Here is a 57671-nt window from a genome sequence, read left to right on the forward strand (position 1 = left end):
CCTATATCAACACCCCGGCTAATCCACTTTTCCCCACCCCCCCGCTCGCCCGTCGGGGGGCGGGGGGCCCCGGGGGGGGGGGGGTGCCCCCCACCCCCCCGCCCCCACGCCGTTCGCGTACGTCCGAGCGGCACCCGGAGCTGTCGCGGGTCGCCTGGCGGGACCCGCGTCCCCCGTCGGCGGTGCCGGCGGACCGGGTGCACGCACGACGGCGCCGCCCCACCCCCGCGGGTCGGGCGGCGCCTCGGTGTCGGGACGTCAGTTCGCGCCGGTGTCGGGCAGGGCCAACCACCACGGGTTCTCCCGGGCCCAGTGCACCGTCCGCTCCAGGCCGGTACGCAACGGCACCTCGCACTTCCAGCCCAGCACCGTGCGCGCCTTCGTGGTGTCCGGGATCCGCCGGGCCAGGTCCTCGTAGGCACTGCCCAGCGCCCGGCTGGTGTCCACGTCGGTCACCGCGGCGGTGCCGGTGAGCGTGCCGATCATCTCCGCCACCTCGCCGATGGTGTTCTCCACCATGCTGCCGATGTTGAACGACTCGCCGAGCGCCGCCGGGCTGGTGGCGGCGGCGAGCGTACCGGCGACGGCGTCGTCGACGAAGGTGAAGCAGCGGGTCTGCCGCCCCTGGTCGTAGACCACCACCGGACGCCCGTTCAACGCCCGGTGCACGGAACGGCTGACCAGGTACGCCGGGCGCTGCCGGGGACCGTAGACGTTGAAGTAGCGGACGATGGTGGCCGCCAGCCCGTGCTGCCGGGCGAAGGCGTACGTGAGGTGCTCGGTGAGGGCCTTGCTCGACGAGTACGTCCAGCGGTCGGCGGACGTCGCGCCGAGCACCCGGTCGTCCTCCTCCGCCCACGGCACCGCCGGGTTCTTGCCGAAGACCTCGCTGGTGCTGGCCAGCACGACGCGGGCGCCGGCCCGGCAGGCCAGGTCCAGCACGTTGCGGGTACCGGTGAAGTTGATGTCGACGACGTCCAGCGGGCGGGACAGGTACTGGTCGACGCCCACCACGGCGGCCAGGTGGTAGACGACGTCGACCCCGGAGGTGATCGCCTCGGCCAGCCGGCCCGGGTCGCGCACGTCGCCTTCCACCAGCCGGGCGTGCGCCGCGGCCGGCGAGCGCCCCACCGGCGGCGCCGGGCCGTCGAAGACGGTGACGTCGTCGCCGCGCTCCAGCAACCGGTCCACCAGGTGACCGCCGATGAAGCCGTGCCCGCCGGTCACCACCACCCGCGCGCTCACCGGCCGATCCCCCGGTAGTGGTACCCGGCGGCCCGCAGCCCGGCGATCCTGTCCTTCGGGAAGTACGCGCGCCCGTCGAGCACCAGGCACGGCCGGGCCACCGGCAGCGCGGCGTAGTCGATCTCGGCGAACCGCCGGTGGTGGGCCAGGACGGCCAGGCAGTCCGCGCCCCGCACCGCCTCGTCGAGGTCGGCGACCGGCCGCAGCCCGAAGAGCTTCTCCGCCTCGTCCGGGTCGACCAGCGGATCGTGCAGGCGGACCTCGCAGCCGGCCTCGCGCAGGGCCGCGACGGCCGGCAGCGTCGGGGTGGCCCGCAGGTCGCCGGTGTCGTTCTTGAACGCCAACCCCAGCACGGTCACCGTCGCCGTCTCCGCCGACCTGCCGAGCGCGGCCAGCTCGTCCAGCACCAGGCGCGCCGTGTAACCCGGCATCCCCGCGTTCACCTGCCGGCCGGCCGGCGCGGTGAGGATCTCCAGGCCCCGCTCCCGGGCCGAGTGCCAGACCATCCAGGGGTCCTTGGTCAGGCAGGAGCCGCCCACCCCGACGCTGGGCAGCAGGATGTTGATGTTGCTCTTGCCCTTCGGGATGCTGTTGGCGGCGGCGATCACGTCCAGCACGTCGACGTCGAACAGCGCGCTGAACTTGGCCAGCTCGTTGGCGAGCGCGATGTTGAGGTCGATCCACCAGTTGTCGGCGAGCTTGACGATCTCCGCCGCCTCCAGCGAGTCCACCGGGATCACGTCCACCCCCAGCGCCCGCTGCCAGAACCCGCCGGCCGCCCGGGTGCTGTCGGCGTCCAGGCCGCCGGCGACGATGGGAAAGGTCCGCAGCTCCCGCAGCGCGGTGCCCTCGGCGAGCCGCTCCGGGGTGAAGGCGATCCCGAAGTCCTTCCCGCCGCTCAGCCCGCCGCGCTCCAGCAGCGGCAGGACGAAGTCCCGGGTGGTGCCCGGCGGGACCGTGCTCTTGATCACGACCAGTTGGCCGGGTCGCAGGTGGCGGGCCAGCTCGACGCAGGCGCCGCGGAGCTGCTCGTCGGCGAGCGAGCCGTCGCGGCGCACCGGCGTGCCGACGGTGACGAGGACGACGTCGGTCTCCGCCAGCGCCGCGTAGTCGGTGGACACCCGCAGCCGGCCGCCCTCGATGCCGGCGCGGACCAGCTCCGGCAGGCCGGGCTCCTCGAACCGGCAGTGCCCGGCGCGCAACTCGTCGACCAGGTGTGGGTCGACGTCCACGCCCACCACGTCCAGGCCCCGTTCGGCCAGGACCGCGGCGATGCAGGACCCGACGTAGCCGAGCCCGACGACCGCCACCCGAGGATCTCGTCGGTCGGACAGAACGCCCATCTGTGCTCCAATCAGGGAAGCTGCCGGGTCCCAGGGCGGGATCCCGCCGGTCAGCCGTAGGTCTTGACGAACTCCCGGATGGACGAGACGACGTAGTCGATCATCTCGTCGGTGAGCCCGGGGAAGACCCCGACGTGGAAGGTCTGGCTGGTCACGATGTCGCTGTTGGTCAGCTCGCCGACCACCCGGTACTGCTGGTCGGCGTACGCGGGGTGGCGGGTCAGGTTGCCCGCGAACAGCCGCCGCGTGCCGATCTTGCGGTCCTCCAGGAAGCCCACCAGCTCGGGCACGTCGAACGGCGCCCCCGGCTCCACGGTGATCACGAAGCCGTACCAGCTCGGGTCGCTACGCGGCGTGGCGTGGGGCAGCAGCAGGTGCGGCACCCCGTCCAGGCCCTCGCGCAGGCGCCGCCAGTTGTGCCGCCGGGCGGCGCAGAACTCGTCGACCCGGGCCAGCTGGGCCAACCCCAGGGCGGCCTGCAGGTCGGTGGTCTTCAGGTTGTACCCGACGTGCGAGTAGATGTACTTGTGGTCGTAGCCCTCCGGGAGGGTGCCCAGCTGGTGCTCGAACCGCTTCATGCAGGTGTTGCTCTTGCCCGGGTCGCACCAGCAGTCCCGGCCCCAGTCGCGCAGCGACTCCACGATCCGGGCCAGGGCCAGGTTGTTGGTGACCACGCACCCGCCCTCGCCCATCGTCATGTGGTGCGCGGGATAGAAGCTCGCCGAGGCCAGGTCGCCGAAGCTGCCGGTGGGCCGGCCGTCGTAGAAGGAACCGACCGCGTCGCAGTTGTCCTCGATGAGGAACAGGTCGTGCTCCTTGGCGAGCTGCGCCATCTCGGCGACCGCGAACGGGTTGCCCACCGCGTGGGCCAGGATGATGGCCCTGGTCTTCGGGCCGATCGCGGCGGCCACCCGCTCGACGGTGGCGTTGTAGGTGCCCAACTCGATGTCGACGAAGACCGGCACCAGCCCGTTCTGCAGGATCGGGTTGACCGTGGTGGGGAACCCGGCCGCCACCGTGATCACCTCGTCGCCGCGGCGCAGCCGCCGGTCGCCGAGCTGGGCGGAGGTGAGCGCCGAGACCGCCAGCAGGTTGGCCGAGGAGCCGGAGTTGCACAGGTGCGCCTTGCGTACCCGCAGCTTGCGGGCGAAGGCCGACTCGAACCGGCGGGCGTTCTGCCCGGACGCGATGCGCAGGTCCAGCGCGGCCTCGACCAGCGCCACCCGCTCCTCGGCGCCCAGCACCGCGCCCGAGGGCCAGATCTCGGTCTCGCCCGGGACGAACGGCCGCTCCTCCTGGACCTCCTGGTGGTACTTGCGGACGCTGTCCAGCAGCAGTGCCTTGGGGTCGCTCATCCCATCTTCCTCTCGGATCGTGCCCGGCAGCGGGCGTCGGTCGGCGGCCGTACGGGCGTCATGCGGCGAACTCGATCCGGCTGTGGTCGCCGACCACCAGCCGGCTTCCGGCCGCCGGGCTGAGGCTGACCGTGGCGGAGCGGCCGATCAGGCAGCCGCGCAGTCCACGGACGGCGGTGATCGAGGCGTCCGCCAGCACGATCGAGTCGGCCACCTCGGCGTCGACGAGCCGGCAGCCGGGGCCGATCGCGGTGTGCGGGCCGATCCGGCAGCCCTCGACCACGGCGCCCGCGCCGATGACCACCGGCCCCTCGACGCGGCTGGCGACGATGCGGGCGCCCGGCTCCACGACCACGGCGCCGGTCAGCTCGCTGGCCGGATCGACGCTGCCGGCGACTGCGCGCGGCTGGGCGTCGAGCAGGTGCCGGTTGCAGGCCAGCAGGTCCGCCACCTGGCCGGTGTCGCGCCAGTACCCGTCGTACTCGCTGGCGCGCACCTCGGCGCCGTTGGTGACCAGCCACTGCACCGCGTCGGTGATCTCCAGCTCGCCGCGCGCACTGGGCGTGATGGCGTCGACGCCGGCGTGGATGGCCGGGGTGAAGAAGTAGACGCCGACCAGGGCGAGGTCCCCGCGCGGCTGCCGGGGCTTCTCCACCAGACGGCGTACCGTGCCGTCGGGGTCGAGCTCGACGATGCCGAAGGCGCGCGGATCGTCCACCTTGTGCACGAGCACCTGGGCCGCGGGCCGGTGGCGGCGGAACCGGTCGGCGTACCGGGCCACGCCGTCGGGCAGCATGACGTCGCCGAGGTACATGACGAAGTCGTCGTCGCCGAGGAACGGCCGGGCCAGCCGGACGCAGTCGGCCAGCCCGCGGGGCCGGTCCTGACGCAGGTAGGTCAGCCGCACCCCGAGGCGGGAGCCGTCGGAGAGGACCTCGCTGATCTGGTCGGCCCAGGCGCCCACGATCACGCCGATCTCGGTCACCCCGGCGTCGCGGACGTTCTCCAGCACGTGCTCCAGGACCGGCTTGTTCGCCACCGGGACGAGCTGCTTGGGCATCGAGTGGCTCAGCGGGCGCAGCCGGGTGCCGGCGCCGCCGGAGAGCACCAGGGCCTTCATCGCGTACCCCCGGCGCCCCGCCGCCCGGGTGGACCGGCCACCGGCCGCGCCGTCGGGTCAGTCACGGGTGCCGCCCTGCCGCTGCTCGACGGACTTGCGCAAGCCGTCGACGACCGTTCGTACGTCTGCATCGTCCAGTCCCTGGTGGAGCGGTAGGAGGAGGGTGGTCCGTGCCGCCTCGTCGGCGCCGGGCAGGTGCCAACCGGCGCCGTACGCGGGCACCTTGTGCAGCGGCGCGTAGCGGAACGTGGTGTAGATGCCGATGTCGAGCAGGTCGGCGGCCACCTGGTCGCGGATCTCCGGGTCGAGTTGCACCCAGTAGAAGTAGTGCGAGCTGCGCTGCCCGGCGGGCAACGGCGGGGGGAGCCGGACGCCCTCGACGTCGGCGAGCAGGCGGTCGTACTCCGCGGCGATCTCCCGCCGGCGCGCGACGAACCCGGGCAGGCGGCGGAGCTGGACCAGGCCGATCGCCGCGGTGAGGTCGTTGCCGACCACCCGGCGGCCGAACTCCCGCACGTCCAGCTCCCACCAGCGGTGCGGCACCCCCTTGCCGGCGGCGGAGAAGCCGCTGGCGTGCTCCAGGCCGTGGTACGCCAGGCGGTGGGCCCGCCGGGCCAGTTCCGCGTCGCGTACGTGCAGCATCCCGCCGTCGCCGGTGACCAGGATCTTCATCGCGTCGAAGCTCCACATGGCGATGTCGCCGAAGCTGCCGCAGGGACGCCCGTCGACGGTTGACGCGACGGCGCACGCCGCGTCCTCCACCAGGGCGACCCCGCGCCGGCGGCACAGCTCGGCGATCTCGGCCACCTCGCCGGGCACGCCGCCGTAGTGCAGCAGGATCACCGCCTTCGTGGTGGGGGTCAGGGCCCGTTCCACGTCGGCGACGGAGGGGTTGAGCGTGCGCGGATCGACATCGCAGAAGACCGGCCGGGCGCCGGCCGAGGCGATGGCGTTGGCGGCGCCGACGAAGCTGATCGAGGGCAGCACCACCTCGTCACCGGGCCCGAGGGCCAGCAGCTCCACGGCGAGGAAGAGCCCGGCCGTGGCCGAGTTGATGAAGATGGTCCGCTCGGGCACCAGCCCGGCGTGCGCGGCGAACTCCTGCTCGAACTCCCTGGTACGCGGCCCGTGCCCCAGCCAGCTGCTGTCGAAGACGGCGCGCACGGCGTCGAGCTCCTCGGCGCCGAGGGTCGGCTGGAAGACGTTGATCATCGCTTCTCCTGTCGTCGAGGACGCCCGTGCACCGGCGGCGACGCGGGGGCGGCGGCGGGCAGCCGGCAGCGGGGCGGCGCGGGGCGCGCCACCCGGGTGGGCCGCGGGCGGGCGGTGCGGGAGCGGACGGTGCCGGCGGGCGTGCGCAGGGGCCCGCCCGCCGGCGGCGACGGCGGTGCCGGGTCAGGCCCGGTACCGCCGGGTGAGCTTCTCCAGCACCGGGACGGTCTCGGTCGGGCTGGGCGTGGCGAGCAGGTCGTCGTAGAGGGAGTCGGCCCCCTGCCGGAACGCCGGCTCGTCCAGCACGCGGACGAGCTGCTTGCGCATCGCGTCCACGGAGAGGTTCTTGATGTCCAGGACCAGTCCCGCACCGCGTTCGGCGACGCAGCGGGCGGTCACCGACGACTCGATGTGCTTCGTGGCCATCGACCACTCCAGGCCGTCGGCCTCGATGGTGATCATGCCGTTGTCGTCGTCGGAGTCGGTGATCAGCTGCGGCACCCGCAGCGCCACCGCGCTGGCGAAGGTGCCCATGCCGCCGTGGTGCACCATCGCCGAACAGGACGGCAGCAGCTGGGTCAGGGGCAGGTAGTCCACCGCGCGGACGTTCTTCGGCAGGGTGGGCATGCCGGCCAGCTGGTCGGCGTTGAGCGTCGCGACCACCTCGACGTCCAGGTCGGAGACCATCTCCAGCAGGCCGGGCACGTGGTCCCAGCCGCCCTTGAAGTACATCCGCTGGGACAGCCCGAGGGAGAGCGCGACGCGGGGCCGCTCCGGCCGGTGGTGCAGCCACCGGGGGAGCACCGTCTGCCCCGAGTAGGGCACCCAGCGCGTCGGCACGGTCCGGGCGCTGGTGGGCAGGCGTACGCCCGGGGGAGTGGGGTCGACGGTCCACTGGCCCAGCAGCAGCTCGTCGTCGATCTCCAGCCCGTACCGCTCGGCGGCCGGCCGCATGGTCTCGACCAGCGGGTTCTCCTCCGGGCCCGGGCCCGGTCGGGCGGCGGCCTCGGCGAAGCGGTCCATGGTCGAGGCGAAGTAGTCCAGCCCCCAGAGCAGCCGCGCCTGCGCCGCACCGGCGACGCGCGCCGCCACCGCGCCGGCCGGGAAGCACGGGTCCCAGAGCACCAGGTCGGGCTGCCAGTCGCGGGTGAAGGCGACCAGGTCGTCGAGGACCGGGTGCGGGTCGCGGGCGGTGGACCCGACCGGGTGGAAGTCCCACATGGACGGCAGCATGAACTGGTAGAAGACGTCCCAGACCTCCTTGTCCGCCGGGGTCAGCTCCAGCGCCTCGGTGATCCGGTCGAGCCGCTGCTTGACGCTGCGCGGCTGCGGCCGACCGGGGCCCATCGGCATGATCTCCGGGTCGCCGACCGCGACCGGGGTCAGCCCGACCGCCAGCGTGCTCTCCGCCAGGACGGGGTGGGACGCGACGCGGACCTCGTGGCCGGCGCTCTGCAACGCCCACGCGAGCGGAACCAGCGGGTACAGGTGGGCCGGGTTGGGCCACAGGGCGAACACGACGCGCATGTCTCTCCTCGGTTGTGCGGTCCTGGTGGGTGCGGTGCGGCGGTCGGCGGTACGGGTCAGAGCTTGCGGGCCACCCCGGCGTACATCCGGTCGGTGGAGGTGGCGTCGGGGTCGTCCTGCCGCCAGCGGCCGGTCGGCACGAGCCCGGGCGCGACGAGCTCGAAGCCCTCGAAGAGGTCGGCGATCTGCGCGGCGGTCCGGTAGACCATCGGCGCGGTGGCGTTGCGGTAGCTGTCCTCCATCATCTGGCGCTCCTCGTCCGGCCCGCCCTCCACGCAGAGGTGGGACAGGGCCAGGTACGAGCCGGGCGCCAGCCGGTCGCGGAAGGCCCGGATGATGCCCTTCGGGTCCTCGCTGTCCCGGATGAAGTGGAAGACCGCGATGAACAGCACCCCGACGGGCTGGGAGAAGTCGATCAGGGACTTGGTGTCCGGGTGGTCGAGGATCGAGCCGGGGTCGCGCAGGTCGGCGGTGAAGATCCCGGTGTTGGCCCGCTCGTCCTCGGTGAGCAGGCGCTTGCCGTGCTCGGCGACCGCCGGGTCGTTGTCCACGTAGATCACCCGGGGCTGGGAGACGGCCCGCCGCGCCACGTGGTGGGTGTTCTCCTGGCTCGGCAGGCCCGCCCCGACGTCGATGAACTGCCGGATCCCGCACTCCTCGGCGAGGTGCCGGACGGCGCGGCCCAGGAACCGGCGGTTCTCCCACACCACGTCGCGGGTGAGCGTCTGTCCGACCCGCCCGATCACGGCCTCCGCCGCGGCCCGGTCCACCGGGTAGTTGTTCGTGCCGTGGAGGAAGTAGTCGTACATCCGCGCCGGCGACGGCCGCTCCACGGACTGGGCAGGTTCTGTCGACATCGGTCTCTCCTCGTACGTCGCTGGTTGGGAGTGCGGGTGGGGGCCGGCCCCGACGGGACCGGCCCCCGGGGTCAGCCGGTGACGGGGCTGCTCTGGTGCGAGAGCAGCAGCGGGCGGCCGTCGTCCTGGCGGACGATGATCCAGGTGGCCCGGATGTGCCGCCCGGGGGCGACCTCGCTCTCGCCGGCGAGGATGATGCCGCCGCCGGTGACCACCATGGCGACGTCCGGGTGCAGGAAGCTCACCGACACCGGGTAGCCCTTGACGTAGGCGCCCCGGTACGGGCCCGCGAACCCCTTGGTCATGAAGGCGCGGATCTCGTCGCGGCTGGTCAGCTGCTCGTCGCCCATGAGCAGGCTGCCGTTCTCCGCGAAGAGGTCGGCGAAGAAGTCCGGGTCGTTGGCCTTCCACGCGGCCTGGATCAGCTGCGGTACGGCCAGGACGGCCTTCTCGTCGTCGCTGACGAATTCCCGGTAGTAGGAGTGGTCCTCCGCGACGCGGGCGGCCTCGAGGATCTCCGTCGCGTCGCCCCACCGCGACGCTGCCTTGGTGGTCATGGGTGCTCCTTGCCGATCGTCACGGGGGGATGGACGGTCACCAGCGCAGCGTCGCGCCGGCGCCGCGCGGGCTGTTCTGGTAGCCGGCGAGCTTCCACTCGCCGTCGCGCTTGACGACGATCCACGTGGAGCGGACGGCGAGCTCCGGGGCGATCTCGGTCTCGCCCGGGGCGAGGATGCCGCCGTGGGTGCGCAGCAGGGCGACCTCGTCGTTGACGAACCGCACGTCGACGGGGTTGCCGGTGACGCCGGTGCCCTTGAACGGGCCGGCGTACGCGGCGGCCATGAACGAGTAGATCTCGTCGCGGCCCTTCTTGTAGACGTCGCCGGGGAGGATGAGGATGCCGTCCTCGGTGAAGCTGTCGGCGACGCCGGCGGCGTCGTTGCGGCTCCAGGCGGCGACCAGCCGCAGCGGAACGCCGAGGGCCTCCTTCTCCTTCTCACTGGTGAAGGGGCCGTAGTAGGCGTCGAGGTCGGGTCGGTTGGCCTGGGTGGTCGTGGTCATGGGGGTGCTCCTTCGTCGGTTCGGGCGGCGGGATGCGCCGACGCCGGGTACCGGTCGTGATCGCTACCCCGAATCGTTGCCGGGGCCCGTCACCGACTGCATCTCTCTGATTGCGCTGCCGGGCAGGCCGGGGCACGCCGTCGCGCCGGCCGGGGCAGGCCGTCGCGCCGGGCGGTCGGGGCGGGGTGGGAGCGGGGGTGGCCGGCGGCGAATCCCGCGACACCGCACTTGCGGAGATGCGTCGACCTCCGGCGGGAGCAGACGATGCCAGGGCCACCCCAGGCGGGGCGCGCCCCGAGCGACCGCGCCGCCCGCCGCCGGTGACGGCTGGCCGGACCGGACGCGACCGGGGCGGATGCCCCCGCTGGCCCGGTCCCGTGCCGTGCGCCCGGCGGTCACGCGGCGGTGGTGTAACCGCCGAACCGACGATTATCGAGGAGGTCAGGGTGGACGTCACCCAGACGGTGCCCGGCACGGAACTGGTGCGTCGCGCGACGGAGCTGGTGCCCCTGTTGCAGAAGCACGCGAGCTGGTCCGAGGAGAACCGCCGCATGCACGACGAGGTGGTCGAGGCGATGGCCGACGCCGGCCTGTTCCGGATGCGGATCCCGAAGCGGTACGGGGGGTACGAGTCGGACACCCGGACGCTGACCGACGTGACGGCCCAGCTGGCCCGGGGTGACGGCTCCGTCGCCTGGACCGCCTCGGTGTGGTGCATCCCGGGCTGGATGGTCGGGATGTTCCCCGACGAGGTGCAGGACGAGGTCTTCGGCACGCCCGACGTGCGGGTCTGCGGCACGCTGAGCCCGACCGGCAACGCGCAGCCCCGGCCGGGGGGTGTGCTGCTCAACGGCCAGTGGGGCTTCATCAGCGGAGCCCTGCACAGCCAGTGGCAGGAGATCATCGCGATGGGGGCGGCGCCGGACGGCACCCCGATGCCCCTCATGATGCTGGTGCCCATGTCGGACCTGGAGGTCGTCGACGACTGGCACACCGCGGGGATGCGGGGCTCGGGCAGCGTCACCACCGTCGCCCGGGACGTCTTCGTGCCGCAGGAGCGGGTGCTGCCGCTGCCGGCCGTGCTTCAGGGCCAGTACGCCTCGAAGCTCAACGCCGAGTCGCCGATGTACCGGGCGCCCCTGCTCGGCGTCGCCGCCGCGTCCTCGGTCGGCACCGTGATCGGGCTGGCCCGGGCCGCCCGGGAGGTGTTCTTCGAGCGGCTGCCCGGCCGGAAGATCACCTACACCGACTACGGCAGCCAGGCCGAGGCGCCGGTGACCCACCTCCAGGTGGCCGAGGCGACGCTCAAGGCCGACCAGGCCGAGTTCCACGGGTACCGGGTCGCGGACCTGACCGACAGCAAGGGCCGCTCGGGCGAGCCGTGGACGCTCGAGGAGCGGGTCCGCTCCCGCGCCGACGTGGGCGCGGTCTGCCAGCTGGGCCGCGAGGCGGTGGAGGTGCTGGCCCTGGCCAGCGGCGGTTCCTCGGTCTACAGCTCGGTGCCGATCCAGCGGATCGCCCGGGACGTGCACACGGTCAACCTGCACGCCCTGATGACCCCGCAGACCAACTTCGAGCTCTACGGCCGGGTGCTCTGCGGCCAGGAGCCGAACAGCTTCTACATCTGACACCGGGCCCGGGCGGCGGCACCCGGCGACGCCGGGTGCCGCCCCGGATCCGTACCAGCTGCGCTGATGTCACGCCTGCGGGCGGGCACGCGACGAGGAGGGGTGGATGTACGACTATGTAATCGTCGGGGCGGGATCGGCGGGCTGCGTGCTGGCCGCGCGACTGAGCGAGGATCCCGACGTCCGGGTCTGCCTCGTCGAGGCCGGCCCGGCGGACACGGCGCAGAACGTGCACGTTCCGGTGGCGTTCGGCCAGCTGTTCCGCACCCAGCTCGACTGGGACTACGACACGCACGACGAGCCGCACCTGGACCGCCGCCGGATCTACCTGCCCCGCGGCCGGGTGCTGGGCGGCACCAGCTCGATCAACACGATGATCTACGTCCGGGGTCACCGGTCGGACTTCGACGGGTGGAACCAGCCCGGGTGGAGCTTCGACGAGCTGCTGCCGTACTTCAAGCGGTCGGAGGACAACGAGCGGGGCGAGTCGGCCTACCACGGGGCCGGCGGTCCGCTGCGGGTCTCCGACGGCCGGTCCCGCAACCCGATGTCCGCCGCCTTCGTCGCCGCTGCCCAGGAGGCGGGCTTCGGCGCCAACGACGACTTCAACGGCGCCCAGCAGGACGGCTTCGGGCTGTTCCAGCTGACCCAGCGCGACGGCCGGCGGGCCAGCACCGCCACCGCCTTCCTGCACCCCGTGGCCGACCGGCCCAACCTGACCGTCGAGGTCAACCTCCAGGTGCACCGGGTGCTCATCGAGAACGGCCGGGCGGTGGGCGTGGTGGGCCAGCGGCTCGGCGAGGACGTCGAGATCCGGGCTGAGCGGGAGGTGGTGCTGTCCGGCGGGGCGTACAACTCGCCGCAGCTGCTCATGCTCTCCGGCATCGGGCCGGCGGCGCTGCTCACGGCGCTCGGCGTGCCGGTCGTGCTGGACCAGCCGCAGGTCGGGCAGAACCTCCAGGACCACGTCCTGGTGCCGTTGATCTACGCCCACTCGCACCCGGTCAGCCTGATCGCCGCCGGCACCCCGGACGACCTCGAGCAGTTCATGTCCGAGGGGCGGGGGCCGATGACCTCCAACGGCCCGGAGGCCGGCGGGTTCGTCCGGACCTCCGACGGCCTGGCCGCGCCGGACGTGGAGTTCCTCTCCGCGCCGGTGATGTTCGCCGACAACGGCCTGGGCACGCCCACGGACCACGCCCTGTCCTACGGTCCGTCGATGCTGGCGCCGCGCAGCCGGGGCAGCGTGCTGCTCGCCCTGGCCGACCCCACCGCGAAGCCGAAGATCGTGCACAACTACTTCGCCGAGGAGTCCGACCTGGACGACGCGGTGGCGGCCCTGCGGATCGGGCTGGACATCGCCCGGCAGCCGGCCCTCGCGCCGTACACGGAGCGTCCGTTCCGGCCGCCGGCGTCGGAGTCCGACGCCGACCTGCGCGACTACGTCCGCCAGTACGCGCACTCCATCTACCACCCGGCCGGCACCTGCGCGATGGGCGCCGTGGTCGACGCGGAGCTGCGCGTCCTCGGCGTCGACGGGCTGCGGGTCGCGGACGCGTCCGTGATGCCCCGCCTGGTCAGCGGCAACCCGAACGCCGCGACCATCGCCATCGGCGAGAAGGCCGCGGACCTGATCAAGGGGGTGGCCGCGGCCACCGAGCCCGCGCTGGCCGCCGGTACGGCGGGCCCGGCGCGGTAGCGCGTCGGGCGGGGCCGCGGCCGGCGACGCGACCGGCCGTGGCCCGAGGCGGCGACCACCAGCGGTACCCGCGCCGACGCGACCGGAGCGCCGGCGACCACTCACATCCGACACCCGGCAGAGGAGCACACCATGACCAACAAGGCAGCGTCGCTCGTCGAGCAGTCCAAGCAGTGGGCGAAGCACTACGGGGCGTACAGCAACGGGGAGGAGGGCCACGCCTTCACCGCGCCGCTGCGCGTGCGGGCCAACTGGGACGCCAACGACGCCGACGCCATCGCCGAGATGTTCACCGACAACGGCAGCATGCTGATGGGCGACGAACAGCTGAAGAGCCGGGATGAGATCCGTGCCTGGCTGACCGACACGTTCGCCGGCCCGTACAAGGGGGCCCGGATGACCTTCGAGCCCGTCGAGATCAGCATGCTGCACCGGGACTCCGCCCTGATCGTCGCCGAGGGCGGCATCCTGCTGGCCGGCGAGACCGAGGTCGCCCCCGAGCGGAGCAGCCGCATCGTCTTCGTCACCGTCCGCGTCGACGACGACTGGCGGGTCCTGTCCTACCAGTCGAGCCCGGTCAAGGGCTGACCCGGCCCACCCCGTCGACCCGGGCCCGGGCGCGGGAGGCGACGACCGGCTCCGGCCGGCCGCGTCCCGCTCCCGGGCCCGGGTCGCGTCGTACCCCGCGCTGTGCGGCGCGACGCTGGTCGACCTCGACCTCAGCGGCTGCCGTCCGCCGTCGGCCCGCCGGCGGCGGTTCGTCGTACGTCCGGCCGCCCTCCGTCGCCTCCCGGGACGAGGCCCGCCGGGCCGATGGTTGGCGTGCTCGCGGCGCCTTGGCCTTGGCCTTGGCCCCGGTCCTGGTCCGCCGTCGCGCCGCGTCGGGCCCTGGTGCCGACCCCGGTCGGCCGCAGGCGGTACGCGATGGCGGGGCCGGGCACACGGAAGCGACCACGGCGCTCGGCCGTGGTCGCGGGGTGGCCCGTGCGCCCCGGCGGTCCGGCCGGGGCGCACGGGACGTCAGGAGGTGGCGAACTGTCCCGGCCGCCGCCCCGGGCCGGCCGGCCCCCGGTACGCCTGGGCGATGTCCAGCCAGTGGTGGGCCTCGGCGCCGACGGCCTTCAGCGACAGGTCGTCGCGGTGCCGACGCCGGGTCACCAGCAGGCAGAAGTCCTCGGCGGTGCCGTTGACGATCTGCTCGGCGTCCGGCGGCCCGAAGTACCAGACCGCGCCCGACGGGGCGGTGATGACGAAGCGGAACGTGCTGCTCGGCACCTCCAGCCCCCGTGCCAGGTAGCCGAAGTCCCAGGTGCGGACCGCGAACTCGACGAGCGGCCGGAGCCGGTCGGTGCGGCGGCGGCGTACGCCGAGGGCGTCGGCGATGTCCTGGCCGTGCCCGAACAGCTCCATCATCCCCGCCGCGGCGAGCACCGGCGCCGGGAGCGGCCGGACGAGCCACGGCACCGGCTGTCCCACCGGGACGGCGGCGAGGGCCTTCTCGGCGAGGGTCCGCTCCTCGCGCCACCGGGCCAGCAGTGCCGCCGGCGCCTCGGCCAGGTACGGAGCCATCGCCGCGTTCACGTTCGCGTCGAAGTCGCCGCTCATGCGCGACATGAGGGCCTGGAAACCGTCCGGGTCGGCGGCGGCCAGGCCGGCCATCCGGAAGGTGGCGGTCAGGTGGGCTATCTGGTGCGCGACCGTCCAGCCCTCGGCGGGGGTGGGGGTCCGCCACCCGGCGTCGTCCAGCTCGGCGACCATGCGGTCGACGTCGTCGCCCTCGGCCTCCAGGGCGGCGAACACGTCCTGTTCTGCCACGCGCTCATCCTCTCGCTGCGGTGCCGCCCCGACCCGGACGGACGATGCGGGCCCCGGGCTTCGTCGCGGGGGGTGACCTCGACCGGTGCGGTGGCGCACGTCGCCGGCGCCGTACGGCCGGCGGTTGACGGGGGAGCCGGCCGATCGGGTCGGTGCCGGCGCATCAATCATCGGCGGGTGGCGTGGTGGGTGTCTTCTCCCACTGTGCGGAGCGCGACGGGCGGCCACGTCCCGGTCCGACCGTCTCCGGGGCCTCGTGGCCCGGCCCGCCGTCGACCGGCGGGGTGCCGTCGACCGACGGATCCGCCTCGTCGCCGGCCGGGGGGCGCCCACGCAGCCGGAGCGCGAACAGCCCGCCGAGCAGCAGGACGCCCACCACCACCCCCAGGGCCGGCCGGACGGCGGGCAGGAACGCGTCGGCGAACGCGCCGGCGGCCACGTCGCGGTACCGGTCGGCGAGCTCCGGCGGGGTTCCGGGCGGCACGACGAACCCGCCGGCCTGGCCGGCACCCAGCTTGACGCCTTCCCCGGCGGCCCCGCCGAAGCCGTGCAGGAAGTCCGCCCGGGCCTCGGGAGGCAGCTGCGCCGCCCCCGCGCGGGCGGCCTCGGGCAGGGTGTCGGCGAGCCGGTGTTGCAGGACGGCGCCGACGACGGCCGCGCCGAGCGCGCCGCCGACCTGCCGTGCGGTGTTGAGCACGCCCGCGGCGGCGCCGGCCAGTTGGGCGGGGACGTGGCGCATCGCCTCGGTGGTGGTCGGCGCGATGGACGCCCCCATGCCGATGCCGACGGCGACCAGCGGCAGGACGAAGGTGCCGGCCGTGGAGTGCGGCGTGACCAGCAGCGCCATGCCGAGCACGCCGAGCGCGTACACGGTGAGCCCGCCCGCGAGCAGGCGCCGACCGCCGAGCCGGTCGGTGAGCCGCCCGGCGACCGGCGCGACGGCGCTGAGCACCACCGTCCAGGGCAGCGCGGCGAGGCCCGACTCCAGCGGGCTCATGCCGAGCAGCGCCTGCGTCTCGATCACGAAGACCAGCAGGAAGCCGTACAGCCCGAAGGAGCTGACGAGCGTGATCAGGGTCGCCGGGCCGAAGTTGCCGAGGCGGAACAGCCCGGGCGGGACGAGCGGCTCCCGCTGCCGGCGCTCGCGCAGCGCGAAGACCACTCCGCACAGCGCCGCGGCGGCCAGGATCGCCGGGATGCTGACGGGCCCGCGTACCGTGCCCCAGTCGTGCCGTTCGCCCTCGATGAGGGCGTACATGAGGCCCACCAGCGCGGCGGTGGCCAGGAGCACGCCGACCACGTCGAGGTGGCGCGGCCGGCGGGTGCGCAGGTCGGGGACGAGCCACCAGGCGAGGGCGACGCCCGCCACGCTGAGCGGCACGTTCAGGTAGAAGATCCACTCCCAGCCGAGCCGGGTGATCACGAGACCGCCGAGGGTGGGGCCGCTGACGGCGGCCACGCCCGCGACGGCGGTGAAGATCCCGAAGGCGGCGCCCCGCCGCGCGGCCGGGAAGATGCCCGAGATGAGGACCAGCGCCTGCGGCAGCAGCGCCGCGGCGCCCACGCCCTGCACCACCCGCGCGGCGATGAGCTGCCCCGGGGACTGGGCCGCCCCGCAGAGCACGGAGGCCACCGCGAACAGCGCCATGCCGGCCATGAAGACGGTACGCGGGCCGAACAGGTCGCCGAGGCGCCCGGCGACGATCAGCAGCGACGCCAGCGCCAGCAGGTAACCGTTCAGCACCCAGAGCATGCTGTCGATCCCGGTGTCCAGGGACCGCATCATGTCCGGCACGGCGGTGTTGACGATGCTCGTGTCGAGCAGGATGAGGAAGTTGCCGAGGCACAGCACCAGCAGGGCCGCCCACGGGTTGACCGGTCGCGGCGTCGTCACCGCCTCGGCGCCCCGCTCCGGGTCACGGTTGCTCCGCACGCGACGCCTCCTGCTCGTCGTCGGCGTCGGGCACGCCGAGCGGGGCGGGCCGCAGGCCGTCCTCGTACAGGGTCGCGCCGATCCGGCGGGCCGTGGCGAGGCTCGCCCAGGCCGTGACCGTGACCAGCGCGGCGTCGTCGGCGCCGCCGTCGCGGCAGGCGGCGACGTCGGCGTCGGTCACCCGGTACGGCGCGAGCGCGGTCAGCAGCGCCAGCCGGGCGACGGGTCGCTCGGCCGGCGCGAGTTCGGCGACGGCGGCGTCGAACCACCGGCCGCCGCCCGGCTCCGGGGGCGGCGGGCCGGCCAGGCAGGCCAGGATCCGCCGCCGGACGTGCTCCGGCAGGGCGGCCTGACCGGCGTGGTGGACCGCCTGGCCGGCCCGGGCGAAGGCGGCGGCCACGTGCGGCTGGCCGACGGCCCAGGCCAGGTCGGCCTCCGGCGGCGCGGGCGGCAGCAGCTCAAGGGACCGGCCGGGTGGCCGTCCGGCGCGCGCCAGCGCCCCCATGATGCGGGCGGCGGTCCGCCGGACCCCGGCGCGGATCCCGGCCGGCGCCGGCGGCAACGGGGAGTCCTGGAGGAAGACGCTCACCATCCGGTTCAGGTAGTGGAAGGCCACCGCCACGCCGATCAGTTCCGGCCCGTGCGCGGCGGGGAACGGTGGGGGACGGCGGCGCGCCGCGCTGGCATCCCCGCTGTGCCGGGCCCACTCGGCCAGGGCCCGCAGCCGGGGGTCGCCGATCCCGCCGACCCCGGCGCCCAGCCACCCGCCCGGGTCGCCCAGCAGTCCGGCCGCCGTGGCGCCGTGCACCTCCACGCAGTACGGGCACCGGTTGCTCTCGGAGACGGCGGCGGCGACCACCTCCTTGGCCTCGCGGCCCACCAGCCCTTCGGCGAGCAGCGTCTCGCGCAGCATCAGCCAGCAGGCCCGCAGCACGTCGGGGGCGGGGGAGTGCAGCAGCACCGGGGGCGCGAGGACGCCGAAGTCGTCGGCCATCTGCCGGTAGACCCGCGCGACGGGCCCGTCGGCGGCCTCCGGGGCGACCGGCGTCACGTGCCGGACGTGGGTCAGCATGGTGCGGCTCGTCACCCGAGCCAGTCGCCTGCCCATCGGTTTCCTTCCTGGTCGGGCGGGCCGGGGCCGGGGGCGGGGCGCGCCCCCGGCCCGTCGTGGTCCTAGCTGGGCACGACCTGGGGCACCGCGGTGACCGTGCCGTCGGGCAGCGAGCCGTGGTAGGTGACGTCGATGCCCCGCTGCTGCGCCGCGCGGACGATGCCGGGCACGGCGCGTTCGGCCAGCGCGGCGATGGTGAGGGCCGGGTTGACGGTGAGCGCGCCCGGCACCGCCGAGCCGTCGGTGACGAAGATGCCGGGGTGCTGCCGCAGCTCGTGCCGGTCGTCGAGGGCCGACGTCGCCGGGTCGTCGCCGATCCGGCAGGACGACAGCGGGTGCACCGTGTACGCGCCGACCACGTCGTTGGTCCACGGCATCACCCGGGCCAGCCCGTCGCGCTCCAGGATGTCCCGGGCGTCCGCGTCGGCGGCGGCCCAGCCCCGCAGCGTGTTGGCGGTGGGCCGGTAACGCAACGGGCCCCGGCCGAGCATCTGCTGGGAGATGCGGTCGGCGTTGCCGGTCGCCGGCGGCGGCCCGAAGACGCCCTCGTTGTCGTCCTCCGACATCGTGAACAGCGTCAGCCACGACTGCCAGCGGCGCAGCATCTCCTTCTTCTCCAGGCCGAACCAGCTCGGGCCCTGCGCGTCGGGCACCTGGGCGAGGATCGTGCCCAGCCCCAACGGGAAGAAGAGCTGCTCCAGCGAGTACCGCTCGTACTCGGGCAGGTCGGGGTCGAGCCGGTCCCAGGTCGCCACCGTCGGCCCGCGGCCGATCTGGTTGGCGTCGTAGCCCTTTCCGTTGGGGCGGCTGAGCCCGAGCACCTCCCGGACCCGGTCGTCGTCGAAGACGGCCGTGTTGAGCCGCTCGCCGTTGCCGGAGAAGTACCGGCCGACGGCGGGGGGCATCGTGCCCAGCGTGGGCTCCGAGCGTTGCAGGATCACCGGGGTGGCCCCGGCCCCGGCCGCCACGATGACGATCTTGGCGTCGATCGTCCCGCTGTCGTGCAGGATCCGGTAGTCCTCCGCGTCGACGATGCGGTAGTGCACCCGGTACCCGCCGTCCTCGGTGCGGGAGAGGTGCTGCACCTCGTGCAACGGCCGGATCTCGGCGCCGTGCGCCAGGGCGGCCGGCAGGTAGTTGAGCAGCAGGGAGCGCTTCGCGTCGAAGCGGCACCCGGCCATCATCCAGTTGCAGTTGGTGCACTTGTCGACGTCCACGGCCGACGGCACCGGGTTGGCCGTGCGTCCGGCGTGCGCGCAGGCCGCCGCGAAGAGGCCGCCGGCGTACGGCACCTTGTCCCAGCTCTGCATCGTCACCGGCAGCGACTCGCAGACCCGGTCGTACCACGGGTCGAGCGTGGCGCGGGTGATGGCCGCCGGCCACATCCGGCGGCCGATGCTGCCCTGCCGCTCGAAGACGAACTGCGGCGCGCGCGGCATGGTGGCGAAGTAGACGACGCTGCCGCCGCCGACGCAGTTGCCGCCGAGCACGCTCATCCCGTCGCCGACGGTGAAGTCGAAGATCCGGGTGTACGACGAGCCGAGCTTGAAGTCGTGGTCGAACTCCTCGCTGGACAGCCACGGTCCGCGCTCCAGGACCACCACCCGCGCCCCGCCCGCGGCCAGGTGGTAGGCCGGGATCGCGCCGCCGAAGCCGCTGCCGATCACCACGACGTCGGTGCTTGCGCTACTGGTCATGCCGGGCTCCCTGTGGGGGTGGTGTGTGGGTGCAGTCGCGACAGCGGGCGTCCGTACGAGTACTCGGGGAACCGCCACAGCCCGTCGTCGTCGGGCTGGGTGATGCGAATCGCCAGCAGCCCCGGATGCCCGGCGGCGAGCGCGTCGAGCGTGTTCATGTGGGCGGCGCTGTCGTAGGCCATGTTGCTGAACAGGGCGAGCCCCACCCACATCTCCTTCTCCGGGTTGTCCGGGGCGAGCAGGTGGCTCAGCAGCGCGGTGCGGTGGTCGAACGCCAGCGCGACGAAGGGCGGCACCGCCGGGTCGAGGGCCAGGCCGTTCGCCTCGGCGTACCCGGTCGCGTGCGCGTTGAGGGCCTCACTGAGCGTCCCCAGCATCAGCGACAACCCGCCGGCCGGGTCCTCCATCAGGGCCAGCGCCCCGCACTCGACGGCGCCGCCGTCGGTCGAGACGCCGGCGATCGCCCGGTCGTCGGCGGACCGCTTCGCCCCGGGGATGATGGTGTCGGCGAACGCTTCCAGCGTCAGCACGCGTGCCTGCTGCTCCTCGGGTGTTTCCGGTTGCACGGCGGCTACCTCCTTCTGGGGCGGGCGCGTCGGTTACCGGTCCCGCCAGGGCGTTTTCGGGCAGCCTTGACCACCGCCCGCTAGGGCGACGGATGCAAGGGATGAATTGGTGGTCGCCCGGAAATGCTTTCCGTGCGGCGTGGACGGTGCGCGAAGTTCTGCATCATCGTGGCTACCGACGCAGGTGGGACGCATCTTCTGTTTTGCTGAGGCCGATGTCCCGACGGCCGGGACGATTGGCGTGGAAATTGCGTACGGCGGCGGGAGCGCAATTTCCGCGCCCCGATCCACGCGGACGGAAGGTGCCGCTCCGCGCGGCGGACACGGCGGGCCGTCCCGGGCGGCGGACACCGCGGCCCGGCCGCGGCGAACGGTGGGGCCGGGCCCGGTGCCCGGCCACGTGCCCTGTCCTCGCAGCGCGCCCTGTCCTCGCAGCGCGTCCCGTTCTCGCGAGCGGCACGATCTGGGAGCCGGTGCGGTGTGCCCTGGCCGGCGCGTTGCGGCGGCGTGGTCCGCGCGGGCGGGCGGCGCGCGCGGAGCGCAGTCCGGCCGGGTCGGGGCGGGGGTCAGGCCGGTTCGGTGGCGCGGCGCGGCGGGGCGGTCGCCGGGAGCGCGGCGCGCCCGGCCTGCCGGCGGCTCAGCCGCCCGGTCCGGTGCAGCCAGCGCACGGTGTCGGTCAGGGTCTCGTCCAGCGACCGGCTCGCCGACCCGAGCAGCTCCTCGGTGGGCGTGCCGTCCATCGGGCGGGCCGTGGCGCACAGGTAGATGGCGCCGTGCTCGGCGGGCAGGTGCACGGGCGAGAGCCGCTGCGCCGCGCTGACCAGGTGGCCCATCGGCAGCAGGGCCGGGGCCGGCAGCCGGAGGGTGGGCAGGGCCCGCCCGGTGACCCGGCGCAGCGCGTCGACGAACTCCCGCGTCGTGACGTACCGGCCGGGGGCCGGGAAGCGGCGGGGGCCGCGCCCCGGTTCGAGCACCGCCGCGTGCAGCCGGGCCACGTCCCGCACGTCCCCGACGGGGAAGCCGCCGGTCGGCCACAGCGGCATCAACCCGCGCAGCACGTTGCGTACCCGGGTGGTCTGGTCGCCCAGGTGCGGGTCGTCGGGCCCGAGCGAGGCCAGCGGATAGGTGATGACCACCGGTGCCCCGTCGTCCTGGTGCCGGCGCGCCACGTGCTCGGCGGCGGCCTTGCTGCTCAGGTACGCCTCCCGGGGCGCGCCCACCGGGGAGTCGACGGTCAGCGGCGACCCCGTGGCCGGCAGCAGCGCGCCGAAGGTGGAGACGTGCACGATCGGGTCGAGGCCCGCCGCCCGCGCCGCCCCGAGCACCACCTCGGTGCCGCGGAGGTTGACCGCCCGCATCCGCGCCCGGTCCCGCGAGTCGAAGCTGTACACGCCGGCGGCGTGCAGCGCGGCGGCACAGCCGTCGGCGGCCCGGGCCACGTCGGCGGGGTCGGTGACGTCGCCGGTGACCAGCTCCACGCGCCCGGCGTCGGCGCCCAGCGCCGCCAGCACCCGCCGGGCGCGGGCCGGGTCGCGCACGAGCAGCCGGACCCGGTGCCCGGCGTCGAGGAGGGCCGCCGTCGAGTGGGAGCCGATGAATCCGGTGCCACCGGTTACCAGGACCAGCATCGCGACTCCCGCGGGTGGGGGACTGGGTCGTCGCCCATCATGGGCGGGCGCCGCCGGGCCCTCCTTCTCCCAGGGTGCTCAACCGGCGTCGATGGCGTTGCCCGCGCCCCCGGACTCCCAATACTGGCATTGCCGCAGTCGTGGGAGCCGTCGTCGTGACCGTCCGGCGGGGCGGCGCAGAACAGGAGGCAGATCATGATCGCTCGTCGGGTGGCCTCGTCGGTGGTCCAGCGCCAGGTCAACTACGTCACGCCGGTGCCGCAGGGGTCCGCGCGGGGCCTGGTGGACGCCGTCTACCGGCAGGTCGCGCAGGAGATGCAGCTGGTGGTGCCGCCGGCGCAGCTGCACTCCCCGTCGCCGGAGGTGCTGGCGGCGTACTGGATGGTGATGCGGGAGCCGCTGCTGCCGACGGAGAACGTGGACCGGGCGACCAAGGAGGCGGTGGCCGCCGCGGTGTCCGTGGCGAACATCTGCCCGTACTGCGTGGACATGCACAGCGTCGGGCTCTACGAGCTCTCCACGGAGCACGACGCGGAGGCGATCGTGGCCGACCGGCTCACCGAGATCGCCGACCGGCGCATCCGCGTGGCGGCGGAGTGGGGCCGTACGGCACACCAGCCGCAGACCTCGCGGCCGGTGCTGCCGTTTCCGGAGCGGGACCGCCCGGAGCTGGTCGGCGTGGTGGTGGGCTTCCACTACATCGCCCGCGTGGTCAACGTGTTCCTCTCCAACTTCCTGCTCCCGCCGGGGCTGACGCCGCGGGCGCGCCGGCGCCTGAAGCGGGGCATCGGCTGGGTGTTGCAGGGAACGCTGCGCGACGCCCGCGAGCCGGGCCGCTCGGTGGAGCTGCTGCCGCCGGCGCCGCTGCCGGCGGAGGCCGCCTGGGCGGCGGGCAGCCCGCACGTGGCCGGGGCGATGGCCCGTGCCTACGCCGCGTTCGAGGCGGCCGGCGAGCGGGCCGTCCCGCCGGCGGTCCGGGAGCTGGTCGCGGAACGCCTCGACGCCTGGCGGGGGGAGGAGACCGGCCTGAGTCGACAGTGGTGCGAGCGGCTGATCGCGCCGCTGCCCGAGGCGGAGCGGGCCGCCGGCCGCCTGGCCCTGCTGACCGTGTTCGCCTCCTACCAGGTCGACGAGGAGGTGGTCACGGAGTTCCGCCGCCACCAGCCGGGTGACGCGGCCCTGGTCGACGCGGTGGCCTGGGCCAGCTTCGCGGCGGCCCGCCGGGTGGGCACCTGGTACGCCCCCGCCGGCTCGCCCGAGCCGGTCTGACGGATTCCCGACTTCAACTGGGCAACATTGGAGACGTGACGGCGTGTCGGAGCCGACACGCTGGGTGAGGGGCGTGGTGTCTCTCGCGCCCGTGACCCTTCCAAGGAGGAAACGTGACCAGCTACCAGGCGACCCTGCCCGGAGCTTCCGGGCGTTGGGCGACACTCAACGGCGCGCACCACCGGGCGGCCCTGAACGCCTTTCTCGTCATCGTGCTGGCGCACTGGGCCGAGCACCTGGTGCAGGCGTACCAGATCTGGGGCCTGGGCTGGTCGCGGCCCGAGGCCCGCGGGGTGCTCGGCATGCCGTTCCCGTGGCTGGTCAGCTCGGAGTGGCTGCACTACGGCTACGCCATCGTGATGCTCGTCGGGCTGTGGATGCTGCGCCCCGGCTTCGTCGGGCGCAGCCGGAGCTGGTGGACCGCCGCCCTGGCGATCCAGTTCTGGCACCACATCGAGCACCTGCTGCTGCTGTTGCAGGCGCAGACCGGCCGGCACCTGTTCGACAGCCCCGTGCCCACCAGCCTGCTCCAGGTCGTGATCCCCCGGGTCGAGCTGCACCTGTTCTACAACACGGTCGTCTTCGTGCCGATGGTGATCGCGATGTACCTGCACCTGCGGCCCTCCCCGGCGGAGGCGGAGCTGATGTCGTGCAGCTGCCGGCAGCCCGAGGTCGCGGCCCAGCCGTCATGACCACCGTGGACGGCGCCCGTCCGCCGGCACCGCCCACGTCCGTCGGGGCGGTGCAGCGGGCGGCCATCGCCGTCGCGGTCGGCATCGTGCTGTCGATCGTGGCGCTGCTGGCCTTCGGCACTCCGGCCGAGAGCCGGAGGTTCATGCTGAACCCGGGCGACGGGTCGGTCGTCGGGGTCGCGCCCGCCGAGGTGACGCTCACGCTCGGCGGCGCCGAGTCGGCCGAGAACGTGCACCTGGCCGTCACCGGACCGACCGGGGCGGTCGTCTCGATCGGGAAGGCGGCCGTCCGCGACGGCCGCCTGGCCGTGCGGGTACGCGACGCCGGGCCGGGCGCGTACCGCGTGGCCTACCGGGCCCTGTTGCCCGACGGCCGACAGGTCGCCGGCCTGGCCGGCTTCACGGTGACCCCCGGCGCCGTTCCGGCCGGGCCCGTCGCCGCGCCGATCGGGGACGAGGCCGCGAACGCCAGCCACGACCACGCCCGGATCGACGGCATCAACGGCGTGCTCCTCCTGCTCGACCTGGGCCTCGTCGCGGTGGCCCTGCTGCTGATGTTCCTCCGTCCGCAGCGGGGAAGGGGGCCCGTCACCGGCCCGTGACCCGCCCACCGCGCGGCCCCGCCCGTCGCGGCGGATGAGCGCACAGCAGAAGACGCGGCCCCGGCCGGCGCGGCGTGACGATGAAGTCACCCGCCGGCCGGGGCCGGCGTCGTCGTAACGACAGGGGGATCTGCCATGCCGACGGTACTGGGCTCCATGCGTCGACTGCTGATGGCACCGACGCTCGCGGAGGTGACCTTCGCGCGTCGGGGCTTCCCCGGCCCCGCCACGGAGGTCACCCGCCGGCTGGAGGCGGTTCCGCAGTCGGTCGTCTGCGGATTCGAGTGGGGCATCGACACCCGCGACCCGTGGGAGCTGGAACGCCGGCTCGCGCTCGTCGACCGGGAACTGCTCGGCTTCGCCTACGAGGGCGCCACGATGGCCTGCACCATCCTCGACGTGATGGGGCCAAGGCGCGGCACCCGCACCCGGGACCTGCTGCGGGGCCCCGGCGCGCCGCACCTCTTTCTCGCCTACATCGGCATCGGCTTCGCGATGGCACGCCTGCCGCGGCCCCTCTGGCGGCACGTCGTGCCGGACCTCACCGGCTCCCCGTACCACCCGACGATGACCTGGCTGGCCGTGGACGGCTACGGGTTCGACCGCGCCTACTTCCACCTCGACCGCTGGGTGACCCGGCAGGAGCGGCTGGCGGCGTACCCGTGGCAGGGCCACGGGGACTACTTCCTCCGGGCCACGGACCAGGGCCTCGGCCGGGCGCTGTGGTTCATCCACGGCGCCCGCACCGCCGACGTGGCCGGGGCCGTGCGGGCCTTCGCCGCCGACCGGCACGGCGACCTGTGGAGCGGGGTGGGGCTCGCCGCCACCTTCGCCGGCGGCGCCGACGCCGAGGCGCTCGCCGCGCTGCGCGCCGACGCCGGCCCGTGCGCGCCGGACCTGGCCCAGGGCGCGGTCTTCGCCGCCAAGGCCCGCAGCCACGCCGGGCACGTGCCGGCGCACAGCGAGGCGGCGATGCACGCGCTCGGCGGCCGGTCCGTGGCCGCCGCCGCGGCGCTCGCCGACGACGTGGCGGTCCGCGCGGAGCCGGCCGGGCCGGTGCCCGCGTACGAGGTGTGGCGGCGCAACGTCCGCGCGCACTTCGAGCCGGCCGGCATCAACCACGGTCGCTGAGAACCGCCCGCGTCGTCCCCCGGACGGTCGCCGCGCCGTCGCGTGTCGACGGTGCACGTGAATGTTCCGCCTAGTTGCGACGAGTGCGCAAGGTTGAAGAAATCAATCCTTCCCGCGCTTGCCATCATCGAAATGGATGTCCATCCCCGGTAAACGGAAACACCGACCCTTTGGGGGAACGTGCCATGCAGAGCCTGCGTGATCTGCGGCGCAGAATCCTGACGCCAAATATCTCCGAGACGAAAATGGACGTGCGCGGATTCCACGTGAAGAACGAGGAATCGAAGGCGCTGCTCGAAACCGTCGGCGCCTCATTCCTCGCCGGTTACGGATACGCCGCCGAGGCGCCGACGACCGAGGCGGCCGAACGCCGCCTGGAAACGGTGCCGACGCGTTTTCGTGGTTTCGCGTACGAGGGCGCCGCGATGGGCTTCGCCGTCCGGGACGCGCTGCGGCCGGGCCGCCCCCGGCACGTGCCGGGTCTGCTCGCCGGTCGGGGCGACGCGCACGTCTACATGGCGTACGTCGGCGTGGGCTGGGCGATGGCCCGGTTGCCCCGGATCCGCTGGGGCCAGTTGTACGCCCCGGACCCGCTCCTGCGGTGGCTGGTGCTCGACGGCTACGGCTTCCACCAGGCGTACTTCCACACCGACCGGTACGTGTACGGGCAGTACCGCCACCCGCGGTTCCCGTGGCCGGCCGAGGGCCCGCGCGAGTACGCCGACCGGGTCATCGACCAGGGCATCGGGCGGGCCACCTGGTTCGTCGGCGGCACCGACGTGGACCGGGTGACGGAGATCTTCGCCGCGTTCCCCGCGCACCGGCGGGCCGACCTGTACGCCGGGGCGGGCCTCGCCGCCACCTACGCCGGGGGAGCCACCGAGGCGGACCTGCACCGGTTCCGCGACCGGGCCGGCGACTACCGGGTGGACCTCGCCCAGGGCAGCGCCTTCGCGGCCGGGGCCCGGGTACGCGCCGGTCTGGTCGTCCCGCACAACGAGGTCGCCACGCAGGTGTTCTGCGGCATGTCCACCGCCGAGGCGTCGAAGGTGACCGACGTGACCCTGCCCAGCGGGCAGGACGGCGGCACGCCCGCCTACGAGCGGTGGCGCCAGGCCATCGCCGCCGAGTTCGAGGGGCGGTGCTGACCGTGGCGCCCCACCCAGCGGCCCGTCCCGCGCCCAGGCGGTCCACCACCGCACGCAACGAAGGAGAGACCTCGTGACAAGGATCGCTGTCGTGGGGATGGCGTGCCGCTACCCGGACGCCACGTCGCCCCGTGAACTGTGGGAGAACGCCCTCGCCGGGCGGCGGGCCTTCCGCCGGCTGCCCGACGTGCGGATGAGTCTGGACGACTACTGGGATCCGGACCCGGCCACGCCCGACCGCTTCTACGCCCGCAACGCGGCGGTCATCGAGGGCTACGAGTTCGACCGCATCGCCTACAAGATCGCCGGCAGCACCTACCGCTCCACCGACCTCACCCACTGGCTCGCCCTCGACATGGCGGCCATGGCGCTGGCCGACGCCGGGTTCCCGATGGGGGAGGGACTGCCCCGCGAGCGCACCGGCGTGGTCGTCGGCAACACGCTGACCGGCGAGTTCTCCCGGGCCAACCAGCTGCGGCTGCGCTGGCCCTACGTGCGCCGCATGGTCGCCGCCGCGCTCAAGGAGCAGGACTGGGACGACGACCAGCTCACCACGTTCCTCGACGACTTCGAGGCGACCTTCAAGGGCCCGTTCCCGGAGGTCGACGAGGACACCCTCGCGGGCGGCCTGTCCAACACCATCGCCGGGCGCATCTGCAACCACTTCGACTTCAAGGGCGGCGGCTACACCGTCGACGGCGCCTGCTCCTCGTCGCTGCTCTCCGTCGCCACCGCGTGCAAGACCCTCTCCGACGGCGAGGTCGACGTGGCGGTCGCCGGCGGGGTCGACCTCTCCATCGACCCCTTCGAGATCATCGGCTTCGCCAAGACCGGCGCGCTGGCGCGCGGCGAGATGCGGGTCTACGACCGCGGCTCGAACGGCTTCTGGCCCGGCGAGGGCTGCGGCATGGTGGTCCTGATGCGCGAGGCCGAGGCCCGCCAGGCGGGGCACCGCATCTACGCCACCATCGCGGGCTGGGGCATCTCCTCCGACGGCAAGGGCGGCATCACCCGGCCCGAGGTCGCCGGCTACCAGCTCGCCCTGCGCCGGGCGTACGACCGGGCCGGGTTCGGCATCGAGACCGTCGGGCTCTTCGAGGGCCACGGCACCGGCACGCAGGTGGGCGACGCCACCGAACTCCAGGCCCTGTCCCTGGCCCGGCGCACCGCCGACGAGAACGCCGCCCAGGCCGCGATCAGCTCGATCAAGGGCATGATCGGGCACACCAAGGCGGCGGCCGGCGTCGCCGGCCTGATCAAGGCCGCGATGGCCGTCCACCACGAGGTCCTGCCGCCCACCATCGGCTGCGTCGACCCGCACGAGATCCTCACCGCCGAGCAGTCCGCGCTGCGGGCCCTGCGCAAGGCCGAGGCGTGGCCGCGCGGCCTGCCGGTGCGCGCCGGCATCACGGCGATGGGCTTCGGCGGCATCAACACCCACATCGTGCTGGAGAACGGGCAGCCGCGTCGCTCGTCCCGGCTGGACAGCCGCTTCCGCAACCTCGCCGCCTCGATGCAGGACGTGGAGCTGCTGCTCGTCGACGGGGGCAGCCCGCAGGAGCTGCGCGAGCGGTTGCAGCGTCTCGTCGAGTTCGTGCCCACGGTGTCGTACGCCCAGCTGGGCGACCTCGCCGCCACCCTGCACCGGGAACTGCGCGACCTGCCGTACCGGGCGGGCGTGGTGGTCTCCTCGCCGGAGGACGGCGAGCGGCAGCTGCGCCGGATCTGCGACGCCCTCGACGCCGGCGAGGTACGCCTGTTCTCCTCCGACGGCCGCTGCTTCCTGGGCCACGTGAGCGGCCCGGGCCGCATCGGCTTCCTCTTCCCCGGGCAGGGGTCCGGCAAGGGCACCTCGGGTGGCGCGCTGCGCCGCCGCTTCGCCGACGTGGAGGAGGTGTACCAGCGGGCGGCGCTGCCGAGCAGCGGCGACATGGTCGCCACCGCGGTGGCCCAGCCGCGGATCGTCACCGGTTCGCTCGCCGGCCTGCGGGCGCTGTCGCTGCTCAACCTCGACGCGACGGTCGCCGTCGGGCACAGCCTCGGCGAGATCGCCGCCCTGCACTGGGCCGGCGTGCTCGACGAGGAGGCCCTGCTCCGGGTCGCCGGCGTGCGCGGCCGGACGATGGGGGAGCACAGCGCCTCCGGCACGATGGCCAACATCGGCGCCCCGCCCGAGCGGGTGGCCGGGCTGATCGCCGGCCTGTCCGTGGTGATCGCCGCGTACAACGGGCCGGAGCAGACCGTGATCGCCGGCTCGGAGGCCGCGGTGGAGGACGCCTGCGAGCGGGCCCGCTCCGCCGGCCTGCGGACCACGCGGCTGTCGGTGTCCCACGCGTTCCACTCCCCGCTGGTCGAGCCGGCCGCGGACGCCTTCCTCGGCGCGCTGGCGGGGGAGCGGTTCGGATCCGTCACCCGGCGGGTCGTCTCCACCGTCACCGGCGAACCGCTCGCCCACGACACCGACGTCTCCGCCCTCCTGCACCGCCAGATCACCGACCCGGTGCTGTTCAGCCAGGCCGTGGCCCTCGCCGCCAAGGAGGTCGACCTCTTCGTCGAGGTCGGCCCGGGGCAGGTGCTCTCCGGCCTCGCGGCGGCCAGCACCGACCTGCCGGCGGTGGCGCTCAACACCGACGACGAGTCGCTGGCGGGCCTGCTGCGGGTCGCGGCGGCCGCGTACGTCGTCGGCGCCGGCGGCGTGGAGGGCACCCTCTTCCACGACCGGCTGGTCCGGCCGCTCGAGGTGGGCCAGAACTTCCGCTTCTTCGCCAGCCCCTGCGAGTCCGCCCCGGTGGTGAGCCTGCCCAAGGGCGCCGGCGTCCGGGCGGCGGTCCCGTCGACGGCGAACGGGCAGCGGCCGGAGTCGGAGCAGCCGGCCGGCGAGTCGAGCCTGCAACTGCTGCGCCGGCTGGCCGCCGAGCGGGCGGAGCTGCCGCTGGAGATGGTGCACGACGGCAGCCAGCTCCTCGACGACCTCCACCTCAGCTCGATCACCGTCGGCCAGCTGGTCAACCAGGCGGCGCAGCAGCTCGGCGTGCCGGCCGCGCAGACTCCCACCAACTTCGCGACGGCCACCGTCGGGCAGCTCGCCGAGGCACTGGAGCAGCTCGCCCGGACCGGTCGGGACACCGACGCGGCCGGCCCGGCCATCGTGCACGGCGTCGCAGACTGGTGCCGGGCCTGGTCGGTGGACCTCGACGAGGCGCCGGCCCCGGTCGCCGCCCGGGCCGGGGCCGACGGAGCCTGGCAGCTGTTCGCCCCCGCCGGTCACCCGCTCGCCGAGCCGCTGCGCGCGGCCCTGCAGACCGCCGGCCTCGGCGCGGGCGTGCTGGTGTGCCTGCCGGAGCGGTGCGCCGAGGCCGATCTCGAACTGGCCCTGCGCGGCGCGCAGGCGGCGACGGCCGCCGCCCCCGGCACCCGCTTCGTCCTCGTCCAGCAGGGACCGGGCGCGGCCGGGCTGGCCAAGACGCTACGGCTGGAGGCGCCGCAGCTGCGCACCACCATCGTGCACACCCCGCCGGTGCCGGAGGCCGTGGCCCGGGTGACGGCGGAGGTCGGCGCCACGGACGGGTTCGCCGAGGTCCGCTACGACGCCGCCGGGCGGCGCCGGGTGCCGACCCTGCGCGGGCTGCCGGTGCGGCCCGCCGAGACGCGGCAGCCGCTGGGCGCCGAGGACCTGCTGCTGGTCACCGGCGGCGGCAAGGGCATCACCGCGGAGTGCGCCCTGGCCATGGCCGTCGACAGCGGCGCCGGCCTGGCCGTGCTGGGCCGCTCCGATCCCGCCCAGGACGACGAGCTGGCCGCGAACCTCAAGCGGATGGCGGACGCCGGCGTACGGGTGCGCTACGCCCGGGCCGACGTCTCCGACCCGGAGCAGGTGCGGCAGGCCGTCGACGGGCTCGTCGCCGAGCTGGGACCGGTCACGGCGGTGCTGCACGGCGCGGGCCGCAACGAGCCGGCGGCGTTGACCGGCCTCACCATGGACGCGTTCCGCCGCACGTTCGCGCCGAAGGTCGACGGCCTGCGCGCCGTGCTCGACGCGGTCGACCCCGACCGGCTGCGCCTGCTGGTGACGTTCGGCAGCATCATCGGCCGGGCGGGCCTGCGCGGCGAGGCGCACTACGCCACGGCCAACGACTGGCTGGCCGAGCTGACCGTCGACTTCGGCCGGCGTCACCCGAACTGCCGCAGCCTCTGCCTGGAGTGGTCGGTCTGGTCCGGCGTCGGCATGGGTGAGCGGCTGTCCGTGGTCGAGGCGCTGACCCGCGACGGCATCACCCCGGTCACCCCCGACCAGGGCGTGCAGATGCTCCGGCGCCTGCTCGCCGACCCGCAGGCACCGTCGGTGGTGGTGGTCAGCGGGCGTACGGAGGGCATCGACACGGTCCGGATGGACCGTCCGGAGCTGCCGCTGCTGCGGTTCGTGGACCGCCCGCTCGTGCGCTACCACGGCGTCGAGCTGGTCGCCGAGGCCGAGCTGAAGCCGGTCACCGACCTCTACCTGGACCACCACCGGCTGGACGGCAACCTGCTGTTCCCGGCGGTGTTCGGCATGGAGGCGATGGCCCAGGTCGCCGCGGCGGTGACCGGACGCGACGACACACCGGTGGTCGAGCGGGCCGAGTTCCTGCGGCCCATCGTGGTGCCGCCGGAGGGCAGCACCACCATCCGGATCGCCACCCTCGTGGTCGACGACGACGTCGTGGACGCGGTCATCTACAGCGCGGAGACGGAGTTCAGCGCGGCGCACTTCCGGGCGCGGCTGCACTTCACCGGCACGCGACCGCCGGCGGGCCCGCCCGAGCAGGTGCCCGCCGGGCTGCCGGCGGTGCCGTTGGAGCCCGCCACCGACCTGTACGGCGACATCCTGTTCCAGGGTGGACGGTTCCAGCGGCTGCGCCGCTACCACCGGTCGGCCGCCCGGCACGTCGACGCCGACGTCGTCACGGCTCCGCAGACGCGCTGGTTCGCCGACTACCTGCCGGACGCCCTGCTCCTCGGCGACCCCGGCGTGCGGGACGCCCTCATGCACGGCAACCAGGTCTGCGTTCCCGACGCGACGCTGCTGCCGGCCGGGATCGAGCGGCTGCACCCGGCGGGGACCCGCCTGACCGGGGCGGAGGAGCTCCGCTACTGCGCCGAGGAGCGCAGCCGCGACGGCGACACCTACGTCTACGACATCGCGCTGCGCTCCGCCGACGGTGTGGTCGTGGAGCGGTGGGAGGGCCTGCGGCTGCGGGCGGTACGCAAGAAGGACGGCCGTGGCCCGTGGGTCGCGCCGCTGCTCGGCTCGTACCTAGAGCGGGCGGTCGGCGACCTGGTCGGCGGCGACGTCGCCGTCGCGGTGGAGCCGACCCCGACGGAGCAGGGCGGGCGCGGCGAGCCGTCCGGGCAGGGCACGCCGGACGAGACCCGTCGGCGGCGGGCCCGGACCGCGGTGGCCGCCGGCCGGGCCGCGGGCGGGCCGGTCGAGGTCGCGTACCGGCCGGACGGCCGCCCCGAGCTGGCCGACGGGCGGTCCCTCTCCGCCGCGCACGCCGAGGACCTGACGCTGTGCGTGGTGGGGACCGGGCCGCTGGCCTGCGACGTCGAGGCGGTACGCGCCCGGGAGGAGTCGGTCTGGCAGGGCCTGCTCGGCGCACACGTCGACCTCGCCCGGCTTTGCGCCGCCGACGGCGGGGAGTCCCTGGACGCGGCGGCCACGCGGGTGTGGGCGGCGATCGAGTGCCTGCGCAAGGCGGGGCTCTCGCACCGGGCGCCGCTGGCCGCGGTGCCCTCGGACCGGGCCGGCTGGCTGGTCTTCGCCTCCGGCGACCTGCGGATCGCCACGCTCGTCACGACCGTGCGGGACCTGCCCCAGCCGATGGCGTTCGCGATCCTCACGGAAGGACGGGCGTAGGCGATGGACAAGTACTTCGAGTACCTGCACACGGTGGGCTTCGAGGAGACCAACCTCGTCGGCAACGTGTACTACGTCAACTATCTGCGCTGGCAGGGGCGCTGCCGGGAGATGTTCCTGAAGGAACGGGCGCCGGACGTGCTGGCGGACGTACGCGACGACCTGAAGCTGTTCACCCTCCGGGTCGACTGCGAGTTCTTCGCCGAGATCACCGCGTTCGACGAGCTGTCCATCCGGATGCGCCTGGTGGAGCTGGCGCAGACCCAGCTGGAGTTCAGCTTCGACTACGTCAAGCTCGACCGGGACGGCGGCGAGACGCTGGTGGCCCGGGGCCGGCAGCGCATCGCCTGCATGCGCGGCCCGAACACCCGCACCGCGCCGGCGAGGGTGCCGGAGGCACTGGTGACGGCGCTCGCGCCGTACACCTCGGCGCGGCGCACCTGACGGCGCGAGGAGGAGACGTCGTGGACGTACAGCGAACACTCACCGTCGGGACGCCCGACGTGACGGCACTGCGGCGGGCGTACGGCGCATTCGCGACCGGCGTCACGGTGGTGACCGTCGGCGGTGCCACCCCGCACGGGATGACCGCCAACTCGTTCACCTCGGTGTCGCTCGACCCGCCGTTGGTGCTGGTGTGCGTCGACCGGAACGCGGTGATGCACGCCTGTCTCTCCGAGACCCGGGAGTTCGGGGTCTCGGTGCTGACCGACGACCAGGAGAAGGTGGCCCGGTACTTCGCCGACGGGCGGCGACCGCTCGGCGGCGAGCAGTTCGACCAGGTGGACTGGCGGCCGGGCGCGACGACGGGAGCGCCGCTGATCAGCGGCGCCCTCGCCCACTTCGAGTGCGAGGTGTGGCGTTCCTACGACGGCGGCGACCACACCATCTTCCTCGGCCGGCTGCTCTCCCTGAAGCGCCGGTCGGACGGGGAGGCCCTGCTCTTCCTCTCCGGACGGTTCCGTCAGGTCGAGCGGGAGCGGAGTGAGGCGGCATGACGACGATCGAGGGAGCCGCCCGGCGCACGCCGCCGGGCCCGCCCCGCTCCGCCGGCCTGCAGATGCTGGTCCTGATGGGCCGGGACCGGCTGCGGATGATGACCCTGGCCGCGGAGCGGTACGGCGACGCCGCCCGGCTGCCGGTCGGCCCCAAGCAGCTCTACTTCTTCAACCACCCCGACCACGCCAAGCACGTCCTGTCGGACAACAGCGCCAACTACCAGAAGGGCATCGGCCTGGTGCACGCCCGCCGGGCGCTCGGTGACGGCCTGCTCACCAGCGAGGGTGAGCTGTGGCGCAAGCAGCGCAAGGTGATCCAGCCGGCGTTCCAGAAGGGACGGCTCGCCCAGTACGCGGGGGTGATCGGCGAGGAGGCCGCGCTGTTGGTCGAGCGGCTGGCGGCGCGGGCCGGCGGCCCTCCGGTGGACGTGCTGGAGGAGATGACCACGCTGACCCTCGGGGTGCTCGGGCGGACCCTGCTCGACGCCGAGCTGAGCGGCTTCCACGGCGTCGGCGGGTCGTTCGCCGCCGTGCAGGACCAGGCGATGTTCGAGCTGGAGACGCTCAGCGCGGTGCCGCCGTGGATCCCGTTGCCCCGGCAGTTGCGCTTCCGGCGCGCCCGTCGCCACCTCCAGCAGGTCGTCGACGAGCTCGTCGCCGGCCGGGGCCGGAACGTGGACGGCCGCGACGACGTGCTCTCCCGCCTGATCATCTCGACCCGGCTGGAAAAGGACCCGCGGGTGGCCCGGCAGCGGCTGCGCGACGAGCTGGTCACGCTGCTGCTGGCCGGGCACGAGACGACCGCCAGCACGCTGGGCTGGAGCCTGCACCTGCTCGACCGGCATCCGGAGATCCGGCAGCGGGTCCGCGAGGAGGCCGTGACGGTGCTGGGCGACCGGCTGCCCGGGTACGAGGACCTGCACCGGCTGCGCTTCACGGCGATGGTGGTGGAGGAGGCCATCCGGCTCTATCCGCCGGTCTGGCTCCTGCCCCGCAAGGCCCAGCAGGCCGACGAGATCGGCGGGTACCACGTGCCGGCGGGGGCGGACATCCTCATCTCCCCGTACACCCTGCATCGGCATCCCCGGTTCTGGGACGAGCCGGACCGGTTCGACCCGGACCGCTTCGACCCGTCACGCAGCACGGAGCGCCCCCGGTACGCGTACATCCCGTTCGGCGCCGGCCCACGGTTCTGCGTGGGCAACAACCTGGGCATGATGGAGGCCACCCTCGTCCTGGCCATGCTGCTGCGGGACGTGCGCCTGGCCGGTGTGCCGGGCCGTCCGGTGGTGCCCGAGCCGATGCTGTCGCTGCGGGTGCGCGGCGGGCTGCCGATGACGGTGCACAAGGTCGACTGATTGCCGCGCAGCGGTCCCGCGGGCGCCACGGCGTCCGCGGGACCGCTGCGTGTCCGCCCGGGCGTCCGCACCGCCCCGGACGGACGCCGGCTCCGCGCTGGCGTGACGCGGGGACGTGGACGCGGGGCGTGACGGGAGCGCCGGCGTGACGCGGGGGAGCGCGTGAACGGGGCGTGACGCGCACGGGGGCGTGACGCCGGGGAGCGGCGTGAACGGGGCGTGACGCGGCGGCGTGCACGGGGGGCGTGACGCGGGGGCGCCGTGCACGGGTGCGGCCCGGCGGCGTGCACGAGGCGGTCCGTCGGCGGACATGGCGGTACCCCGGCCGTCGACGCCGTTGCTGGCGCCGGCGGCCGGGGTGCCTCGTGGCCGACCGCGGGTGACGCGGCGGTGGGGAGCGCCGCCCGAGGGGTACGCGGTGCTCCGCCGGGGGCGGGTCAGGCCGCGTACACCTCGGCCCGGTTCTCCCCCTGGGCCTGGCGTTCGCTCGCCGCCTTCCGGCTGTCGAGCAGGGCCAGGAGCACCGGTGGGTCTATCTTGGACACCTCCTTGAGGTGGGCGTCCGCGGTCAGGGTCTGCCGGCCGCGGACGACCAGCGGACCCACCGCGGACACCATCATGGTGTCCTGCTGGAGCCGGAGCACGTCGCCCGAGACGGAGTGGCACAGCAGGTACCAGGTGCCGTCGGGCACGTTCACGAAGCGGTAGACGCCCGGCGACTCCATGATGGCGCAGCGTGCTGGCGGGCCCTCGGGGATGCGGTGCTGGAACAGCCCCATGAAGATGAGCCCGGGCACCGGCCCGCGGGCGGGGGCGGTGACCCGCCCGGTGATGGTGCCGTGCGTCTGGCCCGACGGGCGTTGGGTGGGGATGCGCGGGGCGAAGCCGCCCATCCGCCGGTACGTGGTGGGTGGCAGGCCGACGCTCTTGGTGAACCTGGTGCTGAACGTGCCGACGCTGTTGTAGCCCACCCGGAGGCTGATGTCCGTGACGTTGAGCCTGGTCGTGGTGAGCAGCCGCTTGGCCTCCTGCAGGCGGATCGCGGACAGGAACCGACCGGGCGAGATGCCGGTGACCCGCTGGAAGATCCGCGTGAAGTGGAACTTGCTGAACATGGCTGCGCGTGCCATGTCGTCCACCGTCAACTGCTCCGATAAATTGCTGCGCATCGTGTCGATCGCTCGTTCCACTGCCTGCTCTGCGCTGTCGTGCATTTGTCTCCCCCGGATTGCGGACAATCCCAATGTGTGGATGTGGCGAATTGGGCCGAGTCATTTGGGAGCATCGACCGCCACTATTCCCCGCTAACCGCAGTCGATGCTAGCCGAGGCCGGACGGCCGGTCAACACGTTCTGCGTTCGGAGAGTAGCGCGGAGTGACGAGGGGGGGCTTATCAATTCTTGCCCAGAATTGGCAAGTGCCACTGTACGTTCCGGATGAAGATCGCTAAGATTGCGCTTCGTATTGTGGAACTCGCCAGTATCCGCGCCGCCTTCTATCAATCCTTAGCGTAATTTTTCGGACATCGGCGGCGCGTTCCGATGCGTGGCGATCAAGTGGCCCGCGCCCCCGTCGCCGGCGTGTCCGATCCGTCGTGGATGAGCATCGATCAATGGCTAGCGATCGATCTCTATGGCAAGATTGCCCAAACGTTCGCCAGGGCGGAGGACGCGTGCGTATCTCGGAGCTCAGTCGACAGAGTGGCGTGTCGGTCCCGACGATCAAGTTCTATCTGCGTGAGGGATTGCTTCCGGCGGGCCTGCCCACCGGTCGCAACCAGGCGGACTACAGCGAGCGGCACCTGCGCCGGATCCGACTGATCCGGACCCTGAGCGGGATCGCCGGGCTCGACCTCTCGTCGGTCCGCGAGATCCTGGCGGCCATCGACGACGACGAGGTCACCCTGCGCGACGCGTACCAGGTGCTGGACCGCGCCCTCTACCTCGACGGGTCGGAGACGCTGGGCAGGGCCGCCGTGGACTGCGCACGCACGGAGGTGGCCGAGCTGGCCGACGGGCTCGGCTGGTCCCGCGAGACCAGTGCCTCCGGCGGCGAGGTGCTGGCGCAGGTGCTGGCCGGGCTGCGCAGCCTCGGCTGCGAGGCCGACGCTCCCTTCTTCCTCGCCTACGCCCGCGCCGCAGAGCAGCTCGTCGTCGCGGAGCTCGACCTGCTCGCCGGCGACGGCGGGACCGAGAAGGGTCCCGCGATCGTGCGCAGCGTCCTGTTCGGGGTCGCCCTGTCCGCCCTGCGCCGCATGGCGCATGAGCACCACGCCGCGCTGCGATTCCCACTGAATACGGTTGAGTGCGGTCCTCGAACAGGTGAGATGCCGGATCCAACCGGCCGGTAACGTGCGCGCCCTCCCTCGGCCACTGAGCAACTTTTGAGAAGAACTCAAGCCGTGCTCCCGCGACCATAAGTGGGCCGGTGGCGACTTTCGCGGCCGGTTCACCAGGCATCGTGAAGGGACCGCACGCCATGCCTCGATCGGCTGAGAATGGGCAGCGCCGGCCACGTACGCCGTAGCGCCCCGCGTGAGTGAATGCCCCGTTCCTGCGGCAATCAACTGCCGATGGATGACGGCGATAAAATTGTCGCCGGGACAATTCACTCCATTTCTCGGTCGGCGACACTGCCCGTCGCCAGACCCGGCCGCACGGCGAGATCAGCCGCTGCACGGCACGGGTGGTGGCCCAATCTGGAGGGGAACCCCTTGCCATCCCAACCCGTCGGCGCCATCCGCCGAATCATTCCCGCTGTCTTCGTGTTGGTCCTCGTGGCCGCGTTCTTCGCCGTGGCCCGGCTGCCCAGCGCGTCGGCCGAGGAGCGTCAGACGCTGGCGTCGCGGTTCGGCTTCACCGAGCTGCCGATCGCGCTGCCGCCCGGCCTTCCCGAGCGCTCCGTGCGGCCCGTCAATCCCGAGTACGAGCACATCCGCGCCTGGGTGTCGTCGGTCGGCGCCGCCGTCGCGGCCAACGACCTCGACGGCGACATGATCGCCAACGACCTCTGTCTGGTCGACACCCGCAGCGACAGCGTCATCGTCACGCCGTCGCCCGACGGGCCCGCCCGGTACGCGCCCTTCGTGCTGGACCCCGCGCCCCTGCCCACCCACAAGTCGATGGCGCCGATGGGCTGCGTGCCCGGCGACTTCAACGGCGACGGCCGCACCGACCTGCTCGCCTATTACTGGGGTCGTACGCCGGTGCTGTTCCTGCACCGCGCCTCCGCCGCCGGACCGCTGGCCCTGGGGACCTACCACCCCACCGAACTGATCGGCCAGCCGTCCTCCTCCAGCGGCGAGTACCAGGGCAAGTTCTGGAACACCAACGCGGTCGCGGTCGCGGACTTCGACGGCGACGGCCGGCCGGACATCGGCGTCTTCAACTACTTCCCCGACAGCCAGGTGCTCGACCCGGCCGGCCAGCCGAACGTCGAGATGAACCACTCGCTGTCCCGGGCGCAGAACGCCGGCGGGGCGCACGTGCTGCGCTGGACCGCCGCCACCAGCGGCGACAACCCGACCGCGACGTACGTCGAGCAGTCCGCCATCCCGCCGCAGTACGCGACCGGCTGGACCCTCGGCGCCGGTTCCGCCGACATCGACGGCGACCTGCTGCCCGAGCTGTACCTGGCCAACGACTTCGGACGGGACCGCTTCTTCCACAACGTCTCCACGCCGGGGCAGATCCGCTTCGCGATGGCGGAGGGACGCCGCGGCGCGCTCACCCCGAAGTCCATGGTGGTCGGCCACGACTCGTTCAAGGGCATGTCCATCGAGTTCGGTGACCTCGGCGGCACCGGCAAGTTCGACATGTTCGTCAGCAACATCACCACCTCCTGGGGCTTGGAGGAGAGCAACTTCGTCTGGCGCAACAACTCGTCGAGCCTGGCCGACGCCCGCAAGCGGTTGAGCGAGGGCAAGGCCGTCTTCGACAACAAGGCCGCCGAACTCAACATGGCCTGGGTCGGCTGGGGCTGGGACGCCAAGATCGCGGACTTCGACAACAGCGGCGAGATGTCGGTGGTCCAGACCGCCGGGTTCGTCAAGGGCAAGATCAATCGTTGGTCCTGGTTGCAGGAACTGGCCATGAGCAACGACCTCATGCTCCGTAACCCGGCCATGTGGCCCAAGGCCGAGCCGGGCGACGACATCGCCGGCTCCGAGCCGTTCGCGTTCTGGGTGCGGGAGAAGAACGGACGCTACGCGAACATCAGCGCCGAGCTCGGCATGACCGACAGCACCCCCAGCCGTGGGGTGGCCGTCGCCGACACCAACGGCGACGGGGGTCAGGACTTCGCGGTGGCCCGCCAGTGGGGCGCCCCGTCCTACTACCGCAACGACAAGCCCGGCAGCGGCAACTTCCTCGGCCTGCGCCTGTGCCGCCCGGGTGAGGACGGCCGCGGCACGCCCGCGTACGGGGCCCAGGTCCGGGTGAAGACCGCGGACGGTCGTACCCGCGTCGCCCAGCTCGACGGCGGCAGCGGCCACTCGGGCAAGCGCAGCTTCGACGTCTTCTTCGGTCTCGGTGACGCCGGTGCCAAGCCGGTCTCGGCGGAGATCGCCTGGCGCGACCTGAACGGTGGCGTGCACAAACAGACCCTCGACCTCGCCGCGGGCTGGCACACGATCATGCTCACGGACAAAGCCCAGGAGATGAACGCCAAATGACCGACGTCCGAGACAGCGCCCGCACCGACACCGACGTGAGGGGGGTGGGGGGCACCGCGGTCGCCGACGCCCCGGTCGGCCCGGCGCCGACCGTCACCTTCGACCGCAACGCGGCGGTGGCGGCCACGCCCGGAGCTCCCCCGAGGGTCGACCGGCGGGACCCCCGCTACCTGGCCCTGCGCAACTTCGCCCTCTCCATGAGCATCTTCAACATCCTCGGCTACACGGTGCTCGGCTTCGAGCAGCCGTGGACCTGGCCGCTGCTCGCCCTGGCGGTCGGTTACGCCACCGAGATCGTGGTCGAGCTGGTCACCGCCCGCGCCAACAAGCGCCCCGCCGCCTTCACCGGCAACGGCGCCTGGGGCATGTACACGTTCCTGCTGCCCACCCACATCACCGCGCTCGCCGCGAACATGCTGCTCTACGCCAACGACAACTTCTGGCCGATCGCCTTCGCGGTGGTCGTCGCCATCGGCCAGAAGGCGATCTTCCTGGCGCCGATCAAGGGCCGCATGCGGCACTTCATGAACCCGTCGAACTTCGGCATCACGGTGACCCTGGTGGCCTTCTCCTGGGTCAACATCGCCCCGCCGTACCACTTCACCGAGGACGTCCCGGACATGATCCGGATCCTCGTGCCGCTGGTCATCCTGACGGCCGGCACGGTGCTCAACGGGGTGCTGACCAAGAAGATCCCGCTGGTCGTGGGCTGGGTGGGCGGCTTCGTCATCCAGGCGCTCGTGCGGCACTTCATCTGGGACGTCGCCCTCTGGGCGGCCCTGCTGCCGATCACCGGTGTCGCGTTCGTGCTCTTCACCAACTACATGATCACCGACCCGGGCACGACGCCCAGCTCGGGTCGGGCCCAGTTCATGTTCGGCGCGAGCGTCGCCGGCGTGTACGGCGTGCTGATCACCTTCAACGTCGTCTACACGCTCTTCTTCGCCGTGACGATCGTCTGTCTCGCCCGGGGCCTGCTCTGGTGGGGCATCTGGCTGCGTGACCGCTCCCGGCGTGCGAACACGCCGGAGGCGCGGCCCGCCGTCACCTGACGCACGGGCGGTCCGTCGCCGGCGCGGCCCCGGGTGGGCGCGCCGGCGACGGACCTCGTTCCGACCGACCCGCACGGCAGAGAGGAGAGCGAGGCGATGAGCGTGCACCACAGCCCGCAGGCCCCACCGCGAGGTGTGCCGCCGCAATCCGTACCCCGGCCGGTGGCCCGCCCCGGACGGACGGCGGTGATGAGCGCCGCGGCGGGCGTGCTGCTCGCCGTGCTCTGGTCGTTCGAGCTGGTGGACTCGGTGATCGGCGACACCGTCGCCGACACCCTGTTGGGCCACGACGCTAAGGGCACCGCCATCACCGGCACCGCGGCGGGGCTGCTGTTCGCCTTCGTGTCCGGCTTCGCCGGGACCTTCACCGCCTGCAACATCGCGATGGCGGCCTCGGTCGGCCCGATGAGCCAGGCCGGCGCGGCCGGGCACCGCCACGGCGTACGGTCGCTGCTGCGGCCCGTCGCCTGGTTGACGGTCGGCATGCTGGCGGTGTCGGCGACCTACGGCGCGCTCGGGGTGCTGCTCGGCGAACGGCTGCCGCAGCTGTCCACCGACACCGTGGGCGGGATGCCCGTACGCCTGATCCAGTCGTCGGTGGTCTTCGGCCTGATCGGCCTCGCGCTGACCTACCTCGGGCTGGCGGCCCTCGGCCTGCTGCCCGACGTCTTCGCGCGCCGGCCGGTGGCGCGGGTGGTCGTCATGGGCGCCCTGGTCGGGGGGTTCCTGGTCGGCCGGCCGTACCCGCTGTTCAACAAGCTGTTCCACTGGGCCGTCGACACCGGCAACCCGGGGTACGGCGCGCTCGCCTTCGCCCTCCAGTCGCTGGGCAACGTGCTGATCGTCGCGGCGCTCTTCGCGGTCCTGATCCTGGCCAGCCGGGGTCGGTTCCTCGCCTGGATGGCGTCGCCGCGCCGGGCCGCGACCGTGACCGGCGCGCTGCTGGTCGCGCTGGGCGTCTTCACCGTCGTGTACTGGGACCTGCGCGTGCCCGCGATCTTCGGTGTGGGCTGGTTCCCGACGATGCCGTACAACTGAGCGGCGCGACGACCGACGGCGCCCCCGGTCCGGGCTGGACCGGGGGCGCCGTCGGCCCGGTCAACGGGCGTTGCCGGGCACCGGCCCCGGGGCGCGCGCGGGGCTGCCGGTGCCGGCCGTGGGCCGGGCACGCCCGGCGGTGGCCGCCATCCAGCCGGTCGTGATCAGCAGCAGGGCCGCGATGTAGGTGGTCATCACGGCCAGGCCGTGGCCGGGGATCCGGGAGCCGGCGGCGTCCATCCCGATCAGCAGGTCGGAGACCAGGAACAGCCCACCGCCCAGGGCCACCCGCCGGGAGACGCCGGCCGCGGCGGCGGCCATCAGGCTGAGCGCGAGGCTGTAGCCGAGCACCGGCAGCCGCAGCGGGCCGAGGGAGTTCCACAGCACCAGGTTCGCCGCCACCCAGCAGGCGAGGTAGGCGGCGACCGCGACGACCGGCGGGCGCCGGTGGCGCAGGAAGGCGGTCAGGAAGGCCACCTGGGTGCCGAGGAAGCAGCCCATGCCGACGAGGAACGCCGTGTCGCCGGAGACCAGCAGCGCGATGTCGCCGCCGGTCGCGAAGACCAGCCCGACGGCCACGGGGTCGACGCGTCGGCGTACCCGCAGCAGGTGGACCAGCAGCACCGGCGCGAGCAGGGGCTTGGCCAGCCACTGCAGGAGGGTCGAGTCGGTCGCCACGCCGATCAGCTCGACGGCGGCCACCACGCCGAACAGCCAGAGGATGCTCATCGGGCCACCGCCGGCTGCGCCTGCGGGGTGGGCTGCCAGCCCGGCCGGCCGAACACGTGGCCGAGGCGGTGCCGCCAGGACGAGGCGGCCCGGGCGTCGGCCCAGATCGCCCGGTACTCGTGCGTCGCCACCCGCAGCGGGTTGTACGTGCCGACGTTCTTGGTCAGGCCGTAGCGGACGGTGGCCCGCTCGGGCTCGAACGTGCCGAACAGCCGGTCCCAGACGATCAGGATGCCGCCGTAGTTGCGGTCTAGGTACTCGGCGTTGGCGCCGTGGTGGACCCGGTGGTGCGAGGGCGTGTTGAAGAACCACTCGACGGGCCGGGGCAGCCGGCCGACCCGCTCGGTGTGCAGGAAGAACTGGTACAGCAGGCTGACCGACTGCTGAAGGAAGATCATCCAGGGCGGGATGCCGAGCAGCGCCAGGCCCAGCCAGAACGGTACGGACGTCATCGGGGTCCAGCTCTGCCGCAGGGCCGTGGAGAGGTTGAAGAAGACGCTGGAGTGGTGCACCACGTGCCCGGCCCAGAGCAGCCGCACCTCGTGGTGGGAGCGGTGGAACCAGTAGTAGGCGAGGTCGTCGGCGAAGAACAGCAGCACCCACGTCCAGACGCTGGTGGGGGAGAGCTGGATCGGCGTGACGGTGTACGCGGCGGCGTAGAGGCCGATCGTCGCCAGCTTCCACGGCACGCCGATGACCTGGCTGCCGGCACCCATGGTCAGGCTGGTGGCGGTGTCGCGCAGCTCGTACCCGCGTTCGCCGTCGTCGGGGGCGAACCGGTAGGAGAGCGCCTCGACGACGATGAGGAGCAGGAACGCCGGTACGGCGTAGAGCACGGCGGGGATCATGCCCGGGCTTCCCTTCTCGGTGCTGCGGCGGGGGTGGTGAGGGGGGCGGTGAGCAGGGCCCGTGCCTCGCGGGCGGCGTCGGCGGACCGGCCGGTGACGACGGCGTCGGCGAGCCGGCGGTGTCCCGCGACGTCGAGCAGCTCCGCGGCGCGCCGCTGCGGGGGCACCTCGCCGACGGCGAGCGCGCCGGCCACGAGGCTGTTGAAGGCCAGCAGGTAGGCGGTGTTGCCGGAGCCGGCGACGATGTGTCGCCAGAGCACGATGGTGGCCTCGCCCATCCCGGTCAGATCCGGCGCGAGGCCCGCGTACTCCTCGACGGCCCGCAGGATCGCGGCCCGCACCGCCGGGTCGCCGCGCTCGGCGCAGAGCCGGGCCGCGTCGACGCCGATGCAGGCCCGCATCTCCAGCATGTCGCGGACCAGGGTGTCCACCGGGAGGGTGTCGTGGAAGCGGGTGAGCGACAGGGCGAGGTCGAGCCCGGCGTGCACCCGCCAGTCCAGCACCCGGGTGGCGTCGCCCTGGCTGACCCGCACCAGGCCGAGCTGCTGAAGGCGGCGCAGGGCCTCCCGCACGGCGTGCCGGTTGACCCCGAAGGTGGCGGCCAGCTCCCGCTCGCCGGGCAGCGCCTCGTCCGGGCGGTAGACGCCGCTGACGATCGCGTCGCGGATCTGGCCGAAGACGTGGTCGGAGACCGACGAGCGGGGGACGGGAGCGAACGCCATGCCGTGGAGTGTGGGGCAGCGCACATCAACCCGTCAACTGGTTGGACCAGTCGGCATCGTCGGCCGGCGAGCAGACTCAGTCGTCGATCGTGACGCTGGCGATCCAGGACGGGGGCTGCGGCGCGCCGGCGCCGATCAGCCCCGCGATCACCCGGACGGACTCCAACGGCGCGGCCGGCCAGGGCGTCAGCCCGTCGGTCAGCACCACCACGACGTGCGGCCGGTCGCGCAGCGCGGCGTCGATCCCGACCCGCATGTCGGTGCCGCCGCCCCCGGCCAGCCGGACCTCGCCGACGGTGTGCACCCGCCGTACGACGTGCACGGCCGCGTCGCAGGAGAGCACCGTGACCCGGTTGCCGCCGACACCGACCGCCCGCAGCACCCCGGCCACCTCGGCGAGCGCCGCCGCGAGCTGACCGTCGCCCATCGAGCCCGACGTGTCCACCACGATCGCCACCCGGGGCACCGGCCGGCGCAGGCTGGGCAGCACCACGCCGCGCGTCGCCCCGGAACGCCGCGAGGGGCGCCGGTACGTGTAGTCGACCGCGCCACTGGCCCAGGCCGCCGCCTCGCGCACCGCCCCGGTCAACGCCCGCCGCCAGTCCACCCGGGGCTCGAGCACCTCGGCGGCCCACCGTTCCCAGCCGGCCGCGACGGTGCCCCGGGCCCGGACGTGGGCGCGGACGGCGTGTGCCGTCTCCCGACGGATCGCCCCCGCCTCGACCGCGCTGACTCCGCCCGCACCACCGATCTCCCACGGCCGGTCGACACCGTGTGCCCCCGAACCGCAGTCCGGCGCCTCGCGTCCCCGCACGTGCGCCGGCAGCAGCGGCAGGTAGGCCTCGAACAGCAGGCCCGTCGGCAGCCCGAAGGTCGCCGGCTCGACCCGGTCGGCCGGCAGCGGCAGCCGGTCCGCCACCAGGTCGTCGTTGATCTCGCAGTCCTGCGCGACGTTGACCCGGTGGTGGTCGTGCTGCTGACCCGCCGGAAGACGGTCGGCCCGGCCGTGGTGGTCGCGGAGGAGGTGGGCGACCTCGTGGATCCACACCGCCGCGAGCTGCGGCACCGGCAGCCGGTCGACGAACTCCGGCGAGACGTGGCAGCGCCAGCGCCGGTCCACCCCCATGGTGGGCACCTCCGGGGACTCCACCACGGTGAGGCTGTACAGCGCGGTGGCCAGGTAGGGCCGGTCCTGCGCCGCCCGGAACCGGGCCGCGAGCAGCTTCGTCCGGTCCAGCCGGGTACCGTCGGGGCTCATCCGGTCAGGCGCCCCGAGAGCCCGAGCACCTCGGCGAAGGCGTGGATGGCCGGCGGCACCGGCCAGGAGGTGTCGCGCAACGCCGCGAGGTCCATCGCGGCGCGCGCCGCCACGTCCGGCACACCCGCCTCGACCGCCTTGCCCAGCACCACCCAGCCGGCCTCCCAGCGCGACCGGTCGACCTTCGCCTGCACCGCCGAGATCACCGCGGTGAGGAACGCCAACTGCCGGTCGCCGCGTTCGGGCAGCCGGAACGCCTCCGGGTCGGCGAGCACCCGCTCCGGGTCGGGCAGGTCGAGGTTCTCCAGGTAGGTGACGAACTCCAACCCCGCGCCATCGCCCACCGCGCCGACCACGGCCAGCGCCAGCGCCTCCGCCCCGGCTCCGGCGGCATGATGGACGGCGAGCAGGCGCAGCACCATCTCCCAGGTGCGCGGCGACGGCCAGGCGCCGCCACGGGCCTCGGCGTCGGCCGGCAGGTGGTGGGTCAGCCCCGGCCGGGCGGTGAGGAAACCCGCGACGGCCCCGCGCGCCCGCGCCAGCGCCGTGCCGGTGCGCGCGGGGCGGACCGCCGGCACGCTGACTGCCGGCCAGGTGCCGGCCAGGCCCCGCGCGACGGTGCGCGCGTCGTGCGTCCAGTGCAGGTGTACGAACCGGTTCGCCAGTGGCGGGGCCAGATGCCAGCCGTCCGCCGCGCTGGTCGGCGGGTTCGCCGCCGCCACGATCCGCACCGACGGCGGCAGCGACAGGCTGCCGACCCGGCGCTCCAGCACCACCCGCAGCAGCGCCGCCTGCACCGCCGGCGGCGCCGAGGAGAGCTCGTCGAAGAAGAGCAACCCCGATCCGGTACGCGCCAGCCGGACCGCCCAGTCCGGCGGGGCCATCGGCACGCCGTCGGTGGCCGGGGAGTCCCCGACGATCGGCAGCCCCGCGAAGTCCGACGGCTCGTGCACGCTGGCGATGACCGTCTCCAGCGGCAGGCCCAGCCCGTCGGCGAGCTGTTGCAGGGTGGCGGACTTGCCGATGCCCGGCTCGCCCCACAGCAGCACCGGCAGGTTCGCCGACACCGCCAGGGCCAGCGCCTCGACCTTCGGGTCGGCGGCCGGCTCCGTCCGCCACGCGCGGGTCGCGGCGACGAGGTCGTCCGCCGCGGTCAGCGCCCGCGCGGTCGCCGTCACCGGCCCGTCCACTCTGCCAGTACGTCCCGGATCTCGAACACCGGCCGCACGTCGTCCCCGTCGTCGTCGTACATGCTCGCCTTTCCCTCCGCCAGGCCGCAGGCGGTGGTGTCGTCCTCGTCCGGGGTGTGCGGGTCGGCGCCGGCCGCCAGCAGCGCGCGGACCAGCTCCGGGGTGCCGCCGTCGCCCACGGCCACGTGCAGGGCGGTGCGTCCTCGACGGTCAGCGGCCCCGATCGGGACGCCGGCGTCGCACAGTCGCCGCAGCAGCGCGACGTCCTCCACGGCGCGCAGGTGGTGCAGCAGGGTCCCACCCCGGCCGTCGGCCACCCTCGGGTCGAGCCCCGCGTCGAGCAGCGCCGCCAGCGCCGTCGCACCGCCGTGCTGGATCCGGAGCAGCACGTCGCGCCGCAGCTCGCGCAGCGGCCGGGGCAGCCGACCGGTGCCGCCCCGCCACGCCTGGACGGCGGCGAAGCAGCCCGCCGACCGCCCGCCGAGGGCGCGCAGCAACTCCTCCGCGGCGACCTCCTCGTGGGTGTGCGAGACCGGGTCGAGCCGGCCGCCGCCGTGCACGAGGGCGTGCCATTCACTCCCGCAGCGCACCGGCACGCGCACCCGTATGCCCGACGTCGGCGCGGCGGAGCCGGCCCCCGGCGGTGTCGTCGGGAACAGGGCCCGGCGCACCAGGGGATGCAGATCGGCGGGGTCGAGCAGGCCGTGCCGCACCAGGTCCAGGTCGGGGGGCCGCTCGTGCACCACGGTGGCGAACCGGGGGCGGGTGAAGTGCTGCCGGTCGTACCCGACGAACGAGGCGGCCACCGAGCCGTCGCGCAGCCGGTGCACCTCGGCCACCAGCCGCCACCCCGAGCCGATCATGACCCGGTCGGCGCCGTAGCGGGCCTCGAGCCGGGCGAGTTCGGCGTCCAGCCCGAGCGGGACCAGGCGACCCTGCTCGGCGTCCGCCACCCCGTGATCGAGGCGGTGGACGTCTGGGTCCAGGTCGACGCCGGCCACGGCCCACGCCTGGAGCACCTCGCCAGCGGCGATGAGCCGGTCGAAGACCTCGGCCCGGCTCGCCGGGTCGTACGGGTCGACCGCCGGCGCGTACGACCCGACCGGCCGGAGGGCGCCGTCGGACTCGAAGCCGGGCAGCCGGGCCGGCGAGCCGCCGTACGCGACGGCGAGACCGTCCACGTGCCCGGCGCTCCAGTACGCCGGCGGCAGGTCCTGCCGGATGACGTCCTCCGCCAGCACGGGGCTGACGGTCAACCGCAGCCGCTGCGACCCGTCCACGGTCTTCGGCGTCCGCACCACCAGCGCGACGTCGCCGTCGCCGAACCGATCGTCCCTCGTGGACAGCAGGAACTGCTGGTGGGTGGCGACACCGGTGCGGCCGCCGAGTACGCGCGGCAGGTGCCAGCGCAGCAGATCCGGGGCGAGCACGCCGAGGTCCGCCTCGATCCGGCCGGCCCGGGACCGGCCGTGCTCCCGGGCCACCTCGGCCAGGTCGAACGCCACGTCGATCCGCCCGGCGGCGCAGGCGGCCCGCCAGTCGCCGGCTTCCCGGGCGGCGGTGCACGCCTCGATCATCGGGGCGGGTACGGCGTACCGGCGGATGCGTTGCCAGGTGCGGATCTCGTCGATGACGGGCGGGTTCACCGGTAGACGCTCGCGATCGCCTGGATGTCCTCGTGGGGTGCGGTGACCGGCCGCTCGGCGAGCAGTGTCGAGGCGCGGCGGCGCTGTCGGCGCGGCACGCCGCCGTTGATGCCGAGGTACTCCAGCGTCGGGTGTCCCTCGATGGCCTCGACGAGCCGCCGCGCGCCCCGCCCGCCGATCTCCGTACGCCGCAGGTCCAGCCGACGCAGCCGGGCGGCGGGCAGCGCGTCGGCGAGCATTGCCGCGCCCTCGTCGGCGACGACGTTGCCGCGCGCCCCGAGGGCCCGCTCCGACGGCGGCCGGGCCAGGTCGAGCGCCCGCCAGGAACCCAGGTGCCGGGCCAGCACCGCCACCCCGGCCGGGGTGATCCCGTTGCCTCCCAGCCCGAGCGTCAGCTCCACCCCGTCGACCAGTTCGGCGAGGGCGGCCACGCCGGCGTCGCCGAGGTGGTTGGCCGCCAGGTACAGCTCCCGCACACCGGCGGCGTTGACCAGCGCGCCGAGCACCGGCACGGCGTCCGGTCCGAAGCCGTTGCCGCCGAGGAAGAGCCGCCGTACGGGTCGCTCCCGGGCGGTCAGCGCCTCCGCGAGGGCGGTCAGCCCGGCCACGCCCATGCCGACGTTGACCAGGTCGAGCGTGCGGATGGCGGAGTTCACCGCGAGCGCCGCGGCGAGCCGGCGGACACCCTCGTCGCCGACCGGGTTGCGCTTGAGCCACAGCGCCCGCACGGTGTCGTCGCCGGCCAGCCGGTCGGCGAGCGCGTCGACCCCGGCCGGGTCGATCCGGTTGCAACCCAGGTAGAGCGTCTGGAGGTGGTGGCCCGGACGCAGGGCCTCGGCCACCGCCCGGGCGCCGTCGGCGCCGAGGCCGTTGGTGCCCAACAGCAGGTGCCGCACCAGCGGGGAGTCGACCGCGGCGGCCACGATCCGGGCGGTCTGCACCGGGCCGACGCCCTGCTTGCACAGGTCCAGCCGGCCGTCGGGCTGCACCGTGCCGCGCGCGAACACCTCGGGCCCGGCGACCGTGTCCGGCGCGGCGAGGCGGGCCAGCAGGGGGTCGAAGTCGCCGGGATCGGCGAGGCCGGCGTCGGGGTCGGCGATGGCCGGGCAGCGCACCGGCGTCGGGTCGGTCACCAGGGCACGCTCCGGTAGTCCTTGAGGAACTGGCCGCTCACCGGCGTCCCGCGTACGCCGCGCACGATCGGGTCGTAGACCCGGGCGGCCCCGTCGACGACGTCGAGTGGTGGCCGGAAGCCGAGGTCGCGCTGGGCCGCCTTGCCCGGGTGTGGCCGCTCGTCGGTGACCCAGCCGGTGTCCACGCTGTTCATGTGGATGCCGCTGGTCAGGTAATCGGGAGCGACCGTGCGGACCAGCATGTTCAGCGAGGCCTTGGCCATGTTGGTGTGGGGGTGCCGGGTGGTCTTGCCGGAACGGGAGTAGCTGCCCTCCATCGCGGAGACCTGCACGACGTGCCGCTGCGGATGGCCGCTCGCCCGCATCAGCGGGCGCAGCCGGGAGGTGAGCAGGAACGGCGCGAACGCATTCACCACGTGCACCTGCAACCACTCGTCCGGACTGACGTCGGCGTCGCTGAGCATCCAGGAGTTGACCTCGCGCAGGTCGAGCGGCTGACCCGTCTCGTCGACCCGCCCGGCGGGGAAGAACGCGTCCAGCCCGGAGGGCAGCCCGGCCGAAGGGGTCGTGGCGGGCGCGGCGCCGATCGCGATCCGTGCCGCCGGCCCGTCCAGCGCCGTGGACTCGGCCGCCCGGACCTCCCGGTGGTACGCCGCCGGCCGGTAGAGCGTCTGTGCGGCGTTGTTGACCAGGATGTCCAGCCCGGCGAAGCGCCGCCCGACCAGCGCGACGAAGTCGAACGTGCCGGCCAGGTCGAGCAGGTCCAGCCCGTGCACGTAGAGCCGGCCGGCCCAGTCGTCGGCGTCCGGCACGGCGGCGAAGCGGCGGGCCGCGTCGCGGGGGAACCGGGTCGTCACGATCACGTCGGCACCGTCACGGAGCAGCTTGAGCGCGGTGTGGAAGCCGATCTTCACCCGGCCGCCGGTCACCACGGCGGTGCGGCCGGTCAGGTCGCAGCGGGCGTGGCGCCGCTCGCGGTTCTCCGCCGCGCACAGCGGGCACATCAGGTGGTAGTCCACGTCCACCTGCCGGTAGGGAACCTTGCACACGTAGCAGTGCCGTGCCCTGCGGAGCGTCCCGCGTCCGGCCGCGCCGGGGTCGGCACCGGATGGTGCGGAACCGGGGCCGGGCGGTGCGGGGTCGGGGATTTCGGTGTGGAAACGCGTTGCGGTGGCCAGCAGCGCGCGGTCCGCCGCCCGGGTCGTGGCGTCCCGGCGCGCTCTGGCGCGCCTCTTGATCCCCCGGTGGGCGGCCGTGACCGCCCGCTCCAGTTTCTGCCGGGTCGCCTCGTCCAGGTCGGCGTCGTCGAGCCGGCCGAGAACGGCGAGGCAGGCCGCCAGCTCGGTGGGATCGACGGGCACGGTGCTCCTTCATGGAGGGTGGGGTGGCGAGACCGGCCGGATTCGAACCGGCGTCCTCCAGCTTGCTGTCAAGGCGCGTCGACCTCTGCGCTACGGCCTCGCCGCGCGGGAGCATACCGAAGGCCACCGACAACCGGCCCCCTACCGGCGCGTCAGCGTTCGTGCGAAGGCGAGCACTTCGGCGGCGGTACGACCCCGCTCGTCCACAGCGTCCGGATCGGCCCCGGCCGCGAGCAGGACCTCCATCACCTCGGTGGCCAGCGTGAGGGCGGCGGCGTGCAGGGGGGTGTGCCCGTCCCGGTCGGGTGCGTCGAGGTCGAGCCCGGCCGCGGTGAGCGCCGGGAGTACCCGGTGGTGGTCGACCCAGGGCAGCCAGTGTGCCAGCGTGCGACCCTGGTTGTCGCGCAGCTCCGGGTCGATCCCGTCGGCGAGCAGGGCGAGTAGCCCTTCGGTGTCGCCGTGGAACGCGCGGGCGAAGAGGTCCTGCCGGAGCCTGCGGATCTCCTTCGGCACCGGCTTCGCCCCGGTACGCCAAGAGCGCACCGCCGCCGCGCAGCCACCGACCGGCCCGCCCAGCCCGGCGAGCAGGAACTCCCGGCGCAACTCCTCGTCGGTGTGCGCGGTGACGAGGCGGCCGGCCGCGAGCTGGACGGAGTGCCAGTCCCGCCCGCACCGGATCCGGATCGGTGGGCACGGCGCCGGCTCCGGAGCCCGCCATGCCTGGGTCCGCCCGGGAAAGAGGGCCTCGTGCACCAGCGGGTGCAGCTCGTCCGGGGCCAGGTCGCCCCAGCGCAGCAGCGCCACGTCCGCCGGCGCGGGCACCCCGAAGGCGTATGGCCCGGCGACCGGCTCGTCCCAGGCCGCCTGGCGGACGGTCAGCCGGCCGTCGGCGGCGACCTCGACGGCCAGCCTGTGGCTGTCGCCGAACTGCGTCGTCGTCCCGTAGCGGTGGGCGAGCCGCCGGGTCTCATCGGCGAGCACGGACAGCGCCGGGGCGTGGACGACGAGCGCGGGCGCGCGCCAGGCGGGGTCCTGCCGGCCCACGTCCGGGTCGACGGCGAGCCCGGCCGCCTCGTACGCCGCCACCGGCTGTCGGGCCGCCAGCAGCGCGGCCACCGTCTCCACCTCCGTGGCGCGGTCGTCGGCGCGGCCGGCCGCGGCCGTGCCGCCCTGCGGGTACGGGCGGCCGTCGGGCGTGTGCCAGGCGAGCCGGACGGCCGAGGCGCCGTAGGCCCAGCGGCGGGTGGCGACCGCCTCGGCGTCCCAGCACCAGCCGGGCAGGTCGTGCCACCGGGTTGGCAGGCGCAGGCTGTCGGTGACCCGCAGCCCGATCCGCTGGGGGCTGTGGTCGGTGAGCGGCAGGGTCGCCACCAGCAGCGGGACGCCCCGGCGGAGCAGCCGCGCGGTCGTCCGGACCGGGCCGGGCAGCCGGGAGAGCACGACGGCAGCGCGGGGCAGCAGGGCCAGCGACCCGGTGCGGGGCAGGAAGCGGCGCAGCAGGTCGGGGGCGAGGCCGCGCAGCTCGCCTTCGACGCGGGCGGCCTCGTCGGTGCCGTGCCGGGCGGCCACGTCCCGCAGGTCGACGTGCGCGTCGACCGCTGCGGCGGCGCAGGCACCCCGCCAGTCACCGGCCCGTCGGCGGGCGGTGGCGGCGGCGATCATGGCCGGCGGGGAGGCGTATCCCAGGAGTCGCAGTTGCTTCTCCCGCTGCCGGCGGCGTTCCATCTCGGCGTCCTCGTTCCGTCGGGAGCGGGCCGGCCGGGATCGAACCGGCGTCCTCCCGATGAGCAATCGGGCGCGACGACCGCTGCGCTACGACCCGCTCGTCGGCGAGTGTAGGAGTGCGGGCCGGCCGGATTCGAACCGGCGTCCTCCCGGTTTTGGAGACCGGGCGCGACGACCGCTGCGCTACGACCCGCACGTGGCGGCCGGGCGACGCCCGGGTGGCGGACGGGCCGGATTCGAACCGGCGTCTTTCTCCTTGAGAGGGAGACGCGACGACCTCTGCGCTACCGCCTGCCGCGGGCAGTGTAGGGCACCTCACGCACCCAAGCTTGCTATGCAACGAGTTGCATAGCAGGATGGCGGGCATGGCGCTCGAACACGCGATCCTGGTCTCCCTGCTCGAACGGCCGGGCTCCGGCTACGAGCTGGCCCGGCGTTTCGAGCGCTCCATCGGCCGCTTCTGGACGGCCACCCACCAGCAGATCTACCGGGTGCTGAAGCGGATGGAGGCCGACGGCTGGGTCACCGCCGAGGAGATCGGCCAGGCGGGCCGCCCCGACAAGCGGTCCTTCTCGGTGGCGCCGGCCGGCCGGGCCGCGCTTGTGGACTGGCTGCGCGCGCCCGTCCAACCCGAGGCGGTCCGGCACGAACTGGCCGTCAAGATCCGCGGGGCCGCCTTCGACGACGCCGCCGGCCGCGCCGCGCTCGTCGCCGAGGTCGAGCGCTACCGCGCCACCCACGAGGAGACGCTCGCCCGCTACCTGGCCGGCGAGCGGCGGGACTTCCCCGACCCCGCCGCGCCCGACGCCGGAGCGGCGCTCCAGCACGTCGTGCTGCGCGGCGGCATCGCGTACGAGCGGATGGTGCTCGCCTGGCTCGACGACGTGCTGGCCACCCTGCGCACCCTGGACGACTGACCCACCCCACCGAAGGGAGTCCCGTCATGGCGGACTCGCTCCTGCTCGACCCGCACAGCTACGACCCCACCCACCTCGACGACACCTCCCGCCGGCTGCTGCGGGCCACCGTCGACTGGTTCGAGGGCCGGGGGAAGAAGGCGCTGCTCGACTCCTACGACCGGCACGAGTGGTACGCCGACTTCCTGGACTTCGCCGCGAAGGAGGGGCTGTTCGCCGCCTTCTGCACGCCGGCCGCTGACGGGGGAGGGGACCCGGCGAGGCGCTGGGACACCGCACGCAACGCCGCGCTCAGCGAGATCCTCGGCTTCTACGGCCTCGGCTACTGGTACACCTGGCAGGTCACGGTGCTCGGCCTCGGCCCGGTCTGGCAGAGCGACAACGCCGCCGCGCGGGCCCGCGCCGCCGGGCTGCTCGCCGACGGCCACGTGATGGCGTTCGGCCTCTCCGAGCGCGCCCACGGCGCGGACATCTACTCCACCGACATGATGCTCACCCCCGACGGCGACGGCGGGTTCCGCGCCACCGGCGCCAAGTACTACATCGGCAACGGCAACGTCGCCGGACTGGTCTCCGTCTTCGGCCGCCGCGCCGACGTCGAGGGACCGGACGGCTACGTCTTCTTCGCCGCCGACAGCCGCCACCCCGCCTATCACCTGGTCCGCAACGTGGTGAACGCACAGATGTACGTCAGCGAGTTCCGCCTCGAGGACTACCCGGTGCGCCCCGAGGACGTGCTGCACACCGGGCGGGCCGCGTTCGACGCCGCGCTGAACACCGTCAACGTGGGCAAGTTCAACCTCTGCACCGCCTCGATCGGCATCTGCGAGCACGCCATGTACGAGGCCGTGACCCACGCCCACAACCGGGTCCTCTACGGCCGGCGGGTCACCGACTTCCCGCACGTGCGGCGCGAGCTGACCGACGCGTACGCGCGCCTGGTCGCGATGAAGCTGTTCAGCGACCGCGCCGTCGACTACTTCCGCTCGGCGGGCCCGGACGACCGCCGCTACCTGCTGTTCAACCCGATGACCAAGATGAAGGTCACCACCGAGGGCGAGCGGGTCGTCGACCTGCTCTGGGACGTCATCGCCGCCAAGGGCTTCGAGGCGGACACCTACTTCGACAAGGCCGCCAAGGACATCCGCGGGCTGCCCAAGCTCGAAGGAACGGTGCACGTCAACCTCACACTGATCATGAAGTTCATGGCCAACTACCTGTTCCACCCGGCCGAACACCCGCCGGTGCCGACCCGGCACGACGCCACCGACGACGAGTTCCTCTTCCGGCAGGGCCCGGCCCGGGGCCTCGGCACGATCCGGTTCCACGACTGGCGCGCCGCCTACGACGCCCACGCCGAGGTGCCCAACGTCGCCCGCTTTCGCGAGCAGGCCGACGGCTTCTGCGCGCTGCTGGCCGCCCACGCCCCGAGCGAGGAGCAGCAGCGCGACCTCGACTTCCTGCTCGCCCTCGGCCAGCTCTTCGCGCTGATCGTCTACGGCCACCTGATCCTGGAGCAGGCCGAGCTGACCGGCCTGGACCGCGACGTGCTCGACGAGATATTCGACGTCCTGGTCCGCGACTTCTCCGCGTACGCCGTCGACCTGCACGGCCGGGCGGCGACCACCGGGGAGCAGGCCGCCTGGGCGCTGGCGCACGTCCGTCGGCCCGTGGCGGACGCGGGGCGCACGGCGCGGATGTGGGCGCGGGTGGCGGCGCTCAGCGGCGCGTACGAGATGCGCCCCTGACGCTGCGGGCCGTGGCGGCCGACGGCCGGCTGCCCGGCGCGGGACGGTCGGCCGCCGCCGGTCACCACCCGGCACCGGGTCGGCCGGCCGTCACCACCCGGTGCCGGGTCAGCCGGCCGTGACCACCTGGTTCGCCGGCTGCGGCGCCGGCGCCTCGGCCGGGGCCCGCCCGCCGTCGCCGGGGGCGGTCGCCGCCGCGTCGTCGCTGCCCTCCGGGGCCGCGTCGTCGGCGGGGCGCACCGCCACCGGCACCGGCCGGTCCGGCCTCGGCCGGGCCGCGACCTGCGGGTACTCGGCGGTCTCCGCGCCGCCCGTGGCGGCCGCCATGACCGCCGCCGCGGCCAGGTCGGCGACCCGCTTCGCCTCCCGCTTGACCCGGGCGCGGACCTCCTTGGCGTGCTGCTCGGCGGAGTCCGCGGCCCGGCGCGCCTCGTCGAGGCGGCGCAGCTCGTCGGTCAGCTCCTGCCGGGTCTCGGTGAGGCGCTGCTGCACCTCGGCGAACTCGTGCTCGACGCCGGCGCTCTCCTGCCGCGCCTGGGCCAGCTGCTGCTGGGCGGCGTCCAGCTCGGACTGCATCCGCGCCAGCGCCTCCCGCCGGTCCCGGATGCCCTGCTGTGTCGCGGCGAGTTGCTGCTGGTGGGTCGCGGCCTGCTCGTCCACGTGCTGGCGGACCTTGGCTGCGTACTGCTGGGCCTCCGCGATCAGCGTCGCGATCTCCTGCTCAGCCGCCGTACGCTGGGCGCCGAGCTCCCGCTCGGCGGACGCGAGCTGCTCGGCGATCTCCTGCTCGGCGGCGGCCCGCCGGTCGTTGATCTCCCGCTCCACGCCGGCCTGCCACTGGCCCAGCTCCTGCTGGGTCTTCGCGCGCGCCGCCTGCACCTCCTGCTGGATTTGGGCGCGGGCCGAGGCCAGGAACGCCTCGGACTCGACGCGGGCCTGCTCGACCTGCTGGGCGGTCTGCTCGTCGATCCGCTTCGCCTCCTGCACCGCGTGGTCGTGGGCCGCCTCGCCCGCCGTCCGCAGCCGTTCCGCCGCCTCCCGGATCCTGGCCAGCTCGGCCTGGGCGTTGGCGCGGCGTTCCTCGTGTTCCCGGTCGTGCTCGTCGCGCCGCGCGGCCGCCTCCTCCGTCAGCTCACGCAGCGTCGTGCTGGCTTGCTCGCGGGCCTCGGCGAGCACCCGCTCCGCCTCGCTTTCGAGTTCGGCGGCCCGCTGCCCGGCGGCGTCGGTGATGGCCCCGGCCTGCTTCTCGGCCAGGGCCAGGATCTGGTCGACCATCGGACCGAGGTCGCGGAAGGACGCCCGGTCCGGCTGCGCCGGCCGGTCCCGCAGCTCGGTCGCCTCCGCCCGCAGCCGGTGCACCTCGACGGTCAGCTCCCGCAGCTGGGTCGAGGCCCGTTCCCGCTCCGCGGCCCGCGCCGACCGTTCGCCGTCGACCTGCTCGACGTAGCGGTCCACCTGCCGCTTGTCGTAGCCGCGCAGCGCGAGGTCGAAGCTCGGCCGCGAGGCCGCGTCCTCGCGTGCCGCGAACGGGTCGTCGCCGTGGGACATGCATCCTCCTCCGTACGATCGCGAGCGCCGCGCCGGCGGGAGAGCCGCCCCACGGGCCGTGCTGAGGCGCCACGCTACCGTCGCGGCCGCACGCCCCCGCGAAAAGGGTGACCACATGCGACGGCCCCGCGGGACCGGATGGTCCGCGGGGCCGCCGCCGCCCTGGTGGGGGCTATCGCTTCCTGGCTCTCGCCCTGCCCACCGTCGCCGATGCCGTACGTGCAGGTCTGTTTCAGCCCGCCCGGCCACCGCCCCGGGGGTGACGGTCGGCCCGACCGCCACCCCCGGGTCCGGCTCAGGGGTTGATCCGACCGGCGCCGGCCCCGGCGGTCACGGCCGCCTTGACCCCGCTCGCGTCGTCGAGCCGGTACGGGTAGGGAATGGGGGCGACGTCCCCGGCGCTCTCCGGCGCGCCGGAGTTGGTGAAGATGTTGTTGCGCTGGACCAGGTCACCCGGGTCCGACTCGGCGTAGCCGACGGCGGTGGGGCGGGTCACGTTCTCGAAGTGGTTGCCCTCGACCAGCACCCCGGCGCCCATCGTGGACGCCACGCCGTAGTCCGCGCCGTAGTAGTAGTTGTTGAACACGTGCACCGGGTCACCGAACCGGACGCGCGGGTGGCGCTCCTTGCTCCCGTCGAACCAGTTGTGGTGGTAGGTGACCCGCAGGTGGCCGATGTCGGCCGTGTGCCCGTCGTCGTGGCCGAGCAGCATGCTCTTGGTGTGGTTCGTGACCCGGTTCCACGAGACGGTGACGAAGTCGGAGGCTCGTTTGACGTCCACCGCGCCGTCGTAGCCGCCGTCGAACGTGTTGTGGTCGATCCAGACGTTGCGCGAGCCCTGCACGTTGATCGCGTCGTCGTCCCAGCCCCGGAAGGTCAGGTTGCGGACGATGACGTTGCTCGCGCCGCTGATGTTCAACCCGTTGTCCAGCGTCGCGGCGCCCACGCCGAGCACGGTCTTGTTGCTGCGCACGTCGTTCATCTTGTCGGGCATGGTCAGCGACCCGGTGACCCGGATGACCAGCGGTGACGAGGACTCCAGGGCGTCGGCGAGCGCCTGGCCGTCGGAGACGGTGACGGTCTGGCCGCCGGCCCCGCCGGTGGTGCCGCCGTTCTGGGTCGCCCAGCCGACCAGGTCCCCGGCCGGCGGCAAGGTCGGCGTCGGGGTCGGCGCCGGGGTGCTCGGCGGCGG

45 protein-coding genes and 4 tRNA genes (1 of these 49 running past the window's edge) are annotated in these 57671 nt (G+C 74.0%); 18 read left to right on the forward strand and 31 right to left on the reverse strand.

Translation table 11 applies throughout. The features are described 5' to 3' along the window. Positions 1-258: 258 nt before the first annotated feature. The 9 genes from ABZ573_RS28220 to ABZ573_RS28260 all read right to left on the reverse strand — a co-directional run bounded on the left by ABZ573_RS28220 (position 259) and on the right by ABZ573_RS28260 (position 9721). Entirely contained in the window at positions 259-1245 is a 987-nt protein-coding gene (locus ABZ573_RS28220; protein ID WP_151454570.1) for an NAD-dependent epimerase/dehydratase family protein, read from the reverse strand. Continuing rightward, positions 1242-2588 carry a nucleotide sugar dehydrogenase gene (locus ABZ573_RS28225; protein ID WP_151454571.1) on the reverse strand — a complete coding sequence of 449 codons (1347 nt, stop codon included), beginning with the start codon at positions 2586-2588 and terminating at the stop codon, positions 1242-1244. The genes ABZ573_RS28220 and ABZ573_RS28225 overlap by 4 nt, the downstream gene beginning before the upstream one ends. A 50-nt stretch (positions 2589-2638) precedes the next feature. Continuing rightward, complete coding sequence (gene rfbH / locus ABZ573_RS28230) at positions 2639-3943, reverse strand: lipopolysaccharide biosynthesis protein RfbH (RefSeq protein WP_151454572.1); 1305 nt, start codon at positions 3941-3943, stop codon at positions 2639-2641. A 58-nt stretch (positions 3944-4001) separates the two neighbouring features. Next, positions 4002-5063, reverse strand: coding sequence for a glucose-1-phosphate thymidylyltransferase (locus ABZ573_RS28235; protein ID WP_151454573.1), 1062 nt, complete (start codon positions 5061-5063; stop codon positions 4002-4004). Between the two features lie 57 nt (positions 5064-5120). Beyond that, positions 5121-6275 carry a DegT/DnrJ/EryC1/StrS family aminotransferase gene (locus tag ABZ573_RS28240; protein ID WP_151454574.1) on the reverse strand — a complete coding sequence of 385 codons (1155 nt, stop codon included), beginning with the start codon at positions 6273-6275 and terminating at the stop codon, positions 5121-5123. Between the two features lie 183 nt (positions 6276-6458). Then, positions 6459-7802, reverse strand: coding sequence for a nucleotide disphospho-sugar-binding domain-containing protein (locus tag ABZ573_RS28245; RefSeq protein ID WP_151456136.1), 1344 nt, complete (start codon positions 7800-7802; stop codon positions 6459-6461). Between the two features lie 56 nt (positions 7803-7858). After that, positions 7859-8659 carry an SAM-dependent methyltransferase gene (locus ABZ573_RS28250; protein WP_151456137.1) on the reverse strand — a complete coding sequence of 267 codons (801 nt, stop codon included), beginning with the start codon at positions 8657-8659 and terminating at the stop codon, positions 7859-7861. 71 nt (positions 8660-8730) lie between these two features. Further along, positions 8731-9216 carry an SgcJ/EcaC family oxidoreductase gene (locus ABZ573_RS28255; protein WP_358122057.1) on the reverse strand — a complete coding sequence of 162 codons (486 nt, stop codon included), beginning with the start codon at positions 9214-9216 and terminating at the stop codon, positions 8731-8733. Positions 9217-9253: 37 nt separating this feature from the next. Continuing rightward, the gene (locus tag ABZ573_RS28260; protein WP_132238216.1) at positions 9254-9721 is read right to left on the reverse strand and encodes an SgcJ/EcaC family oxidoreductase; all 468 of its coding nucleotides are present in this window, start codon (positions 9719-9721) and stop codon (positions 9254-9256) included. 446 nt (positions 9722-10167) lie between these two features. Between ABZ573_RS28260 and ABZ573_RS28265 the strand changes: the two genes are divergently transcribed. The 3 genes from ABZ573_RS28265 (at position 10168) to ABZ573_RS28275 (ending at position 13636) form a co-directional block, all read left to right on the forward strand. Then, positions 10168-11349 carry an acyl-CoA dehydrogenase family protein gene (locus ABZ573_RS28265; protein WP_327028755.1) on the forward strand — a complete coding sequence of 394 codons (1182 nt, stop codon included), beginning with the start codon at positions 10168-10170 and terminating at the stop codon, positions 11347-11349. Between the two features lie 106 nt (positions 11350-11455). Further along, on the forward strand, positions 11456-13048 hold the full coding sequence (locus tag ABZ573_RS28270) for a GMC family oxidoreductase N-terminal domain-containing protein (protein WP_358122060.1): 1593 nt from the start codon (positions 11456-11458) through the stop codon (positions 13046-13048). 132 nt (positions 13049-13180) lie between these two features. Beyond that, entirely contained in the window at positions 13181-13636 is a 456-nt protein-coding gene (locus ABZ573_RS28275; protein ID WP_151456140.1) for an SgcJ/EcaC family oxidoreductase, read from the forward strand. A 432-nt stretch (positions 13637-14068) separates the two neighbouring features. Here the strand turns inward: ABZ573_RS28275 and ABZ573_RS28280 are convergent, their stop codons facing one another. The 6 genes from ABZ573_RS28280 to ABZ573_RS28305 form a co-directional block, all read right to left on the reverse strand. Further along, positions 14069-14863, reverse strand: a complete 795-nt coding sequence (locus tag ABZ573_RS28280; protein WP_358122063.1) for a TIGR03084 family metal-binding protein — start codon at positions 14861-14863, stop codon at positions 14069-14071. 163 nt (positions 14864-15026) lie between these two features. Then, positions 15027-16796, reverse strand: a complete 1770-nt coding sequence (locus ABZ573_RS28285; protein ID WP_358122065.1) for an MFS transporter — start codon at positions 16794-16796, stop codon at positions 15027-15029. Beyond that, positions 16780-17868, reverse strand: coding sequence for a hypothetical protein (locus tag ABZ573_RS28290; protein ID WP_358122124.1), 1089 nt, complete (start codon positions 17866-17868; stop codon positions 16780-16782). The genes ABZ573_RS28285 and ABZ573_RS28290 overlap by 17 nt, the downstream gene beginning before the upstream one ends. A gap of 101 nt (positions 17869-17969) precedes the next feature. Continuing rightward, positions 17970-19604 carry a GMC family oxidoreductase gene (locus ABZ573_RS28295; protein WP_132238204.1) on the reverse strand — a complete coding sequence of 545 codons (1635 nt, stop codon included), beginning with the start codon at positions 19602-19604 and terminating at the stop codon, positions 17970-17972. Beyond that, positions 19601-20170 (reverse strand): DUF5987 family protein, encoded by a 570-nt coding sequence (locus ABZ573_RS28300; RefSeq protein ID WP_151456143.1) that lies wholly within the window; start codon positions 20168-20170, stop codon positions 19601-19603. The genes ABZ573_RS28295 and ABZ573_RS28300 overlap by 4 nt, the downstream gene beginning before the upstream one ends. Before the next feature lie 566 nt (positions 20171-20736). Next, positions 20737-21798, reverse strand: coding sequence for an SDR family NAD(P)-dependent oxidoreductase (locus ABZ573_RS28305; RefSeq protein WP_358122068.1), 1062 nt, complete (start codon positions 21796-21798; stop codon positions 20737-20739). A gap of 195 nt (positions 21799-21993) precedes the next feature. Here ABZ573_RS28305 and ABZ573_RS28310 point away from each other — a divergent pair, with 195 nt between their 5' ends. The 9 genes from ABZ573_RS28310 to ABZ573_RS28350 all read left to right on the forward strand — a co-directional run bounded on the left by ABZ573_RS28310 (position 21994) and on the right by ABZ573_RS28350 (position 34892). Next, entirely contained in the window at positions 21994-23067 is a 1074-nt protein-coding gene (locus ABZ573_RS28310) for a carboxymuconolactone decarboxylase family protein (protein WP_358122070.1), read from the forward strand. A gap of 113 nt (positions 23068-23180) precedes the next feature. Further along, on the forward strand, positions 23181-23759 hold the full coding sequence (locus ABZ573_RS28315) for a hypothetical protein (RefSeq protein ID WP_225852009.1): 579 nt from the start codon (positions 23181-23183) through the stop codon (positions 23757-23759). Then, positions 23756-24361: a copper resistance protein CopC gene (locus tag ABZ573_RS28320; protein WP_151453274.1), complete on the forward strand. Its 606-nt coding sequence runs from the start codon at positions 23756-23758 to the stop codon at positions 24359-24361. The genes ABZ573_RS28315 and ABZ573_RS28320 overlap by 4 nt, the downstream gene beginning before the upstream one ends. A 135-nt stretch (positions 24362-24496) precedes the next feature. After that, a complete protein-coding gene (locus ABZ573_RS28325) occupies positions 24497-25492 on the forward strand; it encodes a DUF1702 family protein (protein WP_358122073.1) in 996 nt (331 codons plus the stop codon). 185 nt (positions 25493-25677) lie between these two features. Further along, positions 25678-26640: a DUF1702 family protein gene (locus ABZ573_RS28330; RefSeq protein ID WP_358122075.1), complete on the forward strand. Its 963-nt coding sequence runs from the start codon at positions 25678-25680 to the stop codon at positions 26638-26640. A gap of 73 nt (positions 26641-26713) precedes the next feature. Next, complete coding sequence (locus ABZ573_RS28335; protein ID WP_358122077.1) at positions 26714-32536, forward strand: type I polyketide synthase; 5823 nt, start codon at positions 26714-26716, stop codon at positions 32534-32536. 3 nt (positions 32537-32539) lie between these two features. Then, positions 32540-32980 carry an acyl-CoA thioesterase gene (locus tag ABZ573_RS28340; RefSeq protein ID WP_132238187.1) on the forward strand — a complete coding sequence of 147 codons (441 nt, stop codon included), beginning with the start codon at positions 32540-32542 and terminating at the stop codon, positions 32978-32980. Positions 32981-33039: 59 nt separating this feature from the next. Continuing rightward, the gene (locus ABZ573_RS28345) at positions 33040-33534 is read left to right on the forward strand and encodes a flavin reductase family protein (RefSeq protein WP_358122126.1); all 495 of its coding nucleotides are present in this window, start codon (positions 33040-33042) and stop codon (positions 33532-33534) included. Beyond that, complete coding sequence (locus ABZ573_RS28350) at positions 33531-34892, forward strand: cytochrome P450 (RefSeq protein WP_151453269.1); 1362 nt, start codon at positions 33531-33533, stop codon at positions 34890-34892. The genes ABZ573_RS28345 and ABZ573_RS28350 overlap by 4 nt, the downstream gene beginning before the upstream one ends. A 437-nt stretch (positions 34893-35329) precedes the next feature. Here ABZ573_RS28350 and ABZ573_RS28355 read toward each other — a convergent pair whose 3' ends face one another. After that, positions 35330-36106 carry an AraC family transcriptional regulator gene (locus ABZ573_RS28355; protein ID WP_151453268.1) on the reverse strand — a complete coding sequence of 259 codons (777 nt, stop codon included), beginning with the start codon at positions 36104-36106 and terminating at the stop codon, positions 35330-35332. A 458-nt stretch (positions 36107-36564) separates the two neighbouring features. On the opposite strand from ABZ573_RS28355, the gene ABZ573_RS28360 reads away from it, so the two are divergent. The 4 genes from ABZ573_RS28360 (at position 36565) to ABZ573_RS28375 (ending at position 41654) form a co-directional block, all read left to right on the forward strand. After that, positions 36565-37242, forward strand: coding sequence for a MerR family transcriptional regulator (locus ABZ573_RS28360; protein WP_358122080.1), 678 nt, complete (start codon positions 36565-36567; stop codon positions 37240-37242). A 414-nt stretch (positions 37243-37656) separates the two neighbouring features. Beyond that, a complete protein-coding gene (locus ABZ573_RS28365) occupies positions 37657-39564 on the forward strand; it encodes a CRTAC1 family protein (RefSeq protein ID WP_358122082.1) in 1908 nt (635 codons plus the stop codon). Continuing rightward, positions 39561-40616 (forward strand): enediyne biosynthesis protein, encoded by a 1056-nt coding sequence (locus tag ABZ573_RS28370; RefSeq protein ID WP_151453265.1) that lies wholly within the window; start codon positions 39561-39563, stop codon positions 40614-40616. The genes ABZ573_RS28365 and ABZ573_RS28370 overlap by 4 nt, the downstream gene beginning before the upstream one ends. A gap of 189 nt (positions 40617-40805) precedes the next feature. Then, complete coding sequence (locus ABZ573_RS28375; protein WP_358122084.1) at positions 40806-41654, forward strand: hypothetical protein; 849 nt, start codon at positions 40806-40808, stop codon at positions 41652-41654. 60 nt (positions 41655-41714) lie between these two features. On the opposite strand, the gene ABZ573_RS28380 is transcribed toward ABZ573_RS28375, so the two are convergent. The 13 genes from ABZ573_RS28380 to ABZ573_RS28440 all read right to left on the reverse strand — a co-directional run bounded on the left by ABZ573_RS28380 (position 41715) and on the right by ABZ573_RS28440 (position 52564). After that, positions 41715-42383, reverse strand: a complete 669-nt coding sequence (locus ABZ573_RS28380; RefSeq protein ID WP_358122086.1) for a lysoplasmalogenase — start codon at positions 42381-42383, stop codon at positions 41715-41717. Then, positions 42380-43231: a sterol desaturase family protein gene (locus tag ABZ573_RS28385; protein ID WP_358122088.1), complete on the reverse strand. Its 852-nt coding sequence runs from the start codon at positions 43229-43231 to the stop codon at positions 42380-42382. The genes ABZ573_RS28380 and ABZ573_RS28385 overlap by 4 nt, the downstream gene beginning before the upstream one ends. After that, positions 43228-43953 (reverse strand): GntR family transcriptional regulator, encoded by a 726-nt coding sequence (locus ABZ573_RS28390; protein ID WP_151453262.1) that lies wholly within the window; start codon positions 43951-43953, stop codon positions 43228-43230. Before ABZ573_RS28390 ends, ABZ573_RS28385 begins: the two co-directional genes overlap by 4 nt. 76 nt (positions 43954-44029) lie before the next feature. Next, complete coding sequence (locus ABZ573_RS28395; protein WP_358122090.1) at positions 44030-45211, reverse strand: VWA-like domain-containing protein; 1182 nt, start codon at positions 45209-45211, stop codon at positions 44030-44032. Then, a complete protein-coding gene (locus tag ABZ573_RS28400) occupies positions 45208-46368 on the reverse strand; it encodes an AAA family ATPase (protein ID WP_358122128.1) in 1161 nt (386 codons plus the stop codon). Before ABZ573_RS28400 ends, ABZ573_RS28395 begins: the two co-directional genes overlap by 4 nt. A 17-nt stretch (positions 46369-46385) precedes the next feature. After that, positions 46386-48047, reverse strand: a complete 1662-nt coding sequence (locus ABZ573_RS28405) for an ankyrin repeat domain-containing protein (protein WP_358122093.1) — start codon at positions 48045-48047, stop codon at positions 46386-46388. Further along, the gene (locus tag ABZ573_RS28410; protein WP_358122095.1) at positions 48044-49180 is read right to left on the reverse strand and encodes a gala protein; all 1137 of its coding nucleotides are present in this window, start codon (positions 49178-49180) and stop codon (positions 48044-48046) included. The genes ABZ573_RS28405 and ABZ573_RS28410 overlap by 4 nt, the downstream gene beginning before the upstream one ends. Beyond that, positions 49177-50541, reverse strand: coding sequence for an SDR family NAD(P)-dependent oxidoreductase (locus ABZ573_RS28415; RefSeq protein ID WP_358122097.1), 1365 nt, complete (start codon positions 50539-50541; stop codon positions 49177-49179). The genes ABZ573_RS28410 and ABZ573_RS28415 overlap by 4 nt, the downstream gene beginning before the upstream one ends. A 24-nt stretch (positions 50542-50565) precedes the next feature. Then, positions 50566-50641: transfer RNA gene (locus ABZ573_RS28420), tRNA-OTHER, on the reverse strand. Between the two features lie 41 nt (positions 50642-50682). Beyond that, complete coding sequence (locus ABZ573_RS28425) at positions 50683-52266, reverse strand: ankyrin repeat domain-containing protein (RefSeq protein ID WP_358122099.1); 1584 nt, start codon at positions 52264-52266, stop codon at positions 50683-50685. 23 nt (positions 52267-52289) lie between these two features. Next, positions 52290-52364, reverse strand: a tRNA-Ser gene (locus tag ABZ573_RS28430). A 19-nt stretch (positions 52365-52383) separates the two neighbouring features. Further along, positions 52384-52460, reverse strand: a tRNA-Trp gene (locus tag ABZ573_RS28435). 26 nt (positions 52461-52486) lie between these two features. Next, positions 52487-52564 (reverse strand) — tRNA-Glu (locus ABZ573_RS28440). A gap of 67 nt (positions 52565-52631) precedes the next feature. Between ABZ573_RS28440 and ABZ573_RS28445 the strand changes: the two genes are divergently transcribed. Both ABZ573_RS28445 and ABZ573_RS28450 read left to right on the forward strand, forming a co-directional pair. Then, on the forward strand, positions 52632-53183 hold the full coding sequence (locus ABZ573_RS28445) for a PadR family transcriptional regulator (RefSeq protein WP_358122101.1): 552 nt from the start codon (positions 52632-52634) through the stop codon (positions 53181-53183). Positions 53184-53209: 26 nt separating this feature from the next. Further along, on the forward strand, positions 53210-54931 hold the full coding sequence (locus ABZ573_RS28450; protein ID WP_358122103.1) for an acyl-CoA dehydrogenase family protein: 1722 nt from the start codon (positions 53210-53212) through the stop codon (positions 54929-54931). A 108-nt stretch (positions 54932-55039) separates the two neighbouring features. On the opposite strand, the gene ABZ573_RS28455 is transcribed toward ABZ573_RS28450, so the two are convergent. Both ABZ573_RS28455 and ABZ573_RS28460 read right to left on the reverse strand, forming a co-directional pair. Then, positions 55040-56479, reverse strand: a complete 1440-nt coding sequence (locus ABZ573_RS28455; RefSeq protein ID WP_358122105.1) for a hypothetical protein — start codon at positions 56477-56479, stop codon at positions 55040-55042. 295 nt (positions 56480-56774) lie between these two features. Beyond that, positions 56775-57671, reverse strand: partial view of a right-handed parallel beta-helix repeat-containing protein gene (locus tag ABZ573_RS28460; protein ID WP_358122107.1) — the end only. The gene runs 1647 nt beyond the window's last position; the window shows 897 of its 2544 coding nt (coding positions 1648-2544); the start codon falls outside the window, past its right edge; its stop codon occupies positions 56775-56777.

The sequence above is a fragment of the Micromonospora sp. NPDC007220 genome, assembly GCF_040634035.1.
Taxonomy (GTDB): domain Bacteria; phylum Actinomycetota; class Actinomycetes; order Mycobacteriales; family Micromonosporaceae; genus Micromonospora; species Micromonospora reichwaldensis.

Excerpts from the sequence above, each read along its gene's own strand:
- ABZ573_RS28225 (WP_151454571.1), bottom strand. The coding sequence starts at position 2,588 with ATGGGCGTTCTGTCCGACCGACGAGATCCTCGGGTGGCGGTCGTCGGG.
- rfbH (WP_151454572.1), bottom strand. The coding sequence starts at position 3,943 with ATGAGCGACCCCAAGGCACTGCTGCTGGACAGCGTCCGCAAGTACCAC.
- ABZ573_RS28235 (WP_151454573.1), bottom strand. The coding sequence starts at position 5,063 with ATGAAGGCCCTGGTGCTCTCCGGCGGCGCCGGCACCCGGCTGCGCCCG.
- ABZ573_RS28240 (WP_151454574.1), bottom strand. The coding sequence starts at position 6,275 with ATGATCAACGTCTTCCAGCCGACCCTCGGCGCCGAGGAGCTCGACGCC.
- ABZ573_RS28245 (WP_151456136.1), bottom strand. The coding sequence starts at position 7,802 with ATGCGCGTCGTGTTCGCCCTGTGGCCCAACCCGGCCCACCTGTACCCG.
- ABZ573_RS28250 (WP_151456137.1), bottom strand. The coding sequence starts at position 8,659 with ATGTCGACAGAACCTGCCCAGTCCGTGGAGCGGCCGTCGCCGGCGCGG.
- ABZ573_RS28255 (WP_358122057.1), bottom strand. The coding sequence starts at position 9,216 with ATGACCACCAAGGCAGCGTCGCGGTGGGGCGACGCGACGGAGATCCTC.
- ABZ573_RS28260 (WP_132238216.1), bottom strand. The coding sequence starts at position 9,721 with ATGACCACGACCACCCAGGCCAACCGACCCGACCTCGACGCCTACTAC.
- ABZ573_RS28270 (WP_358122060.1), top strand. The coding sequence starts at position 11,456 with ATGTACGACTATGTAATCGTCGGGGCGGGATCGGCGGGCTGCGTGCTG.
- ABZ573_RS28275 (WP_151456140.1), top strand. The coding sequence starts at position 13,181 with ATGACCAACAAGGCAGCGTCGCTCGTCGAGCAGTCCAAGCAGTGGGCG.
- ABZ573_RS28290 (WP_358122124.1), bottom strand. The coding sequence starts at position 17,868 with ATGCTGACCCACGTCCGGCACGTGACGCCGGTCGCCCCGGAGGCCGCC.
- ABZ573_RS28295 (WP_132238204.1), bottom strand. The coding sequence starts at position 19,604 with ATGACCAGTAGCGCAAGCACCGACGTCGTGGTGATCGGCAGCGGCTTC.
- ABZ573_RS28305 (WP_358122068.1), bottom strand. The coding sequence starts at position 21,798 with ATGCTGGTCCTGGTAACCGGTGGCACCGGATTCATCGGCTCCCACTCG.
- ABZ573_RS28310 (WP_358122070.1), top strand. The coding sequence starts at position 21,994 with ATGATCGCTCGTCGGGTGGCCTCGTCGGTGGTCCAGCGCCAGGTCAAC.
- ABZ573_RS28320 (WP_151453274.1), top strand. The coding sequence starts at position 23,756 with ATGACCACCGTGGACGGCGCCCGTCCGCCGGCACCGCCCACGTCCGTC.
- ABZ573_RS28325 (WP_358122073.1), top strand. The coding sequence starts at position 24,497 with ATGCCGACGGTACTGGGCTCCATGCGTCGACTGCTGATGGCACCGACG.
- ABZ573_RS28330 (WP_358122075.1), top strand. The coding sequence starts at position 25,678 with ATGCAGAGCCTGCGTGATCTGCGGCGCAGAATCCTGACGCCAAATATC.
- ABZ573_RS28340 (WP_132238187.1), top strand. The coding sequence starts at position 32,540 with ATGGACAAGTACTTCGAGTACCTGCACACGGTGGGCTTCGAGGAGACC.
- ABZ573_RS28350 (WP_151453269.1), top strand. The coding sequence starts at position 33,531 with ATGACGACGATCGAGGGAGCCGCCCGGCGCACGCCGCCGGGCCCGCCC.
- ABZ573_RS28355 (WP_151453268.1), bottom strand. The coding sequence starts at position 36,106 with ATGCACGACAGCGCAGAGCAGGCAGTGGAACGAGCGATCGACACGATG.
- ABZ573_RS28370 (WP_151453265.1), top strand. The coding sequence starts at position 39,561 with ATGACCGACGTCCGAGACAGCGCCCGCACCGACACCGACGTGAGGGGG.
- ABZ573_RS28375 (WP_358122084.1), top strand. The coding sequence starts at position 40,806 with ATGAGCGCCGCGGCGGGCGTGCTGCTCGCCGTGCTCTGGTCGTTCGAG.
- ABZ573_RS28380 (WP_358122086.1), bottom strand. The coding sequence starts at position 42,383 with ATGAGCATCCTCTGGCTGTTCGGCGTGGTGGCCGCCGTCGAGCTGATC.
- ABZ573_RS28385 (WP_358122088.1), bottom strand. The coding sequence starts at position 43,231 with ATGATCCCCGCCGTGCTCTACGCCGTACCGGCGTTCCTGCTCCTCATC.
- ABZ573_RS28390 (WP_151453262.1), bottom strand. The coding sequence starts at position 43,953 with ATGGCGTTCGCTCCCGTCCCCCGCTCGTCGGTCTCCGACCACGTCTTC.
- ABZ573_RS28395 (WP_358122090.1), bottom strand. The coding sequence starts at position 45,211 with ATGAGCCCCGACGGTACCCGGCTGGACCGGACGAAGCTGCTCGCGGCC.
- ABZ573_RS28425 (WP_358122099.1), bottom strand. The coding sequence starts at position 52,266 with ATGGAACGCCGCCGGCAGCGGGAGAAGCAACTGCGACTCCTGGGATAC.
- ABZ573_RS28445 (WP_358122101.1), top strand. The coding sequence starts at position 52,632 with ATGGCGCTCGAACACGCGATCCTGGTCTCCCTGCTCGAACGGCCGGGC.
- ABZ573_RS28450 (WP_358122103.1), top strand. The coding sequence starts at position 53,210 with ATGGCGGACTCGCTCCTGCTCGACCCGCACAGCTACGACCCCACCCAC.
- ABZ573_RS28455 (WP_358122105.1), bottom strand. The coding sequence starts at position 56,479 with ATGTCCCACGGCGACGACCCGTTCGCGGCACGCGAGGACGCGGCCTCG.